The organism is Bailinhaonella thermotolerans, assembly GCF_003594875.1.
GTDB lineage: Bacteria > Actinomycetota > Actinomycetes > Streptosporangiales > Streptosporangiaceae > Bailinhaonella > Bailinhaonella thermotolerans.
Genome location: NZ_QZEY01000022.1, coordinates 1 through 55,219 on the forward strand (window position 1 = coordinate 1; position 55,219 = coordinate 55,219).

Genomic DNA, 55,219 nt, shown 5'->3' on the forward strand with positions numbered 1-55,219 from the left:
ACCGCATCCGGCCACCCGGATCAACCCGCAGAGGGCGCCTCCCAATCTTACCGGTTCGTCCGCTTCCTGTCAACCTGACCGGTTCGGACTAGCCGGTAACCCCTTTTGGGGCAACCCCTCTAACTTACCACTCCCAGTCGGCCAGTCAAACCGGCCTCGTAGGAGGCGATCAGTCAGTGGGGTGCAGACAGCGTAACACACCCGGAACCCCTTGAGGCCCCAGGCTTCGTGTCCCAGAGTGTTCGCCTTCCGGCTCGCACTCGCCGTCCTGCCTGCGGAAGAAACAGTAGCAGCGATCAGGGAGTGCTGCGAGCGGAAGTGAATCCCCGGCACCCGGAAAGTGACGCCCGGATGCCGGGGAAACGTCCCGAATGCGGCCCGCCGGCGTTCAACCGGAATGCGCCATCGCGCACTCGACCAGGGCGGATGCCGTACGCGCGTCCGCGAGCACGCGGCGCGCGTCCTCCCCGTCGCGCGGAAGCTGGCCGTGCCGCGCCAGTTCGTGGGTCAGGAACGTCATCGGCACGGGCTCCCCGCGCATCTCGGCGGCCGCGGTCGCCCGCGCCGCGGTGAGCAGGGCGAGGTAGTTGGCCCGCATCGTGCATTCGCGCAGGCGCGCGGCCTCCAGCTCGCCGACCAGGGCGGCGACGTCGTCCAGCAGCGCGGCCACGTCGGCGCCCGAAGTGTCGACGGCGGCGGCCCGGACGCGGATCAGGTCGATCTCGGAGCGGCTCATCATCGGTCTCGCCATCCTGAGTGGTGCACCTCATCGATTCGCCCCGACGCTAACCGCCGCGACTTACCACCCGCTTGCCCTCCGGTTGCCGCCCACGTCAAGCCGCGCGTCCGGCGACGCGCATCCGGCAACGCAGCTCCGGCGGCCGCGCCCCCGGCAACCCGCGCCCATGCCGGCCGGCCCCACGTCACCCAGCCCGCCGTACGGCAGGACGCGCGCGACGGCGGACGGCCGCATGACCCGCGTGGCGGCGGCGGACCCGCGACGGGTCAGGGCCTGGCGGCCCGGACGCCCGCGGCCAGTTGCAGCAGCACCGCCCCGATCCCGCAGGCCAGCGGCAGCGTCCACCCACCGGACGCCTCCCGCAGTGCCCCGAACAGGAACGGCCCGGCGGCCGCGACCACGTATCCGCAGGACTGCGCCAGCGCCGACAACGACGTCACCGCCGCGGGGTCGGGCGCCCGCAACGCGATGAGCAGCAGCGCCAGCGCGATCGAGGCCCCCTGGCCCAACCCCAGCGCCACCATCCACAGCCACGGGAGCGTCGCGGGCGCGAGCAGCACGCCGAGGTATCCCGCGAGTGTGAGCACCGCGGCGAGGACGACGTGCGGAACCTGCGTCCGCGAGCGCCCCGCGTGCCCCGGCACCGTGAGCGTCGCCGCGACCTGCACGAGGTTGGTGAGCCCCAGGAGATAACCCGCCTGGTCCGGCGCGACCCCCGCGTCCTTGAAGATCGTGGGGAGCCAGGCCAGCAGCACGTAGAACGTCAGCGACTGCAGTCCCATGAACGCCGTGACGTACCAGGTCATCGGCCTGCGCAGCAGCTCGCCGTACGGCTTGCGCCCGTTCCCCCCGCCGGCGGGGCCGTGCCGTGCGGCCTGCGGCAGCCAGAGGACGGCGGCGACCAGGGCCGGGATCGCGACGGCCGCGGCGGCGGGGCGCCAGCCGTACCCGAGCGCGTCCTGGAGCGGGACGGTGAGACCGGACGCGGTGGCCGCGCCCATGACCAGGGCGGACACGTAGACGCCGGTGAGCACGCCGACGCGGTCGGGGAAGTGCTGCTTGACGATGCCCGGCATCACCACGTTCATGATCGCGATCGCGGTCCCGGCGAGGGCGGCCCCGCCGTACAGGAAGAGGACGCCGTCGAGGCTGCGGACGATCACGCCTGCGGCCAGGATGAGCAGGCCGGCGAGGAGCGTGCGGTCGAGACCCCAGCGGCGGGCGAGCACGGGGGCGACCGGGGCGAGCACGCCGAGGCAGACGACCATGACCGTGGTGATCGCGCCGCCCGCCGCCGCGGACAGGCCCAGGTCGGCCATGATGTCGCCGAGCAGCGGGGACACCCCGGCCAGCGCGGGCCGCAGGTTCAGCGCGGCGATCACGAAAGCGCCGATCAGCAGCGCGCGGCGCAACCCCGAGGCGGACTCGTCCGCGATCTTCATGGGGCCACGGTAGCGGGCGGGCTCAGTAGCGCCGCAGCCTGGTGAACGCCCACCGCATCTTGGGCTCGACGGCCCAGCCGAACAGCTTCCGGACCGGTTCCGTGCACAGCACCGTGGAGACGATGAAGCCGACGACCATCATCGCGAGCACGCCGGGCACCGTGTCCAGCATCGCCGCCTGGGTCCAGTCGCGGTACTCCAGGAACTTCATCAGGAAGCCGTGCAGCAGGTAGGCGTACAGGGTGGCCGCGCCGAGCGGGGTGAACCACGTCTGCCGCCGGGGGACGACGGCGATGAAGGCCGCGGCGAGCACGGTCGCGCCGACGTACAGCGCCAGGCGGATGGCGCTGCCCTTGAGGTCGGACACGTCCAGGTGCGCGTTGCCGTGCCGCCAGTAGACCCACTCGCCGTCCAGGCGTTTGTGGAACAGCGCCACCGCGCCGAAGGCCCCGGCCAGCACCACCCAGCCGGCGATGCGCGCGATCGGGCGTTTGAGCAGCTCGAAGTGCTCGCGCCGCAGCGTCAGGCCGAGCACGTAGAACGGGAGCAGGCCCAGGATGCGGTTCATGTCGAGCTCGCGCGCCAGCTCGTTCATGCCGGACAGGATCGCGATGATCACGGCGATGGGCAGCGGCCAGCGCAGTTGCTGCCACACGGGGGTGGACAGCCGCCAGGCGAACAGCGAGATCAGGAACCAGGTGAGGAAGTGCGGGTCGAGCAGGGTGATCTTGGTGTTGGCCCCGCCGACGACCCGGCTGAACACCGAGTACGCGGTCTCGAAGATCGCGTACGGCACCGCGATGTTCGTGATCAGTTTCCGGGCCTTGCCGCCGGAGAAGCTCCAGCCGCGCGACAGGTAACCGGCGACGATGATGAACACCGGCATGTGGAACGAGTAGATGAACAGGTAGATCGCCCGCGCGACGGGCTGGTCCCGCAGGTCCTCGATCAGGTGCCCGGCCACCACCAGGATGATCGCCAGGAACTTGACGTTGTCGAGGAGGGGGTCGCGCGTCTTGCGGGGCGCCGGCGCGGGGCGTCCCGGGGCCTCGCCGGCCCGGCCGGGGGCCGGCGGCGGCGACTCCGGACGCGACTCCGGACGCGGCTCCCCGGACCGGCCGGGGGTCTCCCGGGGCTGGTCCGGAGCCTGCGTGATCTGAGACATGTGTTCCACGGATGCCGACTGCTAGGGAGGTTTGGGAACTTATCGCGCCGACTCTCCGATTTTCGGGAGACTCAGCGATCTTTCAGGAAGCTCATAGTCAGGGCTGAGGCGTCGCGGCCGGGCCGTGAGGCGACGAGACGCGCGTAGACGATCGCGTTCTCCGTGTAGCTGCGCGCCTCCCGGTCGAAGGTGCCGCCGCAGGTGATCAGCCGCAGCCCGGCGTGGTCGAGGTTGCCGTACACCGACGCCGTGGGGAACCGCTTCTTGCTCACGTGCTCGACCCGCTCGACCGCGAACACCGCGACGCTGCCGTCGGCCCGGCTCACCTCGATCCGGTCGCCCTTCTTCAGCGTCGCCAGCTCGGCGAACACGGCGGGCCCGGTGTAGGTGTCCACGTGCCCGAGGATGATCGCCGGGCCCTTCTCGCCCGGCGTGGGGCCGTGCTTGTACCAGCCGATGAGGTTGGGGTTCTCGATGGGCGGGGCCTCGATGATGCCGTTGGCGTTGATCCCGACCGGATCGACCGGCGCCCCCACCCCGATCTTGGCGATCTTCACGCTGACCGGCTTGGAGCGTGCCATCGGCCGCGCCCCCGGCGGGGTCCCCGGCTGCGCGTCCCCGCGGCTGACCGAGAAGCCGCCGCGGCCGGAACCCGCCGCGTCACCCGTCCCGGCGTACACCGAGACGCTGCCCCCGGCCTTCTCCGGCGCGTAGACGAGCGCCCCGAGCGTGCCGCCCGTCGCCAGGAAGGCACAGGCGAGCATGAGGTACGGCAGTGCGCGCCGCTCAGGCATCGGCGTCGCGCCGCGCCCACCACCAGACGCCCAGCGCCGCGACGGCCATCACCATCGCCACTCCCCACACGACCATGAGCGCGGTCAGCGGGAACTGGTCGGACAGGCCGCCGCCGCCCGCCGGGGCCGGCCCGCTCGGGCTGACCTTGACCTGCGACTCCTCGGTCTGGGTGTCGCTCGGCGTGGGGGTGGGCGTGGGCACGTCGGTGGTCGGGGTGGTGGTCGTGCCGTTCGTGGAGCCGTTGGTCGGGGTGCCGGTCCCCGTGCCGGTGCCGGTGCCGCTCGCGTCCACGGTGACGAGGGGCTGGACGGTGCCGCTCGGCTTGCAGGTGATCGTCTGCGGGGCGCCCGAGACGGTCAGGGTGACCACGAAGTCGCCCGGGGCCAGGGGGTACTGCCCGGCGGTCTGGGGCGAGAAATTGCCCTTCATCGCGGGCAGGGTGATCGGTTGGCCCGCCTCCACGGCCGCGCCCTGCGCCGCCGGGTCCTGGGTCATCGGCACGTCCTGGGACGTGGAACCGGTGACCTTGATCGTGCCGCTGATCTTCACGTCGCCGGCGTTGAGCCTGGTCGGCGAGGTGATCCCGGAGGGCCCGGTCATCTTCCAGGTGACCGCGACCGAGCTGCCCACGGCCGCGGTGACCGGCGCGTCGATCGTGACGTTCAGGGAGGCGGTCGGCAGTGCCGTGCCCGCCGAGGAACTGCACGTGTAGCTGACCGGGGCGGAGACCGCGCTCGTCTTACCCGCCGAGGCGGCGGCGAGAGCCGTACCCGTGCCCACCGCCGCAGCCGCCAGGGTTCCCGCGAGGATGGCCGCTCGAATCGCCGTCACCGGACGCCCTCCTACCGTGCCGTGGATTCGAAGCTCCTCGGTCGCCACCATACTCCGGGGACAAGATCAAATGCCCGTGATCGTAACAATCGTCCCACCTGTTACCCAAAGGGTGGTGACCGAAGTCCTCCCTTTTCCCCGCAAATACCTACCAAACCCCGTCCCGGTCACGCGACTCCTGACAGGCGCGGGATGCCAGGAGGCGCGCGGCCGGGACGGGACGCATCTACCGCCGCCCCTGTTCGCCGGGGTACGGCCGCGCCGGGTCCTGCTGGGCGCCGTACGCCTGCGCCGGGTCCTGCGCGATCACGTACGGCTGCGCCGGATCGGGATGCACCACGTACGTCTGCTGGGGATCGGCGTACACCTGCACCTGGTACGGCTGCGCGGCCTGCGGCTGGACGGCGTACGGATACTGCGTCACGTAGCCGCCCGCGACGTACTGCGCGGGGACCTGCCCGGCGACGTACTGCCCGGGGACGACCGGCCCCTGGACGTACTGGCCGGGCACGACGTACGGCGACGCCGTGACGTGCACCTGCCCCACCTGGACCGGCACGCCCACCCAGCCGTGCGCCTGCGGCTGCGGCGGCCATCCGGACGGCGGGACCGGGGTCTCGGCGGCCACGCCCGCGTCGGGGCCGCCCCCGGCGATGGCGAGCATGCGGCCCGCCGCCGCCCGGCGCAGCTTCGCCTCCATCACGAGGATGCAGTAGATCACCAGCAGCGCCAGGGCCAGCGCGGAGGCGCTCGCCGCCCGGGTCAGGTTGTCCTTGTCCAGCAGGAGGCTCTGCGCCAGCTTGGTGTCCGCGACGGGCGTCGCGCGCACCTCGGGCCCGACCTCGGGAACCTGCACCTGCTGGGGGTCGGAGGCGAACGGGAGGGGCGCCGTCTCCGGCTGCTGCGCCACCGGCGTCTCGGCCGGCTGGATCGGCCGGTCCGGCGGGTTGATCTGCACCGGGGGCGCCGCCGCGCTCACGGACACGGTCGGCGTGGGGGCCGGCGTGGGCGTGGGGGTCGGCGTGGGGGTCGGGGTCGGCGTCGGGGTCGGCGTGGGTGTGGGCGTCGGCGAGGGAGTCGGCGTGACGGTCACCGTGACCGTCGGGTTCGGCTCGGGCTCCTCGGTGGCGTCGGGGTCGGCGGGATCGATCGTGCCGGGAAGCCCGGGCGGCGGCCGGAGAGCGGCGGCCGCGGTGGTGCCCGCACCCGCGCTCGCCGCCATCGCGCCCACCCCGACCAGCGCGGTCCCGCCCACACAGACCAGAGCCGCGACCATCGGCAGGGCACCTCGAACGCGCACTAGTCCCACCCATCAGCAGAGATCGACCTCTCGCGTATATATCAGCAGAAGCCAGACCCTGAAAAGGCGCATTCTCCCCATCCGCACCGGCTTTCCCGCCGCTCCCCCACTCCCCTCCGGTCATCCCTCGGCCCGCTCCCCGGAGTTCCCCCAGATCACCCCGCCCCGCGGCGCCGAGCCGCGCGCCGGCCGTACGGCCATGCCCTCCAAGGCACAAAGCCAGGCGGCCGTACGCGGGCGGGGGCGCGGAATCGCGAGATCACGCGACCCCGGGGACCGTGCGCGGGCCGGGCCTCAGGAGGTGGAAAGCAGGGAGGCGGCCAGGGATTCGGCTTGGGCGCGCCAGGCGGTGAGGGTGTCGGGGTCGGGGTGGGTGATGGTGAGGCGGGCGCCGTGGCCGGTGCCCTCGGTCAGCTCCCAGCGGACCGGGCCTCCGGGGGTCTGGTATTCGAGGAGCTTGCCGGCCTCCGCGCGGGTCACCGGGCCGGGCTCGACGCCGGGGGCGGTGAAGGGGGCGGGCGGGGGCGCGTCGACGGTGGCGCGGTCACCGTCGAGGCGGCGCCAGACCTCCTCGGCCGGGCGGGTGAGCTGGCGTTCGACGCGGACGCCGTTCTCGTCGGCGGTCGCGGTGACGAGGCCGAGGATGGCGACGTAGTCCTCGTGCAGGCGCGCGGAGTCGGCGGGCGGGGTGAAGGGGCGGCCGTCGAGGTGCGCCAGGAGGGCGGCGACGCAGGTGTGCCAGCCCGCGGCGAAGCTGGCCGCGCCGGGGCGGTCGAGGAAGGTGTGGGTGAGGACGAGGACGCAGCCGTCGCCCTCGGGGACGATCTCCCAGCGCAGGTGGTCGTCGCCCCAGGTGTGGGCGAAGACGCGCGGCGGGTCGAGCTCGGTGACCACGCCGTCGGGGCCGAAGCCGTACGACACGCGGTCGCCGGAGATGGTCATCGAGGTGGGGAACCAGGCGACGATGTGCTCGGGCTCGGTGATCGCCCGCCACACCTTGGCCGGGGGGTGCGGGAGGCGGCGCTCCATGCGCAGGGTGGCGCCGCCGCCGGGGTTGGGGGTGAGGCCCTCGTTCACGTGTCCTCCATGGTGTCGAGATGCCGTTCGAGCGCGTCGAGCCGGCGGGACCAGAGTCTCCGGTACGGCGTGAGCCACGCGTCGATCTCCGCGAGCGGTTCGGGGCGCAGCTCGTACCAGCGGCGCTGGGCGTCCTTCCGCACGGCGACCAGCCCCGCGTCGCGCAGCACGCGCAGGTGCTTGGAGGTTCCCGGCTGGCTGAGGCCGAGCAGCTCGGTGAGCTCGCCGACCGCCCGCGGCCGTTCGAGCAGGAGATCGAGGATCCGCCGCCGCGCGGGTTCCGCCAGGACGTCGAAGCGCATGGGTCGAATATACGCCGATGGTTATATACGCGCCAGGGCATGTACGTGGGCGTGTCGCGGCGGGGCGTGGCGGGACCGGCCCCCGTCAGGGCAGGAGGTCGTGCCAGCCCAGCTCGATGTGGGCGTCCACGGCCTGGCGCACCGCGTCCGGATCACCCGAGGCGATCCCGTCGAGCAGGGCGCGGTGCTGGGTCACGAGCACGTCCCGGTCGGGATAGGACGCCTGGAGCTGGGCCACGCCGAGGCGGGTCTCGGCGGCCAGCGCGGCGTACAGCCGTACCAGGCGCGGGCTGCCGACGGCCGCCACCAGGGCGTCGTGGAGGAGGTCGTGCTCCCGGACGATCTCGGACCAGGGGGCTCCGGCGGGCAGCGCGGCGATGCGGTCCAGGGCGGCGTCCGCCTCGGGGACCCTCCGGCCGGACAGCGCCGCGGCCACCGCGTGGTCCAGGGGCCGCCGGGCGTACAGCAGGTCGGCGAGGTCCTCGGCGGTGACCTCGGGGACGTACGCGCTGCGGTTGCGCTCACGCCGCAGGATGCCCTCGTGGACGAGGGTGGCGATCGCCTCGCGGACGGTCGGCCTGGCCACGCCGTACGCGGCGGCCAGATCCTGCTCGGGGAGCGGCGCCCCGGGGACGATCTCGCCGGACAGGATGCGCTCGCGCAGGGCGGCGGCGAGGGCTTCGACGGCGGACACGGGGCGCAGGGGCGGCACCCTCAGATCTTCTCAGCTTCCGGCCCCCGGCCGCGCGGTCCGGCGGGCGCGCGGCCCGCCCCCGCCGCGACCTCCCCGCCTCCCGTACGGCTCGCGCCGGATCCGCCCGCCGCGCCGGGTCCACCGGTCGTGCCGGGTCCACCGGTCGTGCCGGGTCCATCGGTCGTGCCGGGTTCGCCCGCCGTGCCGGGTCCATCGGTCGCGCCGGGGCCGGGGGCCGGGGGCGCGTCCGCCGTACGGCCGCCGCCCAGGGCCAGGACGACGAGGGCGGAGCCGACCAGGGCGAGGCCGAGCCAGGAGGCGGCGGAGAGGCGTTCGTGGAGCACGACGACGCCGAGGAGGGTGGCGACGGCGGGCTCGGCCAGGGCGAGGGTCGCGGCGTGGGCGACCGGCGTGGTGCGCAGGCCCCTGCCGTACAGCAGGTAGGCGAGCGCGGTGGTGACGCAGCCGAGGAAGACGGCGACGGCCAGGCCCGCCGGTGAGGCCAGCCAGCCGGGGCCGGTCACGAGGAGCACCGGGAGCATGAGGACCCCGGCGCCGCCGAACAGGACGCCCATGACGGTGTCCGACGGGACGCCCTGCCCGATGACGCGGGCGGCGACGACGGCGTAGAAGGCGTAGACGAGCCCGCCGATCAGGGCCAGGCCGACGCCCAGGGCGGACGTGCCCGGCCCGGCGCCCCCGCCGCCGACCAGCGCGGCGCAGCCGATGACGGCGGCGAGGGTGGCCACGGCCCAGCGGCCCCCGGGGGAACGCCGGTCCAGGGCCCAGGACAGCAGGCCGGTGAAGACCGGGCCGCTGCCGATCGCGACGACGGTGGCGACGGCGACGCCCGCGTTGTGGACCGCGGCGAAGAACAGGAGCTGGTAGACCGCGACGGCCGCCGCCCCGGCGAGGAGCAGGCGCGGCGAACTCCGGAGCGCGGCCGGCAGCCCCCTGGCGGCCACGAGGCCCAGCACGAGACCGCCGATGACGAGCCGGGCCGCGGCCAGCGAGACGGAACCGGCCGCGGCGGGCGCGAAGGCGCCGGCCGTGCCCGCCATACCCCAGCAGACGGCGGCGGCGACCACCCAGGCGTAGCCATGTGAGGACCTCATGGAGAGATTGTCTGACAACCAGACAAGAAGTCGCAAGGGGTAGGTTCACGTGCGGGCTACCTTGCCGTCCCTTTGCCTGGGCTTTTCCAATCCATGACCGAAATGAGGGCATACCAAAGGCGAGGTAGATTCACGGCAATGACGACGGGGGAAGGTGGATTCTTGAAGTCGAAGATATGGATCGGGGCGGCGGCCGCCGCGGCGGTCCTCGCGACCGGAGGCTGTTCAGGGGTTCTGAGCAGCACGTCGGACGACGACGGGGGACGGCGTCCGATCGCGGAGAGCGAGGCCCCGAAGAGCGGCGACGCGGCCAAGGCCCGCAAACAGCTCAAGGCGCTCGCGATCGCCCCGAAGGGGCCGTCCTCGGGGTACGACCGGGACAAGTACGGCGCGCGCTGGAAGGACGTGGACCGGAACGGCTGCGACACCCGCAACGACATCCTCGCCCGCGACCTGGTGGACGAGAAGAAGCGGGGCAAGTGCGTGGTGATCTCCGGCACGCTCAACGACCCGTACACCGGCAAGACGATCAAGTTCACCAAGTCCGACGCGCAGGCGGTGCAGATCGACCACGTCTACCCGCTGTCGCTCTCCTGGAAGATGGGCGCGAAGGGCTGGCAGGAGGACAAGCGGGAGCGGTTCGCCAACGACCCGGACAACCTGCTCGCGGTGGACGGGCCGACGAACCAGGCCAAGGGGGACAGCGGCCCCGAGGCGTGGCGGCCCCGGAAGGCGTACCAGTGCGCCTACGCGATCCGGTACGTCGGGGTGGCCGCGGAGTACAAGCTGCCGATCACCCGGGCGGACCAGGCGGCGCTGGGCCAGATGCTCGACACCTGCAAGTAGCGGGCGTTTTCACCGGCGGGCGTCCGGGCCGAGGATCCGGCCCAGGCGCCCTCCGGCCACGGGATCAGGACGTCGCCGGCGCTCTCCGGCACGCGATCAGCGCGGTCGCGACGCAGTGGGAACAGAACAGCCCCGCCCGGCCGGCGGGGCAGGTGCAGAACCAGCGGAGCTCCCCGCCGGTCACGGTGAGTTCGACGTAGAGGGCGGAGGTGCCGATCTCCGCGGTCACGACCAGAGGAGCGAAGCGGATGAGTTGCACGACCGGGGCCAGGCCGTACCCCTCGTGATAGGCCCGTTCCTCGGCCAGTTCCCACAGGGTCTCCTCGGAGACGAGATCCGCGACCGTTGGCATAGATGTCTCCCCGCGCGTGAGGTCTGGTCGCACGTCAATAAGGACGATTCCCGCCCCGGAGTGGTTTCAATTGACGGTTACTTGAACTTTCCGCTTCGGTTCGGTCCCAGGCGCGTACACCGTGCGCATGCCGATCATCCGGCGCACAATTGCCCTATGGTCCCGATACAGACCGTGCGCGAGATGGCCATGTCACTACCGGAGGTGACGGAGCGTCCCGCGTGGGGCATGCCCTGCTTCCGGGTGCGCGAGAAGATCTTCGTCTCCGTCGCCGACGACGAGGAGACCATCGGCGTCGCGGTGTCCAAGGAGGACCGCGCCGCGCTCTGCGCCTCGGACCCCGCCAAGTTCTTCTACCGCGAGGGTCACGACACCAACTACAACTGGATGCGCGTCCGGCTGTCCGCCGTGGACCCCTCGGAGCTCCGCGAGCTCATCACCGACGCCTGGCGCCTGAAGGCCCCCAAGCGCCTGGTCACGGCCTACGACGCCGCCCACTCCTAGCCCATACACCCTCAGCCCGCCGTACGGCCTGCCCCTCCCGGCCCGGGCGCGCGCCGCCGTACGGCATGCGGGGCGCCGCGGCAGCCGTACGGCAACGAGCCGCGGCAGCCGTACGGCATGCCGGCGGGGCGGGGTCACGGGTGGGCCGGCCGGTCGGCCGGTCGCGGGGTGGTCAGGCGCGGCGCTTGCGGGCCCTCGCGCCGACGCCGCCGAAGAGGGCGAGACCCTTGATGACGACGACCGGGGCGCCCGGCTGGTGGACGCCGGAGTCCTCGATGTCGAACCCGCCGAAGATCCCCACGCCCCGGTTGCGGACCTCGACGCCCTCGGGAACCCGGATCTCCATGCCGCCGAACATGGCGAACACCTTGACCTCGATCACCGGCGCCTCGAACACGGCGTCGGTCATGTCCACCTCGACGCCCCCGAAGATCGCGGTCGCGTTGATCCGGGACCGGACCCGCCACCGCCCCTTCCTGACGGACCCGCTGAAGATCGCCACCAGGTTGTCCGACTCGGCGGAGGCCCCCACCGTGTCCATCGCGACCGTGGACGCGCGCGCGGACGGGATGTACCCGGGCGCCGACGTGGCCGGCAGGTCGTAGGTGATCGGTTCCAGTTCCCCCAGCGTCTTGGCGGCGTACACCGCGTCCAACCGCTCCGAGTGCTCGTCCGCGCTCAGCCGCCCGGCGGTCAGCGCGTCCCCCAGCACCTGGACGACCCGCTCCCGATCCTCATCCGAGGCCCGCAGATGCGCGTCCACCCCAACCCGCTCAGGCACGTTCTCCACGCCCCACAGCGTAACGCCCCCACCCTCCACAATTCGAGATATAGCGCGACTTCTCCCCCAGACTCCCACCCGGCTCAGACGACGCGCGCCCCGGCGAGCGTCACACCCCCTCGCCGCCCCCGCCGAAGGCGAGCCCCACGAAGGAGTAGAGCCCACCCCTGACCCGGGAGGCCTCCATCCCCTCCCGGCGCCGGCAGGCATAGAGCCGGGCGTCAAGGGGCGCGAGCAACGCGTCCGCAGGTACCGCGTCCGCGCCCGGGTCGCGCTCGGCGACCAGGGCCGCCACGTGGGAGCGGTAGAGGCCGTACGCGCCACTGGCATACCTCGCGAACGGCGCGGCGCTCTCGGCGAACAGCAGCAGCTCGATCTGTGCCTCGGTACGGTCGGCCGGCGCGCCGAGAAACGCCCGCGACCGTTCACGAGCGGGCGCGCCGGGTCCCAGCGGCGGCGGCCCGAACAGGTAGGCCTGCTGGAACTCCCGCTCCCGTTCGTCGAGGAGGGCGTGCGCCAGGCCCGCCCGGTCGCCGAACCGCCGGTACACCATGCCGACACCGACCCCGGCGGGGTGGGTGGGGTGGTCGCGTTCTAGGCTTCGGCAGGGCCCAAACCGGTGGGGCAGGTGACGCCGGTGCCGCCTATGCCGCAGTAGCCGCCGGGGTTTTTGAAGAGGTATTGCTGGTGGTAGTCCTCGGCGAAGTAGAAGTCGGGGGCGGGGGCGATCTCGGTGGTTATCTCGCCGTGGCCGGCGGACTTCAGGGCCTGCTGGTAGGCGGCCTTGGATTCCTCGGCGGCCTCGCGTTGCCCGGGGGTGCGGTAGAAGATCGCGGAGCGGTACTGGGTGCCCACGTCGTTGCCCTGGCGCATGCCCTGGGTGGGGTCGTGGGATTCCCAGAAGACCTTGAGGAGGGTCTCGTAGGAGACGCGGGCGGGGTCGTAGACCACGCGGACGGTCTCGGTGTGGCCGGTGCGGCCGGAGCAGACCTCCTCGTAGGTCGGGTTGGGGGTGTAACCGCCCTCGTAGCCGACCGCGGTGGAGACCACGCCCGGGGTCTCCCAGAACTTGCGCTCCGCTCCCCAGAAGCAGCCGAGCGCGAACTCGGCGATCTCGGTGCCCGGTGGGTACGGCGGGGCCAGGGGGGCGTCGAGGACCGCGTGGCGGGCGGGAACGGGGATCCGCTGCTCGCGGCCGGGCAGCGCCTCCGAAGGGTCGATCATCTGGGTCTTGTCGGGTCCGAACCAGCGCATACGCGATAACACCTCCACCTCCACTCTGCCAGAAGCCGCGAGCGGACCCCCCGACGCCCTCGCGCCGCGCCCGCTCGGCCGCCACCTGGCGGACGCCCATTGTTCAGCGTTTCTAAACGAAGCGGCATAGCGGTTCTTATTTGTGTTAAAGGGTCGATCCCGGCAGAATTGATCCTATGAACCCATCTCCTCCCGCCCCCAGGAGTACGCGATGAACGAGCTTCGGCGTGGTGTGCTCTACGGGGTCGCGGCGTACGGGATGTGGGGACTGTTCCCGCTGTACTGGCCGCTGCTGAAGCCGTCCGGGCCGGTGGAGATCATCGCGCACCGGATCGTGTGGTCGCTGCTCGCGGTGGTCGTGGTGCTCGCCGTACGACGGCACTGGAGCTGGTTCAAGGAGCTCGTCCGGCAGCCGCGGAAGCTGGGGCTGCTCGCCCTCGCCGCGGTCACGATCTCGGTCAACTGGGTGACCTACATCTTCGCGGTCAACACCGGGCACGTGGTCGAGGGCTCGCTGGGGTACTTCATCAACCCCCTGGTCAGCGTCCTGTTCGGGGTGCTGGTGTTCCGGGAGCGGCTGCGGGTGTGGCAGTGGGTGGCCGTCGGCATGGGCGCGCTCGCCGTCGTGGTGCTCACGCTGGACTACGGGCGGCTGCCGTGGATGGCGCTCGTGCTCGCCAGCAGCTTCGGGACGTACGGCCTGATCAAGAAGTTCGCGAACGTCGGCGCGGCCGAGAGCCTGGCCATCGAGACGCTGGTCCTGCTCGTCCCCGCCGCCGCCTACATCTTCACCCTGGAGGCCGGCGGCTCCGGCACCTTCGGCGACGCGGGCCCGGCGCACCTGGCGCTGCTCATCGGCTCCGGCGCGATCACCGCGGTCCCGCTCATGCTCTTCTCCGCCGCCGCGATCCGGGTCCCGATGACCACGATCGGCCTGCTCCAGTACATCGCCCCGACGCTCCAGTTCCTCCTCGGCATCGTCGTCGCGCACGAGAGCATGCCGCCCTCCCGCTGGATCGGCTTCGCCATCGTCTGGCTCGCCCTGGCGATCTTCACCTGGGACGGCCTCCGCACCGCCCGCCGCACCCACCAGGCCCGCCGCGCGACCCCCGCCAAGGAACCCGAACTCGTCTGACCCGGGAACGAGCGAACCCCCGGCGCGCGAGGCACCGGGGGTTCCGCGTCCAGCCGTACGGCCTGAGCAGCGCGCGGCCGTCAGCCGGTGCGCTTGACCACGTAGTCGCAGAGGGACTCGAAGGCGGCCCGGGCGGGGATGTCGGGGAGGGTGAGGATGTCCTCGCGGGCGCGGTCGGCCCAGCGCTGGAGTTCGGCGCGGGCGCGGGCCATGGCGGGGTTCTCGCGGAGGAGGGCCAGGGCCTCGGCGTGCCGGTCGTGGTGCGTCAGGTCGCTGGTGACCAGGTCGCGGAGCCGGGCGTCGGCCGGGTCCGTGGAGGACAGGACCTGCAGGACCGGGAGGGTGACGATGCCCTCGCGCAGGTCCGTGCCGGGGGTCTTGCCGGACTCGTCGGTGTCGGAGGCGATGTCCAGGATGTCGTCGGAGAGCTGGAAGGCGACCCCGATGGCCTCGCAGGCGCGGGTGATCGTCCAGACCAGGTCCTCGGGGGCGCCGGCGAGCATCGCGCCGAACTGCCCGGAGGTGGCGATCAGCGACCCGGTCTTGTCGGACATGACGTCCAGGTAGTGCTGGATCGGGTCCTCGCCCTCGGCCGGGCCGACGGTCTCGCGGATCTGGCCGCGCACCAGGCGGGAGAACGTCTGCGCCTGGATCCGGATGGCCTCCTCGCCCAGGCCCGCGAGCAGCTCGGAGGCGCGGGCGAAGAGGTAGTCGCCGGTGAGGATGGCGACGGTGTTGTTCCACCGGGCGTTCGCGCTCGGCGAGCCCCGCCGTACGGGGGCCTCGTCCATGACGTCGTCGTGGTAGAGCGTGGCCAGGTGGGTCAGCTCGACCACGACGGCGCCCGGGATGACCCCGGGCGCGGCCGGGTCGCCGAACTGGGCGGCGAGCAGCACCAGGGTGGCCCGGAACCGCTTGCCGCCCGCCTCGATGAGGTGGCGGGACGCCTCGGTGACGAAGCCGTCCTCGCTCTCGACATGGGTGCGGAGAAGGCTCTCCACGGCCCGTAGACCCGAGCTGATGTCGGCGGCCAGTCGCTCGTCGACGAGCGGCAGGTCCAGCAGCGGCGGGGCAGCCATCATTCGGGTCTCTCCATAGCGGTACTCAGCGGACGAACAGCGAGTGCGCCGCCGCGTCCGCGAGATCGAGCACCGGCTGCGGCAGCACTCCGAGCACTACGGTAGCCGCAGCCGCCACGGCGACCACAGCCGCGGTCCCCATACTGGAGACGTCCACGGTCGGGCCGTCGGGCGCGGGGTCGCTGAAGAACATCAGCACGATCACGCGGACGTAGAAGAACGCGGCGATCGCCGAGCTCACGACGCCCACGATGACCAGCGGCGTCGCTCCTCCGGAGACGGCCGCGGCGAACACCGCGTACTTCCCGAAGAAGCCCGAGGTCAGCGGGATGCCGGCGAACGCCAGCAGGAAGAACGCGAACACCCCGGCCAGCAGCGGCGAACGCTTGCCCAGCCCGGCCCAGCGGGACAGGTGCCCGGCCTCGCCGCCCGCGTCGCGCACCATCGTGACGACGGCGAACGCGCCCACGGTGGTGAAACCGTACGCCACGAGGTAGAAGAGGATGCCCGAGAGCGCCTCCTCGTTCTGCGCCGGGCCGCCGGTGGCGATCACGCCGGTGAGCAGGAAGCCCGCGTGCGCGATCGAGGAGTAGGCGAGCATGCGCTTGATGTCGGTCTGCGTGATCGCCAGGATCGCGCCGACGACCATCGTGAGGATGGCCACGCCCCACATGACCGGGCGCCAGTCCCAGTCGAGGTTGCCCAGCGCCACCCAGAACACCCGCAGCACGGCGCCGAAGGCCGCCACGAGGGTGCCGGAGGCCATGAGCGCGGTGATGGGGGTCGGGGCGCCCTGGTACACGTCGGGCTTCCAGGCCTGGAACGGCGCGGCGCCGATCTTGAACAGCAGGCCCACGCCGAGCAGCGCGGCGCCGACGTAGAGCAGGGTGTCGCGGCCGGAGGCGCTGCCCAGCGCGTCGTTGATCTTGGCCAGGTCGACCGAGCCGGCGAAGCCGTAGATCAGCGCCATGCCGTACAGGAAGAACGCCGAGGAGAAGGCGCCCAGCAGGAAGTACTTGACCGCAGCCTCCTGGGACAGGAGACGGCGGCGGCGGGCCAGGCCGCACAGCAGGTACAGCGGCAGCGACATGACCTCCAGGCCGACGAACATGGCCAGCAGGTCGTTCGCCGCCGAGAACAGCAGCATGCCGCCGATCGCGAACAGCGCCAGCGGGTACACCTCGGTCTGGACCGCGCCCTCCTCGAGCGAGTCCTCCTCCTCGGTGGAGCCCGGCACGCTCGCGGCCTGCGAGACGAACTGCAGCCGCTCGTTGAACAGCAGCACGCTGACGAACGCCAGCACCAGGATCGTGCCGTGGATGAACAGCGACGGCCCGTCCACCGCCACCGCGCCCATCGCCGCGACGTTCCGCGTGCCGTCCACGGCCAGCAGGATCGTCAGCGCGAAGGCGCCGGCCAGCGACAGCAGGGTCAGCGGCACGTGTACGGCGGAGCGCAGGTGGCGCGGCGCGAACGCCTCCACGAGCACGCCGACGATCGCCGCGCCGAAGACCAGCATCATCGGCGCGAGCTGGGTGTACTCGATCGTCGGCGCCGGGATCGTCCCCGGCGGCGCGGCCAGCAGGGTGCTCACTGGCCCGCTCCCTTCTGCTCAGCGGCGGCCGGAACCTTCGGCGCGGGGTCGGAGACGCCCACGGTCGAGAGGGTCTGCTTGACCGCCGGGTTGATGACGTCCAGCAGCGGCTTGGGGTAGAAGCCCAGACCGATGATGAGCACGAGCAGCGGCGCGACGACCCACTTCTCGCGGATGTTCAGGTCGGCCATGCCCTTCACGCTCTCGGCGGTGGGGCCGTTCATCGTGCGCTGGTACATCCACAGGATGTAGATGGCCGCGAGGATGACGCCGAGCGTGGCGATGATCGCGTACACCGGGTAGACGGTGTACGACCCGATCAGCACGAGGAACTCGGAGACGAAGCTCGACAGGCCGGGCAGCGCCAGCCCGGACAGGCCGGCGATCAGGAACGCGCCCGCGAGCAGCGGGGCGATCTTCTGGACGCCGCCGTAGTCGGAGATGAACTGCGACCCGCGCCGCCAGATCAGCATGCCCACGATCAGGAACAGCGCCCCGGTGGAGAAGCCGTGGTTGACCATGTACAGCGTGGCGCCGGCCCCGCCGTCGGAGGTCATCGCGAACACGCCCAGCGCGATGAAGCCGAAGTGCGAGATCGAGGTGTAGGCGATCAGGCGCTTCATGTCGGTCTGCCCGATGGCCACGATCGCGCCGTACACGATGCCGACCACCGAGAGCACGAGCACGAGCGGCGTGAAGAACTTGGCCGCGTCCGGGAACAGCTCCAGGCAGAACCGCAGCATGCCGTAGGTGCCGACCTTGTCCAGGACGCCCACGAGCAGTACGGCGGCGCCGGCCGGGGCCTGCGCGGCCGCGTCGGGCAGCCAGGTGTGGAACGGCACCAGCGGGGCCTTGACCGCGAAGGCGATGAAGAAGCCGAGGAACAGCCACTTCTGGGTGGCCGGGTCCTGGATGCGCCCGATCAGCTCGGTGAACAGGAACGACTTCTCCCCGCCCTGCGGCACGGCCTGGAAGACGTACGTCGCGATGACCGCGACCAGCATGAGCAGGCCGCCGAAGAGCGAGTAGAGCAGGAACTTCACCGCGGCGTAGGAGCGCTGCGGCCCGCCGTACGACCCGATCATGAAGTACATCGGGATCAGCATGGCCTCGAAGAACACGTAGAAGAGGAAGACGTCGGTCGCCGCGAAGACGCCGATCATCATCGCTTCCAGCGCCAGGATCAGCGCGAAGTAGGTCTTGGTGGACCGCTTCGGCCGGGCCTCGGCGTGCCCGTCGGGCGAGGCGTCGGTGTCGTGCCAGGAGGCCAGCACGACGATCGGGACCAGGATCACCGACAGCGCGATCAGGACGAGCGCGATGCCGTCCACGCCGACGCCGAAGTGCACCCCGAAGGCGGGGATCCAGTCGTAGGTCTGGGCGAACTGGAAGCGCTCCTTCGACCCGGCGGAGAACTGGGTCGCCATGGCGATCGTGAGCGCCAGCACCACCAGGGACACCGCGAGCGTGAGCTGCTTGGCGAGCTTGTCACTGCCCTTGGGCAGCAACGAGACGCCGAGCGCGCCCACCGCGGGGACCGCTATGAGGATCGGAAGCCAAGGCATCAGAGGTTCCCAACCAGGAGCAGAGCGCCGGCCACGATGGCCGCGCCGAAGAACATCGACAGGGCGTACGACCGGGCGAAGCCGGTCTGGAGCCGCCGAAGCCGGCCGGACGTGCCGCCGACCCCCGCCGCCAGGCCGTTGACCAGCCCGTCCACGCCGCGGTTGTCGAAGAAGACCGCGAAGCGGGTGAGCCACTGGCCGGGCCGCATGAGCAGCGACTCGTTGATCGCGTCGCCGTACAGGTCGCGGCGGGCGAAGACGGTGAGGAACGAGCCGCGCGGGGCCTCGACCGGGACCGGGCGGCGGCCGTACATGACCCAGGCGAGCGCGACGCCGGCGGCGACGAGCACCAGGGTGATCAGGCCGACCGGGGCGACCGGGTTGAAGCCGTGGTGGTTCTCCGGCTTGCCGACGACGGGCTCCAGGAAGTGGATGAACCGGTCGCCCAGGACGAGGAACGCGCCGCCGCCGACCGAGCCGATGGCCAGCAGGATGAGCGGCCAGGTCATGACCGGCGGGGACTCGTGCGGGTGGGCGTCCTTGTCCCAGCGCTTCTCGCCGAAGAACGTCATGAACATCAGGCGCGACATGTAGAACGCGGTGATCGCCGCGCCGAGGAGCGCCGCGCCGCCGAGCAGGTAGCCGCGCACGCCCTCCTGCCCGAAGGCGGCCTCGATGATGAGGTCCTTGGTGAAGTAGCCGGCGAAGCCGGGGAAGCCGATGATCGCCAGGTAGCCGAGGCCGAACGTGATGAACGTGATCGGCATGACCTTGCGGAGCCCGCCGTACTTGCGCATGTTGACGTCGTCGTTCATGGCGTGCATGACCGAGCCGGCGCCGAGGAACATGCCGGCCTTGAAGAAGCCGTGCGTGATCAGGTGCGCGATGGCGATGGCGTAGCCCGCCGGGCCGAGGCCGGCCGCGAGCATCATGTAGCCGATCTGCGACATCGTCGAGCCGGCGAGGGCCTTCTTGATGTCGTCCTTGGCGCAACCGATGATCGCACCGGCCAGCAGCGTGGCCGCGCCGACGATGGCGACCGCGAGCTGCGCGGTCGGCGCCCCGTCGAAGATCGGGTTGGACCGGGTGATCAGGTAGACGCCGGCGGTGACCATGGTCGCGGCGTGGATGAGGGCCGAGACCGGGGTCGGGCCCTCCATCGCGTCCAGGAGCCAGGACTGCAGCGGGAGCTGCGCGGACTTGCCGCACGCGCCGAGCAGGAGCAGCAGGCCGACGGCGGTGAGGATGCCGGTGGAGGCCTTGTCGGCGTGCTCGAAGATCGGGCCGTACGCCACGGTGCCGAAGGTCGCGAACAGCGTGAAGATGCCGATCGCCAGGCCGAAGTCGCCGACGCGGTTGACGATGAACGCCTTCTTGGCCGCCACCGCCGCGCTCGGCTTGAACTGCCAGAACCCGATCAGCAGGTACGACGCGAGACCCACGCCCTCCCAGCCGATGTACAGGCCCACGTAGTTGTCGGCCAGCACCAGCAGCAGCATCGCCGCGACGAACAGGTTCAGGTAGGAGAAGAAGCGCCGCCGGTCCGGGTCGTGCGACATGTAGCCGATCGAGTAGATGTGGATCAGCGAGCCCACACCGGTGATCAGCAGCGCGAACGAGATCGACAGCGGGTCGATCAGCAGGCCCATCTTGACGTCGAGCTGGCCCGCCGGGATGAAGTCGAACAACTCCACGCCGACCCGCCGCTGCTCGGCCGTACGGCCCAGCAGCTCGAAGAACGCGAGCACGGCGACAACGAACGAGGCGAGGGACATCGCCGTGCCGAGGAGGTGCCCGAAGGAGTTCGTACGGCGTCCGCCCACCAGCAGGATCGCGGCCCCGGCCAGCGGGAGCGCGATCATCAGCCAGGACAGGCCGAGCACTCCCCCGGACGCCTGCGCGATCTCTGCGGCGGGTGCCGCGGCAAGCAAGCTCGTCACGTCAGTTACCTCAGTACTTCAGCAGGTTGACGTCGTCGACCGACGCGGACCTGCGGGTTCGGAAGATCGTCACGATGATGGCCAGGCCCACCACGACCTCGGCCGCGGCCACCACCATCACGAAGAAGGCGATGATCTGGCCGTCGAGGTTGCCGTGCATCCGGGCGAACGCCACCAGCGCGAGGTTGGCGGCGTTGAGCATGAGCTCGACGCACATGAACACGACGATCGCGTTGCGCCGGATGAGCACGCCGATGGCGCCGATGGAGAACAGCAGCGCCGACAGCACCAGATAGTGGGTGGTCACTTGGTCTCCTCCTCGGGCCGGGCGGCGGCCGCGGGGGCCTCGGCGTCCGCCTCGGCGCGGGCCTCGGCCTCGCCCGCGGTGCGCGTCTCCTCGCCGGCCTCCGCCGCGGGCTCCTCGCGGTCCTCCGCGGCGACCAGCAGCACGGCGGCCTCGCGGGCCTCGGGCGTGGTCGCGGGCGTGTCGCCCTCGACCTCGTGGCGCGCCAGGGTCGGGTTGACCGAGAGCAGCGACACCGAGCCGTCGGGCAGCAGCGCGGGCATGTCCACCGCGTTGTGCCGGGCGTAGGTGCCCGGGCCGGGCAGCGGGGTCGGCTGGGGGCCGAGGAACCGGGCGCGGGCCAGGTCCTTCTGCGTGGGCCGCGGGGTGGTGCGCTCGCGGTGCGCCAGCACCATCGCGCCCAGCGCCGCGGTGATCAGCAGCGCCGAGGTCACCTCGAAGGCGAACACGTGCCGCTGGAAGATCAGCCGCGCGAGCGCGGGGACGTTGCCGCCCGCCTCCTGCGTGGCCGCCGTCAGCGAAGGCTCGCCGACGACCAGGACGTTGCCGATGCCGAGGATCAGCAGTACGGCGAAGCCCAGGCCGACGACCGCCGCCAGGAACCGCTGGCCCCGGATCGTCTCCACGAGCGAGTCGGACGAGTCCACGCCGACCAGCATGAGGACGAACAGGAACAGCATGAGCACGGCGCCGGTGTAGACGATGATCTGCACGACCGCGAGGAACGGCGCGTCCTGCACCGCGTACAGCGCGGCCAGCGACAACATCACCACGGCCAGCATGATCGCCGAGTAGACGGCCTTGCGGTTGAAGACCAGGCCGAGGGCGGCGGCCACGGAGACCACCGCCAGGACCCAGAACGTGATCTGTTCGCCCATCACTTGGCACCTTCGCCCGACGCGGCGCCGCTGCGGCCGAGCCGGTAGTAGTCCTCTTCGGTGTCGCCGAGGCGCATCGGGTGCGGCGGCTGCTCCATCCCCTCGGTGAGGGGCGCGAGCAGCATCTCCTTGGTGTAGATCAAGGACTCGCGGCTGCTGTCGGCGAGTTCGTACTCGTTGGTCATCGTGAGCGCGCGCGTCGGGCACGCCTCGATGCAGAGCCCGCAGAGGATGCAGCGCAGGTAGTTGATCTGGTAGGTGCGCCCGTACCGCTCACCCGGGGAGTAGCGCTCCTCCTCGGTGTTGTCGGCACCCTCCACGAAGATGGCGTCGGCCGGGCACGCCCAGGCGCACAGCTCACAGCCGACGCACTTCTCCAGGCCGTCGGGCCAGCGGTTGAGCTGGTGACGGCCGTGGAAGCGCGGCGCCGTGGGCCGCTTGTCCTCGGGGTAGTTGACCGTCGCCACCTTCTTGAACATGGTGTGGAAGGTGACGCCGAACCCCTTGACGGGGTTCAGGAAGTCAGTGAAGCCCACTGGTGACCTCCTTGCGGCCAGTGCCGTGGTAGTGGGGCAGGTCCAGCGGCGGGACCGGGAAGCCGCCCGCCTCGGGGTTGACCCGGAGACGCTCGAACTCCTCGGCCACCTCGGCCTCGCGCTCGGCCTTGCGCCGCTCGCTGACGGTCTCGAACCGCAGGTAGATCGCGATGCAGCCGACGACCACCACGCCGCCGATGATCAGCACCGGGGTGCGGACGCCGTCCTCCACGCGGAGCGCCCGCATGGTGGCGACCAGCAGGATCCACGCCAGGTTCAGCGGGATGAGGATCTTCCAGCCGAAGGCCATGAGCTGGTCGTAGCGCACGCGCGGGAGCGCGGCGCGGACCCAGACGAAGAAGCAGAACAGCAGCGCGACCTTGAGCAGGAACCAGAGCATCGGCCACCAGCCGGTGTTCGCCCCGTCCCACATCGAGATCGGCCACGGCGCGCGCCAGCCGCCCAGGAAGAGCGTCGTCGCGATGCCCGACACGGTGAACACGTTGACGTACTCCGCCATCATGATCAGCGCGAACTTCAGCGACGAGGTGTACTCGGTGTGGAAGCCGCCGACCAGCTCGCCCTCGCCCTCGGGGAGGTCGAACGGCACGCGGTTCGTCTCGCCGACCATCGTGATCACGTAGATCACGAAGGACGGCAGCAGCAGCACGGCGTACCACGACGGCAGCGGGATGCTCATCCCGCCGATGTCCCAGGTCCCGCCGGACGCCTGCGACGCCACGATCTCCGAGGTCGACAGCGACCCGGCGAACAGGAACACCGCCACGAACGACAGCGCCATCGCGATCTCGTACGAGACCACCTGCGCCGTCGAGCGCAGCCCGCCCAGCAGCGCGTACGGCGAGCGCGAGGCCCAGCCGGCGAGCACGATGCCGTACACGCCGATCGAGGCCGTGGCCAGCACCATCAGCGCGGCGATGGGCAGGTCGGTGAGCTGGAGGTTGGTCTTCTCGCCGAACATCCACACCTGCGGCCCGAAGGGGATCACCGAGTAGGTGAGGAACGCCGGGACCACCATGATGATCGGGGCGAGCGTGTAGAGGACCTTGTCCACGGTGTTCGGGACGAAGTCCTCCTTCAGCCCCATCTTCAGGCCGTCGGCGACGGACTGGAGGAGGCCGAACTTGCCCGCCCGGTTGGGGCCGTAGCGGTTCTGCATCCGGGCGATGAGCTTGCGCTCGCCCCACACGCCGAACAGCACGCCGAGCAGCAGCAGGACGAAGATGAACACGGCCTTGATGACCGTGATCCACCAGACGTCCTTGCCGAACTCGGCCAGGCCCGGATCGGCCGGCGCGGCCGCCAGCAAGCCGGTCATGCCGGTCATGCCGTGCTCCCTTCGATCTTCACAACGGCGCCGGTCTGGACTCCGAGGTCACGCGGCACCGAGCAGCCCGGCGAGTTCGCCGGAAGCCACACCACGCGGTCGGGCATCTCGGTCACGGTGACCGGGACCGAGACGCTGCCGTGCGCGGACGAGACCGTGATCTTCCCGCCGTCCACGACGCCGATCTCGGCGGCGGTGCCGGCCGAGACCAGGGCGGTCGTGGCGCGCGCCGTGCCGGCGAGGAACGGCTCGCCGTCCTGCATCCTGCCGCTGTCGAGCAGCAGATGCCAGGAGGCGAGCACCGCCTGCCCCTCGCCGGGCTTCGCGGCGGCGCGGCCGGTGACGGCCGGGGCCGGGGCGCGCTCGCCCCGCCAGGAGCCCAGCGCCGCGAGCTCGCGGCGGGCGGACGCGGCATCCGGCAGGCCCAGGTGCACGTCCATGCGGTCGGCGATCGCGGTGATCACTTCCAGGTCGCTCATCACGCCGGGGACGGGCAGCGCCGCCTCGAAGGTGCGGCCGCGGCCCTCCCAGTTGACGAACGTCCCGGCCTTCTCCGCGACGGCGGCGACCGGCAGGATCACGTCGGCCCGGTCGGTGACCGCGCTCGCGCGCAGCTCCAGGCTCACGATGAACGGGGTGTTCTCCAGGGCGGCCAGGGCCGCGTCCGGGTCCGGCAGGTCGTAGGGGTCCACGCCGCCGATCACCAGCGCGTCCAGCTCGCCGCCGAGCGCGGCGGTCAGGATGCCCTGCGTGTCGCGCCCGGGGGCGGCCGGCACGTCGGAGACGTTCCAGGCGCGGGCGACCTGCTCGCGGGCCTGCGCGTCAGCGACCGGGCGGCCCAGGGGCAGCAGGTTCGGCAGCGCGCCGACCTCGGCCGCGCCGCGCTCGCCGGCCCGCCGCGGCACCCACGCCAGCCGCGCGCCGGAGGTGCGCGCCAGCCGTACGACCGCCGACAGGGCGCCGGGGGTCTCGGCCAGGCGCTCGCCCGCCAGGATGATCGAGCCCTCGCCCAGGCCGGTGAACGCGCCGATGGCCTCGGCCTCGGCGCCCGGCACGGTCTCGACGAGCGTGCCGCGCAGCTTGGCCAGGCCCTTGGTGGCGTACGGCGCGATCGCGGTGACCGCGAGGCCGCGCTTGCGGACGGCCTTGCGCAGGCGCAGGAAGACGATCGGCGACTCCTCCTCCGGCTCGAAGCCGGCGAGGAGGACGTGCGAGGCGTTCTCCAGGTCCTCGTAGGAGACGTCGATGCCGCGGCCGGCGACGGTGTGCGCGAGGAAGTCGGCCTCCTCGGCGGTCGCCGTCCGGGCGCGGAAGTCGATGTCGTTGGTGCCGAGGGCGACGCGGGCGAACTTGGCGTAGGCGTAGGCGTCCTCCACCGTGGAGCGGCCGCCGACCAGGACGCCGACGCCGTTCTCCGCCCGGGCCTTGGCCAGCCCGGCCGCGGCGACCGCGAGGGCCTCGGGCCAGGAGGCCGGGACCAGGCGGCCCTCCTCGTCACGGACGAGCGGGGTGGTGAGGCGGTCGGCCTGCGTGGCGTAGGTGAACGCCCAGCGGCCCTTGTCGCAGTTCCACTCCTCGTTCACCGCCGGGTCGTCGCCGGCGAGGCGGCGGGTGACCTTGCCGCGCCGGTGGTCGGTGCGCAGGGAGCAGCCGGAGGCGCAGTGCTCGCAGGCGCTCGGCGTGGACACCAGGTCGAACGGCCGGGCCTGGAAGCGGTAGGCCGCGCCGGTGAGCGCGCCGACCGGGCAGATCTGGACGGTGTTGCCGGAGAAGTACGACTCGAACGGCTCGCCCTCGCCGATGCCGATCTGCTCCTTGGCGCCCCGCTCGAACAGCTCGATCAGCGGGTCGCCGGCGATCTGCTCGGCGAAGCGGGTGCAGCGCGCGCACTGGACGCAGCGCTCGCGGTCGAGCAGCACCTCGGTCGAGAGCGGGATCGGCTTCTCGAAGGTGCGCTTCTTCTCCTGGAAGCGGCTCTCGCCCCGGCCGTTGGACATCGCCTGGTTCTGCAGCGGGCACTCGCCGCCCTTGTCGCAGACCGGGCAGTCCAGCGGGTGGTTGAGCAGCAGCATCTCCATCACGCCCTCCTGCGCCTTCTCGGCGACCGGAGAGGTGAGCTGGGTGTTCACCACCATGCCGGGGGCGACCGTGGTCGTGCAGGACGCCTGCGGCTTGGGCATGCCCCGGCCGTTGCCGGCGTCGGGGATCTCCACCAGGCACTGACGGCACGCGCCGACCGGGTCGAGCAGCGGGTGGTCGCAGAACCGGGGGATCTGGATGCCGAGCATCTCGGCCGCCCGGATGATCAGCGTGCCCGGCGGCACGCTGACCTGGAAGCCGTCGATGGTCAGCGTGACCAGATCGGTCTGGGTCTCGATGCTCATGCGTCCGCCCACAGCGTCGAGGCGGCCGGGTCGAAGGGGCAGCCGCCGATCTCGAAGTGCTTGAGGTACTCGTCCCGGAAGTACTGCACGGAGGAGGTGATCGGGCTGGTCGCACCGTCGCCGAGGGCGCAGAAGGAGCGGCCCAGGATGTTGTCGGCGATGTCGGTGATCGTGCCCAGGTCCTCCTCGGTGCCCTGGCCCTTCTCCAGCCGGGCGAGGACCTGCTTGAGCCAGTACGTGCCCTCGCGGCAGGGCGTGCACTTGCCGCAGGACTCGTGCGCGTAGAACTCGGTCCAGCGGAGCACCGCCCGCACCACGCACGTGGACTCGTCGAAGATCTGGAGCGCCCGGGTGCCGAGCATGGAGCCGGCCGCGCCGACGGACTCGAAGTCCAGCGGCACGTCGAGGTGCTCCTCGGTGAAGATCGGCGTGGACGAGCCGCCCGGGGTCCAGAACTTGAGCCTCTTGCCGTTGCGCATGCCGCCGGCCATCTCGAGCAGCTCGCGCAGCGTGATGCCGAGCGGGGCCTCGTACTGGCCGGGGCGGGTCACGTGGCCGCTGAGCGAGAAGATGCCGAAGCCCTTGGACTTCTCGGTCCCCATGCTCGCGAACCACTCGGCGCCGTTCCCGATGATGCTGGGAACACTGGCGATCGACTCAACGTTGTTGATCACAGTGGGCGCCGCGTAGAGGCCGGCGACCGCCGGGAAGGGAGGCTTGAGCCTGGGTTGGCCCCGATACCCCTCCAGCGAGTCCAGCAGCGCGGTCTCCTCGCCGCAGATGTACGCCCCGGCGCCCGTGTGCAGCGTGAGCTCCAGGTCGTAGCCGGAGCCGAGGATGTTCGCGCCGAGGTAACCCGCCTCGTACGCCTCGGCGATCGCGGCCTGCAGGCGGCGGATCACGTGCAGGACCTCGCCGCGCACGTAGATGAACGCGTGGTTCGCGCGGATGGCGAACGAGGTGATGATGACGCCCTCGACGAGCGCGTGCGGGTTCGCCATCATCAGCGGGATGTCCTTGCAGGTGCCCGGCTCGGACTCGTCCGCGTTGACCACGAGGTAGTGCGGCTTGCCGTCGCCCTGCGGGATGAAGCCCCACTTCATGCCGGTGGGGAAGCCCGCGCCGCCGCGGCCGCGCAGGCCGGAGTCCTTCACGGCCTGGATGATGTCGTCGGGGTTCATCCCGAGCGCCGTGCGGACGGCCTGGTAGCCGCCGCCGCGCTCGTAACCCGCGCGGGTGAACGAGTCGGCCTCGTCCCAGTTCTTGGTGAGGATGGGGGTCAGCGTGGTCACTTGGACGCCTCCGGAGCTTCCCAGCCGCGCGCCTTGGCCAGCTTGAGCCCTTCGAGGCTGGCCTCGCCCGCGCTCGCGCCCTCACCGGCGAGCCCGTCGGGGAAGCCCGCCAGGACCCGGCTGGCCTGCTTGAACGTGCACAGCTTGCTCGGGCCGCGCGTCGGCGCGACCTCCTTGCCCGCGCGCAGGTCGTCCACGAGCCGCTTGGCCGACTCGGGGGTCATGTTGTCGAAGAACTCCCAGTTGACCATCATCACGGGAGCGAAGTCACAGGCCGCGTTGCACTCCAGGCGCTCCAGCGACACCTTGCCGTCGGAGGTGGCCTCGTCGTGACCGACGCCCAGGTGCTCGGACAGCTCGGCGTAGATCTGGTCGCCGCCCATGACCGCGCACAGCGTGTTGATGCAGACGCCCACGTGGTACTCACCCATCGGACGCCGCTTGTACATGGTGTAGAACGTCGAGACCGCGGTGACCTCGGCCTTCGTCAGCCCGAGCATGTCGGCGCAGAACTGCTGGCCGTGGTCCGTGACGTAGCCGTCCTCGGACTGGACCAGGTGCAGCAGCGGCAGCAGGGCCGAACGCGGCTTGGGGTAGCGCGCGATGATCTCCTTGGCGTCGCGTTCGAGACGCTCGCGGACCTCGGGTGTGTAGGTCACCGGTCCACCCCTCCCATCACGGGGTCGATAGAGGCGATCGCGGAGATCACGTCCGCGACCATGCCGCCTTCGGTCGTGGCGGGCACGGCCTGAAGGTTGGTGAAGGACGGGTCGCGGAAGTGGACCCGGTAGGGGCGCGTCCCCCCGTCGCTGACCACGTGCGCGCCGATCTCGCCGCGCGGGGACTCCACCCCGGCGTACGCCTGGCCGGCGGGCACGCGGAAGCCCTCGGTCACCAGCTTGAAGTGGTGGATGAGGGCCTCCATGGAGGTGCCCATGATGTGCGCGATGTGGTCGGGCGAGTTGCCCAGGCCGTCGGCGCCCAGCGCGAGCTGCGAGGGCCAGCCGATCTTCTTGTCCTGGATCATGACCGGCTCGCCCTTGAGCTCGGGGCCGCTGAGCCGGTCCAGGCACTGCTGGATGATCTTCAGCGACTCCTCGCACTCCGCCATGCGGACGAGGTACCGGCCGTAGACGTCGCACGTGTTCGTCGTGGGCACGTCGAACTCGTACTTCTCGTAGCCGCTGTAGGGCTGCGACTTGCGCAGGTCCCACGGCAGGCCCGCGGCCCGCAGCATCGGCCCGGTGACGCCGAGCGCCATGCAGCCGGTGAGGTCGAGGTAGGCCACGTCCTTGGTGCGGCGGGTGTAGACCGGGTTGGAGTCCAGCATCTTGCGCAGGTCCTTGATGCGGCCCGGCATGACCTTGAGGAACTCGCCGATCTTGTCCACGGCGCCCACGGGCAGGTCCTGCGCGACGCCCCCCGGGCGGACGTAGGCCATGTTCATCCGCAGGCCGGTGATGTACTCGAACAGGTCGAGCACCATCTCACGCTCGCGGAACCCGAAGATCATGATCGTGGTGGCGCCCAGCTCCATGCCGTACGTCGCCAGCGCGACCATGTGCGAGGAGATCCGGTTGAGCTCCATCATGAGCACCCGGATGACCTGCGCCCGCTCGGGGACCCGGTCGGTGATGCCGAGCAGCTTCTCGACCGCCATGCAGTACGCGGTCTCGTTGAAGATCGGCGACAGGTAGTCCATGCGAGTGACGAACGTGGTCCCCTGGGTCCACGTCCGGAACTCCATGTTCTTCTCGATGCCGGTGTGCAGGTAGCCGATCACCGGGCGGGCCTCGACGACGGTCTCGCCGTCGAGGGTCAGCACGAGGCGGAGCACGCCGTGCGTGGACGGGTGCTGCGGGCCCATGTTGATGACGAGCCGCTCTTCGCTGCCGCTCCGGCTCGCGGCGGCGACCACGTCGTCCCAGTCCTGGCCGCCGACGTTGAAGACCCGGCCCTCGGCCGCGCCCTCGGCGTACACGTCGTTGTCGGTCGCTGTCACGCGTACGACCTCCTCTGGTCGGGCGACGGGATCTCCGCGCCGCGGTACTCGACCGGGATGCCGCCGAGCGGGTAGTCCTTGCGCTGCGGGTGGCCCTCCCAGTCGTCCGGCATCTCGATGCGGGTGAGCGCCGGGTGGCCGTCGAAGACGATGCCGAAGAAGTCGTACGTCTCCCGCTCGTGCCAGTCGTGGGTCGGGTAGACCTTCACGGTGGACGGGATGTGCGGGTCGGCGTCCGGGCAGCTCACCTCGACGCGGACGCGCCGGTTGTGGGTGATCGAGCACAGGTGGTAGACCGCGTGCAGCTCGCGCCCGGCGTCGCTCGGGTAGTGCACGCCGGACACGCCCAGCGACAGCTCGAAGCGCAGCGCGGCGTCGTCGCGCAGGTGGCGCATCACCTCGACCAGGCGCTCGCGCTTCACGTGGAAGGTGATCTCGCCGCGGTCCACGACCACGCGCTCGATCGCGTCGGCGAAGTCGTCGCCGAGCACGCGCTCGAGCTGGTCGGCGACCTCGTCGAACTCGCCCGGCGCCCCCTGGCCGTCGGGCCCGCCGTACGGCCGCGCGCTGGAGACCAGCGGCGCCCGCCGTACGACGAGACGGCCGTAGCCGGAGGTGTCGCCCGAGCCCTTGGCGCCGAACATGCCCATTCGGGCGATCTCGCCGTCGGGGCCGTCGCCGGGCCGCTCTGGCAGGTTGTCGCTCACTTGAACGCCCCCTGGTCGATCAACGGCAGGGTGCGCAGCGCCTGCTGCTCCAGCTCGTCGATCTGCTTGCGGCGGTGCGCGCCGAACTTGGTGTTCTGGATCTTGTCGTGCAGCTTCACGATCGCGTCGATGAGCATCTCGGGCCGCGGCGGGCAGCCGGGCAGGTAGATGTCCACCGGCACGACGTGGTCCACGCCCTGGACGATCGCGTAGTTGTTGAACATGCCGCCGCTGGAGGCGCACACGCCCATCGCGATGACCCACTTGGGCTCGGCCATCTGGTCGTAGATCTGCCGCAGGACCGGCGCCATCTTCTGGCTCAGCCGGCCGGCGACGATCATCAGGTCGGCCTGGCGGGGCGACGCCGAGGCGCGCTCCATGCCGAACCGGGCCAGGTCGTGCTTCGGGCCGCCGGTCGCCATCAGCTCGATGGCGCAGCAGGCGAGGCCGAAGGTCGCAGGCCAGACGGAGTTCTTCCGCGCCCACCCGGCCACCTGCTCGACCGTGGTCAGCAGGAACCCGCTGGGCAGCTTCTCCTCAAGTCCCATCGGTCGCCTCCTTTCAGTCCCAGTCCAGGCCCTTGCGGCGCCACACGTAGGTGTAGGCGACCAGGACCGTGAGGATGAACAGCACCATCTCGACCAGCCCGAACACACCGAGCTGGTCGAAGGCGACCGCCCACGGGTAGAGGAAGATGATCTCGATGTCGAAGACGATGAAGAGCATCGCCGTGATCATGTATTTCAGCGGGAACCGGCCGCCGCCGACGGGCTGGCGGGTGGGCTCGATACCGCACTCGTACGCGTCGAGCTTGGCTCGGTTCCACCGCTTCGGCCCGGTGAACGGCGCGATTCCCACCGAGAAGATCGCGAATCCGGCCGCGAGCAGGCCGAGCACCAGAATGGGTGCATACAGCTCCATCGCTACGCGTCCCCTCTCAGAGAGATTTCCACGTTCTGTTGCGCGCTCCGAGCCGTACGGCCCGTGCCGGTCGCCCGCGATACCGTAGCGCGGCGCGTGTCCCCGCAGGCAACCGGACCAAGTCTAGGGATGTCGATCATCAGTCTTCGTTCGGGTGGAGGGTTGGACGAGGGCATGGCATCACGCCGTCGGGGTGATCTTGGACAGGGCGTTGACGATGCGGTCGGACACGTCCCCCCGGCGGTCGGTGAGGTTGCCCAGCAGCTTCAGCGCGAACCTCATCGCCCGCGGGTGGGCGAGCCCGTGCCGCGTCGCGAACTTCATGACCCCCGGCTTGCCGATGGCCTGCACGAAGTACCGTCCGAGGTTGTAGTAACCGCCGTACGTGTCCTTCATGATCTGGGGGTACGTCCGCAGGACCCGCTCGCGGCCCGCCGGGGTGGACCGGGCGAGGGCCAGCGCGACCATCTCCGCGGCGATCTCCCCGGACTCCATGGCGTACGCGATGCCCTCGCCGTTGAACGGGTTGATCATGCCGCCGGCGTCGCCCACGAGCACCAGGCCCCGGTCGTAGTGCGGCTGCCGGTTGAAGGCCATCGGCAGCGCGGCGCCCCGGATCGGGCGCGTCATGTTCTCCTCGGAGAACCCCCACTCGGCGGGCGTGCTCTTCAGCCAGCGCCGGAGCAGATCCCGGTAGTCGATGTTCTGGAACGCCGCGCTCGTGTTGAGCAGGCCCAGCCCCACGTTGCTCGTGCCGTCGCCGAGGCCGAAGACCCAGCCGTAGCCGGGGAGCAGCCGGTCGCCGTCCCACAGCTCCAGCCACGACTCCAGGTAGTCGTCGTCGTGCCGGGGGCTCTTGAAGTAGGTGCGCACGGCCACGCCCAGCGGCCGGTCCTCGCGCTTGTGCAGGCCGATGGCCAGGGACAGGCGGCTGGAGTTGCCGTCGGCGGCGACCACCACGGGGGCGCGGTACTCGACCGGCTCGCCGCCCTCCTCCCTGGCGGTCACGCCGACGACGCGCCCGTCGCGGTCGTCCAGCACCGGGCCGGTCACCGTGCAGTTCTGCCGCAGCTCGGCGCCGGCGCGGGCGGCGTTCTCCGCGAGGATGCGGTCGAAGTCCTCCCGGACGCGCACGAGCCCGTAGTCGGGGTAGCTCGCCAGGTCCGGCCAGTCCAGCTCCAGCCGGAGGCCGCCCCCGACGACGCGCAGGCCCCGGTTCTTCACCCAGCCGGGCGCCTCGGTGTCGATGCCCATCTTGATCAGGCACTTCACCGCGCGCGGCGTGAGGCCGTCACCGCAGACCTTCTCGCGGGGGAACGAGGTCTTCTCCAGCAGGAGGACGTCCAGACCGGACTGCGCGAGATGGAACGCGGTGCTGGAACCGGCCGGCCCGGCGCCGACGACGATCACGTCGGCACTCCTGCGACCCACGCCAATGGGGGTTCGCTCGCTCACGGGACTGTCCTGTCCTACGGGTTCGCTGCTACCTGGCTGTTTGCGCCTGCCTCGTCACTTGCTGAGCCTCTCGCGGCTTTTTTGTGAAGGACTTCACAAGCATCAGCTCCGAAGTCTAGTCCGTAAGCACTTTCTCGCGGGCGTCGGGGGTCGCTTACCGGAGAGTCGCGGAGTCCCGTTCCGGCTTGCGCGCCCGGTGCACGGCGACCGCGCCCAGCGACAGATTGCGCCAGGCGACCCTGCTCCAGCCGGCCCGCTGGATCACCCTCGCGAGCGACGGCTGGTCGGGCCAGGCCTGGATCGACTCGCTCAGGTAGTCGTAGGAATCCGGGTTGGAGCTGGTCAGCCGGGTGATGAGCGGGATCGCGTACTTGAGGAAGATGTTGTAGTAGGCGAACCGGAACGGCGCGAACGTCGGCCGCGAGAACTCCGCGACGACCAGCCGGCCGCCCGGCTTCGCCACCCGCAGCATCTCGCGGAGCGCCTGCTCCGTGTCCGCGACGTTGCGCAACGCGTACGAAATCGTCACCACGTCGAAAGAGTCGTCGGCGAACGGCAGCCGCAGCGCGTCGCCCGCCGTGAACGTGACGCCGTGGACGCCGCCGCCGCTCACGCCCGAGCCGCCCAGCCGCCGGGTGCCCTCGCGCAGCATCCCGAGCGAGAAGTCGCACGCGATCGCCCGCGCGCCCAGCCGGGTGAAGGAGACCGCCGAGGTGCCGGTCCCGCCGCCGATGTCGAGCACCAGCTCGCCCGGGCCCGCGTCCACCGCGTCCGCGACCACCTTGCGCCACCAGTACGTCTGGCCCATCGTCATCAGGTCATTGACCAGGTCGTAGCGCCGCGCCGTACGGTCGAACATGGCGGCGACCTCGTGCGGCTTCTTCTCCAGTGATGCGCGGGTCATGCGGTTCAGCCTAGTGCCGGGCCCCCGGGGCCCCGCGCCGCCCCGTCACGCCCGCGCCGCCCCGACGCGCCCCTCGCGTCGCCCTGCACGCCCGCGCCGCTCCAGCACGCCCCCTCACGTCGCTCCATCGCGGCTTACGGGCTTCTTTCCCGGCGCATGCACGCAAAGTCACCGACCCGATACGCGTCGTCTGGTAGCTCTAGGGGAATGCGCGACTCTCGGGCTCTCACCGCGACCCTCGCCGCCGGCGGTCTCCTGCTGGCCGCCACGGCGCCCGCCACGGCGGGCACCACGGGACACCGGCGCGTGGTGTCGGCCGACCCCGTCGACTGGACCCCGCACGTGCTCGACGGGATCGTGCACAGCATCGCCATGGCCGGGAACACCGTGATCGTCGGTGGCTCGTTCAGCGCCGTCCAGGAGGCCGGCGCCGACGCGCGGCCGCTGCCCCGCCACAACCTGTTCGCCTTCGACGCGCGCACCGGCCGGATCGTCAAGGACTTCGACCCGCACGTCGCGGGCCCGGTGCTCGCCCTCGCCGCCGGCGAGAACGGCACGGTGTACGCCGGGGGCGCGTTCGGGCTGGTCAACGGCGACACCCAGCGCGGCCTGGCCCGGCTGCGGCTGGACAACGGGGAGACGGTCGGGTCCTTCGGCGGCGCGGCCCTGCGCGACGGCGCCGTCTACACGATGGCCCGGCGCGGCCGCCACCTCTACGTCGGCGGCGACTTCACGGGCGTCGGCGGCGCGGCCCGTACGGCTCTCGCCCGCCTCGACGCCGAGACCGGGCGGGCCGACCCCTCGTTCACGATCCAGCCCGCGATCCCCCGGTACGGCCGGGTCAAGGTCTACTCCCTCGCGGTGAACTCCCGGGGCGACCGGCTGGCCGTGGACGGGGCGTTCATGGAGCTGGGCGGGCTGCGGCGGCCCCAGCTCGGGCTGATCGACCTCAGGCGGGGCAAGGTCGCCCCCTGGAAGAGCGAGGCGTACGCCCCGGAGTGCAAGGAGACGTTCCCGTCGTACGTGCGCGGGCTGGACTTCTCCCCCGACGGGAAGTACTTCGTGGTCGTCACCACGGGCGGCGTGCACGGCAAGAACACCCTCTGCGACACCGCCGCCCGCTTCGAGACCTACAAGACCGGGAGCAGGATCAAGCCCACCTGGGTGAACCACACCGGCGGGGACTCGCTCTACTCGGTGGCCGTGACCGGCGCGGCCGTCTACGTCGGCGGGCACCAGCGGTGGATGAACAACCCGCGCGGGCGGGACAGCGCCGGGCCCGGCGCGGTGAGCCGGCCGGGCATCGCCGCCCTCGACAGCCGCACCGGGCGGGCGCTGCGGTGGAATCCCACGCGCGAGCGCGGCGTCGGGGTGCGCGCGTTCCTCGCCCACAGGAACGGGCTGTTCGTGGGCAGCGACACCACCGAGCTCGGCCGTGAGCGGCACGGCCGGATCGGGATGTTCCCGATGAAGTAGGGGCTGCCTACTTGCCGGCGTCGCCGTCGCGCTTGGGGGCCTCGTCGGCGTCCGCCGCGCCCGGGGACGCGGGCCGCGAGCCCGGCTGCGCGGGGGTGGCCTGGGCGGACGCGCCCTGACGGGCGGCCTCCTCGGCCTGCGCGGCCTCCTCGGCGTCCTCGCGCGCGGCGCGCTCCGCCATCAGGCGGCGGTTGTTCTCCGCGCGGGAGGCGATCGCCATGGACATGGCGTCGCGCTGCTTGGACAGCAGAACGTAGCTGGCCAGACCGCTGACGAGGAACGAGAGCAGCAGGAGGGCCAGGAGATCCGGCATCCCGATAGCGCGGCCCACGAGGCCGCCGATGTCCAAGAGGTAGAGGACACCCGCTGTTATGGCAAACAGGGCAAGCCGGGAAGCGGTATAAACAAGGACCGGTCGCACGCTGCCGAGCCTACGCGCTTTCGGGGGCTGGTCTACCGCTCAGCTTCTCTCGATCAGCCACAACCCCACCAGAAGTTGTGGTTTCATAAAGAAAAGCCCATGAGACACCCAAAGAGGCTCTATCATATAGCAAACGGGCAGTCGGCTGATAACATCTCGTGATCTTGACGGAAACCACGGATAAATCCGGCTTAGCTCGTCACACTGGATACCTGTCCGCCCGCTATAGAGAGCGGGACGCGAGGGGGAGAGATCGTGGAAAGTAGCAGCGAGCGCCTGCTGACCCCCGGAGAGGTCGCCGCCCTCTTCCGGGTGGACCCCAAGACGGTGACGCGCTGGGCCGCCGCGGGGCGGATCAGCAGCATTCGCACGCCCGGGGGTCACCGCCGGTTCCGAGAGTCCGAGGTCCACGCACTCCTGCGCGGCGAGGACATCGTTACCGAACGCGCGGGCGAAGCGCCCCGCGTCTGAGTCATCCGGCACACGCCCCACCCGGGCCGATCAGCCGAGCCCGCGGGCCGGTCGGCCCCCCTTCTCAGCCACCCTGACCGGGTGGTTTTCACGTACTCGCGTGCCGCCCACCCCTCAGCGGCTTCCGCGCGCCCCTACCGGGGCGACCCCTCACCGTCCTGCTCGGCCTTGAAGGCCAGGAACTGGCGCTCCAACTCGTCGTTCTCCTCACGCCAGCGGCGGCGGCGCTCCTCCAGCTCCTCCTCGGTCACCGCCTCGGCGTTCAGCCGTTCGTAGTCCGGGTCGCCGGGGCCGATGTCCGCGTAGGCGTCGCCGATCAGCCTGGCGTCGTCGCTCAGCAGGCTCACGGGCACGCGGAGTCTCCCGTCGGCGAGCCTGATGACGTGCATGTCGACCACCTGGTTCCGTTATATGCCGTAACGCCGGTTGAAGAAGAGCATGACGTTGAGGGCGATACGCGTGTCGCCGCCGAGCATATCGACCAGGGCCGGACGCTGCCGGGACGCGATGGCCGCGAACGCGTCGGCGAAGAACTCCTTGCGCCCCAGCGATCCCGGCTGCTTGTGGAACTCGCTCGCCAGGTGCGGCAGGGCCGCCTCGTAGAGCGCGACGAACTCCGGCGAGTCCGACAGCCACTCCCCCGGCGCGGCGTCCACGTCGTCCAGGGCGTGCCCCACCTCGTGCATCATCACGTCCGGCGTCGGCGAGGGCCGGTCCCCCACCACGATCTTGCGGTCGCCGTACGCGCCGGCGCAGATGTCCCACGTCGCCCGCCCCGACGGCAGCGGGGCGCCCCGGAGGTACCGCATGTCGTCCAGGTCCGGCACGCCCCCCGGCCCCACGTAGATCCCGTCGAGCCCGTCGGCCAGGCGCTCCTTCAGCACCTGAGGGAGCGCGGCCAGGCTGTCGATGGCCCGCACGCACTCGGGCGGCGGCGTCCCCTCCCACTGGCGATAGAGCACGCTCTCCAGCTCGCCACAGTGCTGCCGCCCGTCCGGCCGGTACGGCGAGTCCGGCGGCCGCGGCTCCGTGCGCGGCAGCTCGTCCCCCAGCTCGAAGTCCCGCCAGCTATAGGCCCGCCGGTCCTCGAACCCGTCCGGCCGCGCCCCGGCCTCCTCTGGCATGCCCGGCCACACCTCCCGCCGCCCCGGCCCCTCCCCCCACCAGGCCCCGCCCGCCGTACGGCGTGAGCCGGGGAATCCGTGGTCCGCGCCGCCCGCCCCCCGAGCCTCCCCCGGGCGGCGTGGCGCGCTCTCAGGGGCGCCCTGGGCCCGGTCCCCGGGCCGGGCCCGCCCGGCCTCCTCGGAGGGCGTACGGGGGGCGTCGTACGGCATGCGGCGGACCGCGCCGCGGCGCGGGGCGAACTCCTCGGGGAGATCGTCGTGGTCCGGCCCGGGCCGGGCGTCACGTCCGGGCGGGGAGCCGCGTCCGTACGGGGCCGGGCCGGTGTCGCCCGGCTCGGCCGCCTCCGCCGCCTCCGCGGCCTCCGGGTCCTGGTCGAGGTCACGGGATCGCCCCCGGTAGGGGGATCCGTAGGGGACCACCTGCCACCAGCGGCGCTCGGAACGGTCCAGCGAGAAGCGGCCGCGCCGATGGCGGCCCCGGCGCTGCGGGTCGTCGGGGAGCGAGGACCGGTCACCCGAATACCGCATCACACCTCTTTCCCCTGCATGAGACCGCTTTCCGCCGCCGGAGCCGGAGGCGTCGGCAAAGGGACGGTCCCCAACAAGGTACGCCGCGGATCTTCACCAGTCATCTCCCGGCCCGGTACGCACCTGTCCGACGGATGACATACTCTGCCGACATGCCGGTTGTCGGTCTCCTGTTGCTCGCGTTCTGGCTCTACTGCCTGTTCGATGTGATCACCACACCGGACGAGCACACCCGCAACCTGCCCAAGGTCCTGTGGGTCATCATCGTCGTCCTGCTCGTCGACATCGGCGGCGTCCTCTGGCTGCTCCTCGGCCGCCCGCGCCGCGCCCTGGCCGGCGGTTCCCCCTGGGGCCCCGCCCGGGCCGAGACGGGCCCCACCCCGACGACCCCCGCCCCGCAGGCCCCGCGCGGCCCCGACGACGACCCCGACTTCCTCCGCGACCTGGAGCGCCGCCTCAAGGGCGACACCCCCGACTGACCCCCGCGCGGGGAACGGGGGGCCAGGCACGCCTGGACCGCTCCCCGCCGGCGCGGACCGCCCGAAAGGTCCACGCGGACACCACCGGCTCGCCCGCCCGGCCCGGCGCCGGCCGTACGGCATCAGCCCTCCCGCCCGCGCGCTCTTCCGCATGCCGCGCTGGACGCCCGCTGGGTGCCACGCCGGGCCGAGTCAAACGCGAAGAATCCTCACGCCGGAACATTCTTCCGCGTGGCTTCCGCCGCCCGGGTCATACGCCCGAAACCCCCACCACGCCGCTCCTTCTTCGCCGTGATCACGCGGTTTTCTCCGCACGGGTCGTGATTGAAAGTGCGTGATCACCGCGAGGAGGTGGGAGCGGATCAGAGGTCGGCGTAGGAGTGGAGGCCGGAGATGAAGACGTTCACGCCCACCAGGTTGAAGAGGAGGCAGGCGCAGGCGACGAGCTGGATGATCGTCGAGCGGCGGCCCTTCCAGCCCGCGGTGGCGCGGGAGTGCAGGTAGGCGGCGTACGCGATCCAGGTGATGAAGGACCAGGTCTCCTTGGGGTCCCAGCCCCAGTAGCGGCCCCAGGCGCGGTCGGCCCACAGGGCGCCGGCGATCACCGCGAAGGTCCAGATGGGGAACGCGAAGACGATCGCGCGGTGGGCGATGCGCTCAAGCTGGTCCAGGTCGAGCGTGCGGGTGATCGCGGTGAAGCCGACCGGCTTCCCCGCCCCGGTGCGGCCGTCGTACCGCCAGCGCATGAGCTGGAGGATGCCGATCACGCCCGCGAGGATGAACATGCCCGAGGCGATGATCGCGGCGCTGACGTGGATCGCGATCCAGTACGACTTGAGCGCCGGCACCACCGGCCCCGCCTGGACGTAGAGATAGCGCAGCGCGATGCCGAGGCCCAGGATGGTCGGGACCATCACGAAGACGCCCAGGTGGCGCACCGGGTGGCGGACCAGGAAGGCCAGGTACGCGGTCACGGCGGCGAAGCAGATCGCGACCACGAACTCGTACATGTTGCCCCACGGCCACCGGTCGGCCGCCGCGCCGCGCGTGATGATCGACCCGAGGTGGGCCGCCCAGCCGAGCACGGTGAACGCGACGCCGAAGGCCCCCCAGTTCACGGCCCGGCGCGGCGCCGCCGCCGCGGATTCCGGGTCCGCGTCCGCGACCGCGACGCCACCCGGCGCGGACGCGCCTTCGGACGCCCCCGCTCCCCCGGACACCGCCGCGCCGGCAGGGACCGCGGCCTTGGCGGCCGTACGGCGGAACGCCAGCTCCACCGCGAACGCGAGCATCGCGAGCGTGTAGACCGGCAGGGAGCCCAGGATGAGCTGGTCGCTCAGCTCCACCAGGCCTTGGTCGACCTTCATCGGTTACTCCTTGACGAGCTCTCTGGACTCTTGCTCCCCCGAGCGGCGCAGCGAGGAGACGATCGACTCGAACTCCTCCTCGATGCCGCCGCCCCCCTCGGAGCGGGTCAGGCCGCCCACGTCGATGCCGTCGGCGGTCTGGCGCACCCAGATCCGGCGGCGGCGGACGGTGAGCGCCGGCACCAGCCCCAGCACCGCGAGCGCCGCCGAGACCAGCGCGGGGAACCGGCCGGGATCGTAGGTGATCTGAAGGCTGATCCACTCCTTCACCCCGGTGAAGGTGACGGTGCCCAGGCCGTCGGGCAGCGTGAGGCTCTGCCCCACCGCCAGCCTCGTCTCCGGCAGCTTGATCATCTGCATCTTGTCGGAGTTGAGCTGGTAGACCGACTGCGGCGCCCCCGAGCGCAGCCCGAGGTCGCCCTTGAAGCCGAACAGCCGCACGGTCGGGTTGAGCGCGGCCGGGAACGCCGAGGTCGCGCTGTCGCCCACCGTCACGGTGGTGGGCAGGAAGAGCCCCACGAAGCCGAGCTGGGCAGGCTGCGCGTCCGGGACCTTGATGACGCCCTCGGAGGTGAAGCCGCCCTTCTCGGCGGGCAGGAACGGCACCGCCCCGTCGAACGCGACCTGCCCCTTGCCGTCGGTCACCCGGAACGTGGGCGCGTAGCCGTTGCCGAGGAGGTACACCTGGGCGCCGCCGGCCTCCAGCGGCTCGTTGACGCGCAGGTCGTGCGTCTTCTGGCCGCCGCCCTCGCGCACGCTCAGCTTGCCGGAGAAGTCCAGCGGCTGGCCCCGGCGCTGCGGCTCGGTGCTGTAGGTCGCGGTGAAGTCGCCGAGGCGGAACGAGAACGGCTTGAGCGACTCGGTGTCCACGAACCGCCCGGGGCTGAACTTGTCGTACGCCGCGACGGTGTTGGCGAAGCCGTCCCCCTCCACGACGAGGACGTTGCCGCGATAGCCGAACAGGGCGCCGGAGCCGACCGCGAACAGCAGCGCGAGCAGGGCCAGGTGGAAGACCAGGTTGCCGGTCTCGCGGAGGTACCCCTTCTCCGCGGCGACCCAGCCGTCCCCGGTGTTCACCCGGAACCGGCGGCGGCGCAGCTCGGCCTCGGCCAGTGCCAGCGTGCCCCCGGGCACCGAGGCGGTGTGCGGGAGGCGGGACAGGTTGCGCGGCGCGGCCGGGGGCCTGCCCCGCATGGCCCGGTAGTGCTGGGCCGCGCGCGGCAGCACGCACCCGGCGAGCGAGACGAACAGCAGCAGGTAGATCGCGGCGAACCAGGGCGCGCCGAACACGTCGAACATGGAGAACCGGTCGAGCCACGGCGCGAGCCCCGGGTTCTCCTCGTAGAACTTGGTGACGTCCTCGGGGGTGAGCCCCCGCTGCGGCAGGACGGACCCGGGCACCGAGCCCAGGGCGACCAGGAACAGCAGGATCAGGGCGGTCCGCATCGAGGTGAGGAGCCGCCACGCCCAGCGCAGCCAGGTGATCATCAGAGCACCGGCCTGAAGGAGCCGACCCAGCCCTGCAGGGCCGTCACGAATTCCATCCACTGTCCGGTCACGAGCAGCACCCCGACGACGACGAGCATGGCCCCGCCCACCCGCATGACCGCGAGCGAGTGGCGGCGCACGGCCTTGAACGCGCGCAGCGCCCGCCGGTACGCCAGCCCGGCGAGCAGGAACGGAAGGCCCAGCCCCAGGGCGTACGCCAGGGACAGGGCGGCCCCGCGACCGGCGCTGGCCTCGCTCAGGGACAGCGACAGCACGGCGGCGAGCGTGGGGCCGATGCAGGGGGTCCAGCCCAGCCCGAACACGACCCCGAGCAGCGGGGCCCCGGCGAGCCCGGCGGCGGGGAGCTTGTGGATGCGCACGTCGCGCTGGAGTCCGGGGACGAGCCCCATGAACGCCAGCCCGAGCACGACCGTGAGCCCGCCGAGCACCCGCGTGATCGTCTCCTGGTGCTGGAGCAGCGCCTGCCCGACGCCGCCGAACAGCGCCCCGGCCGACACGAAGACCAGCGCGAACCCGAGCACGAACAGCGCCCCGCCGAGCAGCATCCGCCCCCGCGCCCGCTCGGCGAAGTCCGCGCCGCTCATCCCGGTGACGTACGACAGGTAGCCGGGGACCAGCGGCAGCACGCAGGGAGAGAGGAAGGAGACCACTCCGGCCGCCGCCGCGATGGGTACGGCCAGCAGGAGGGATCCGCTCTCGACGACGCCGCTCATGGCTTCTCCGCGGCCACCTTCCGCACGACCTGGCTCAGCGCGGTGTACCGCACCTCGCCGATGAACCGGGCGGCGATGCGGCCCTGCCGGTCGAGCACCAGCGTCGTGGGGATCGCGTTGGGCGACACCGCGCCGTGGAACGACAGCGCGATCTCACCCGGCTGGTCGTACAGGCTGGGGTAGGCGACCTTGTGGTTGCGCTCGAAGGCCTTGGCGTTCTCGCGGCCGTCCTTGAAGTCCACGCCCAGGAACTCGACGCCCTGGTCCTTGGTCTCCTCGTGGACCTGCTTCAGCACCGGCGCCTCGGCGATGCACGGCGCGCACCAGGACGCCCAGAAGTTGATGACCGCGACCTTGCCCGAGGGCAGGGTGTACGGCTTGCCGTCGAGCGTCTCGCCCTTGACCTGCGGGGCCTTCTTGCGGTCGGCGGCCTTGAACTCCTCGGCGGCGCCGCTGCCCGCGACGAAGCGGGTGTCGCCGGCGCCCGGGCCCGTCTTGTTGGCCTGGGTGCCCGCGCATCCGGCGAGCGCGAGCACGATCACCGTGGCGAGGGCGGGCACTCGCATGCGGGCACGGACGGACATGGCCGGAAGATCTCCTACTACAGTCGGTAGAGCAACCACCCTACTCGCGGGGTCAGGCGCCCGGCACTCCGGGGCGGCGCGCGAGGTGGCCCGCGGGCTCGCTGTAGCCGACGCTGACCAGCCGGTCGCCCTCGAACGAGAACGACGTCAGGCTCGCCAGGCCGCACTGCCGCCGCCGCGGGTCGTGCCAGAGCGCGCGCCTCTCCGCCGCGAGACGGATGATCCAGATCGGCAACTGGTGGCTGACCAGCACCGCCTCGTGGCCGCGCGCCGCGGTGCGCGCGTCCTTGATGGCGGCGGACATCCGCGCCACCACGTCGATGTACCGCTCCCCCCAGGACGGGCGGAACGGGTTCCACAGGTAGCGCCAGTGCTTCGGCCGCCGCAGCGTGCCGTCGCCGGAGCCCACGGTCAGGCCCTGGAAGATGTTGTCGGCCTCGTTCAGCCGCTCGTCGACCTGGATGTCCAGCCCGAACGTCTGCGCGACGGGCTCGGCGGTCTCCCGCGCCCGCTCCATGGGCGAGCTGAGGACCGCCACGACGTCCCGGTCGGCGACCGCCTTCGCGACCGTCTCCGCCATCCGCCGGCCGGTCTCGGAAAGGTGGTAGCCGGGCAGCCTGCCGTACAGGATGCCCTTGGGGTTCTCGACCTCTCCGTGCCGGAGCAGGTGGACGACGGTGGTTTCACTCATGGCCCAGCCAGCCTACCCGCTGCTCCTGGTGTCCCTTCCGTCCCGCCCGTGCCTTCCGCCCGTACGGCTCGCGCCCCCGCCGGTACAGCTCACGCCCCGCACGTGCGGCTCGCGCCTCCGCCTCATCGCCTCCACCGCCATGGCCGGCGGCGTCATCACCAGCGCCCTCGCCTGACCGCCCACCGCCCCTGCCCCGCCGTACGGCCGGCGCGCCCGGCGTCGGCCGTACGGCGTGAGCCCGGAGGGCGGGGTCAGGCGGAGGCGAGGCAGGCGGCGCGGAGGGCTTCGACGGCGGCGCGGACGGCGGGGCGGCGGGTGGTCTCGGTGCGCCAGAGGGCGTAGACGCGGCGGGTGGGCTGGGGGGTGACGGGGACGACGCGGACGCCCTCGGGGAGGTCGCCGCGGCCCAGGCGCGGCAGGACGGTGCAGCCGAGGCCGGCGGCCACCAGGGCGAGCTGGGTGGCGTATTCGTCGACCATGCAGGTGATCTCGGGCTCGGCCCCGTGGGCGCGGAGCGTGAAGACCAGCCACTCGTGGCAGATCGTGTTGGGCGAGGTGCTGATCCAGCGCTCGGACTTGAGGTCGGCGAAGTCGAGGCTGTCGCGCCCGGCGAGCGGGTGGTCGGCCGGGAGGGCGACGTCGGCGCGGTCGTCGAACAGCACGGCCCGCGAGAGGCCCTCGGGGATGGCCATGGGGTGGTTGAGCCAGTCGTGGACCACGGCGAGGTCCAGCTCGCCCCGGGAGACCTCGCGGAGGGTGATGTCGGGCTCGCGCTCGTACATCAGCACGCTCAGCTCGGGGTGCTCGCGGTTCAGCCCGCGTACGGCCCCCGGCAGCAGACCTCGGGCCGCGGTGGGGAACGCCCCGATCGACAGCCTGCCCACGACCGCGCCGCGCAGCGCCTCGACGTCGGCCTCGGCGGTCTCGACCAGCGCCAGGATGCGCTCGGCGTGCTCCACCAGCACGTGCGCGGAGTCGGTGAGCCTCACGCCCCGCCCGTTGCGTTCGAGCAGCGGCCCGCCGGTCTCCCGCTCCAGCTTCGCGAGCTGCTGGGACACCGCCGAGGGCGTCACCATCAGCGCCTCGGCCGCCGCCCCCACGGAGCCGTAGGTCGCCACGGCATGTAGCGCCTTCAACCGATACAGGTCCAACACGTAAGCGACTCTAAACGATCGCGCCCCGTTTCAACACATTTCGGACATCACTTGACCACCGAAAGATCATTTACAGGACGCGTCCGATTCGCCAAGATCGTCTTGTCTGATTGCGGTACGTCCGCTTACCACATGCCGAAAGGGTTCCATTGCGCTCTCGCAGCCGCTCCCTCGCCGTCCTCATCGCGGCCACGGCCCTCACGGGACTGGCCGCCACCGGACCGGCCCTGGCCGAGCCCGACCCGGCCGGCACCCCCACCCCCGCCCCCTCGGAAGGCCAGAGCTCCGGCGACGCCCTCGACCCGAACGCCGCCGTAGAGGGCACCTCCGCGCTGGCCTCCTCGCTCGTCCCCTACAGCGCCGAGGAGCTGGCCTCCGCCACTGCCGCCGAGGTCCCGACCGACTACACGGACGCCCCCGCGCCCGCCCGCACCGCCACGATCGAGGAGGCCGAGGGGTACTCGCCCCCGTCCACCACGACGGCCACGGCGCAGCCGTACGGGATCGAATCGCTGACGAAGTTCTCCACGTCCCGGGTGTGGGGCACCCACGGGAAGTTGCCGGCCTCGACGATCGGCAAGCTCTACTACACCGGCACGGACGGCAAGAAGTACTACTGCAGCGCGTCGGTGATCGCCGCGGCCAACCACAACACCATCTGGACCGCGGGGCACTGCGTCACCGACGGCAAGGGCCACTGGTACAGCCGCTTCCAGTTCAAGCCCGACTACTTCAAGGGGACCGCGCCCTACGGGTCGTGGACCGGCAAGAGCTGGGCGGCCCCCACGCGCTACTTCAAGAACAAGGACAGCAAGTACGACATGGCGGCCATCGCGCTCTACGCCCGTCCGGGCAACGTGCGCCTCGGCGACATGGTCGGCTGGCAGGGTTACAAGTTCGGCGACGGTTTCCTCGACCGGACCTGGTCGGACGTGCGCAACTTCGGCTACCCCCAGGACACCCACCCCGCCCGCACCGGCATCACGGGCGAGGACCTGCGCTACTGCGTGAGCAACGCCGTCACGGTCGGCCTCAATCAGGCGGTCAACTGCGACATGGGCCACGGCGCGAGCGGCGGTCCGTGGATCTACGACATGCCCCTCTCCCGCGGCTGGGGCTACATCATCGGCCTCAACAGCTACCACACGTCCCCCGGCGTGGCGATCGAGTACAGCCCCTCGCTCGGCAACGCCGCCATCAACGTCCACAAGCTCGTCCAGGCGAAATAACCCGCGTTCCCGTACGGCTCCCGCGCACGCCTCGCGCGGAAGCCGTACGGCCAAGCCGGGCGAGCCGTCACGAACCCCAATCCGTGGACAACCCGCGCGGGCGGGGGACGGTGCCGCGGCGGGCCGGGCGGGAGTCGTGCGGGCTCAGGTGGAGGCGGCCTGGGCGGCGGCCTCGGCGGCGCGCGGGAGGGCCTCGGCGATGCGGTCGAGGGCCTCGTCGTCGTGGGCGGCGCTGAGGAACCAGGCCTCGAAGGCCGAGGGCGGGAGATAGACGCCGTGGTCGAGCATGGCGTGGAAGAACGCCTTGTAGGCGCCGGTGTCCTGGCGCCGGGCCCCGGCGAAGTCCACGACCTCCTCGTCGGTGAAGAAGATCGAGAAGAGGTTGCCGGCCCGGTGGAGGCGGTGGGGGACGCCCGCCTTCGACAGGGCCTCGGCGGCCAGGTCGCCCACGCGCTGGGCGGCGGCGTCCACGGCGGCGTAGACGGCCGGGGTGCACGCCTGGAGGGTGGCCAGGCCGGCCGCGCAGGCCAGCGGGTTACCGGAGAGCGTGCCCGCCTGGTAGACGGGCCCGGCGGGGGCGAGCAGGTCCATGACGTCGGCGCGCCCGCCGAACGCCGCGGCGGGAAGCCCACCGCCCATGACCTTGCCGAACGTCATGAGGTCGGCGTCCACGGGCTCCAGGCCGTACCACCCGGCGGCCGAGACGCGGAAGCCGGTGAGCACCTCGTCGATGATCAGCAGGGCGCCGTTGGCCGTGCACAGCTCGCGCAGGCGGGCGTTGAAGCCGGGCAGCGGCCGGACCACGCCCATGTTCGCCGGGCACGCCTCGGTGATCACGCACGCGATCTCGCCGCCGTACGCCGCGAACGCCTCCTCGACCGCGCTCACCGAGTTGTACGGCAGCACGATCGTGTCGGCCGCCGAGGCCCCGGTGACCCCGGGCGTGTCCGGCAGCCCGAACGTGATGACCCCGGACCCGGCCGAGGCGAGCAGCGCGTCCACGTGCCCGTGGTAGCAGCCGGCGAACTTGACGACCTTCGACCGGCCGGTGAAGCCCCGCGCCAGCCGTACGGCGGACATGGTGGCCTCGGTGCCGGAGCTGACCAGGCGGACCTTCTCCACGGGCGCGACCCGGGAGACGATCTCCTCGGCCAGCGCGACCTCGCCGGGCGTCGCCGTGCCGAAGGAGGTCCCCTTGGCGGCGGCCACGGACAGGGCCTCGACCACGGACGGGTGCGCGTGCCCCAGGATCATCGGCCCCCAGGAGCACACCAGGTCCACGTAGCGGTTGCCGTCCGCGTCGGTGAGATACGGCCCGGCGGCCTCGACCATGAACCGGGGGGTGCCGCCGACCGCGCCGAACGCGCGGACGGGTGAGTTGACCCCGCCGGGCACGACGAGGGACGCGCGATCGAACAGATCGCGCGAGTGAGAGATGTTCACTCTGTTTCTTCTCCACATACGTCCGCGAGCACGTCGAGCATGCGCAGCGGATCGGGCAGCGGCCGGCCGTCGGGCTCGTGGAGCCAGGAGGCCTGGCCGCCGGAGGCGAGCGCGGACGGCGGCGCGAGGACATAGCTGTCGCGGCAGTGCCAGCGCAGGCCGGGGGTCTCGTCGATGGTGTCGGGGTGGCAGTCCAGATGGCAGGACCACCACTCGTCCTCGTCGTCGGGGGCGCCGCGGGTGTTCACCCAAAAGAGAATCCGGTCGGCTCCGTAGGCTGCTACGGGTCCGACCGGATGGCCTTCCGCCTCGATGCGGGCGAGGGCCGCCACCCCGGCGGCCGTGGGTACGTCGAAGACGTCGAAGACCCTCCCCGTGGGGAGGATCACACCGGCCTGCGGGTTGGCGCCCCACCAGTGGGCGATGAGGGCGGGATCCACGGTGGCCTGGGCGGCCCAGGCGGGCGAGATCGGATGCGCGCCGGGGTCCGGACAGCCCACGCGATCGCACGAGCAGGCACGCGCGCCCTCACGCAGCGGGTAGGCGCCGGGACAGCTCGCCCAGCCCAGCTCGGCGTACGCCAGTACGTCGGAGATGACGGCCGATTTCGCCGCCGGACGGATCCGCCGCTTGGAGCGGCGGGCGATAGGTACCCCCACCATGATCTTGTCAGCCTCCCCCACATGCCGGACCGCCCTCGCACGCGGTCCGGGTCCGCGACCCACTTCAAATGATGCCGGGTCGCTCCGGAGACCGTGACAGGACCCCCCGAAATCACCCGCCGAATGCGTCGTGTTGCCTAGTCCTCACCGCAGGTTACGGGCGACCTCCGTAGCCCAGTACGTCAGGATGAGGTCGGCTCCGGCCCGGCGGATGGCGGTCAGCGTCTCCATGATCACGCGGTCGCGGTCCACCCAGCCGTTGGCCGCCGCGGCCTCGACCATGGCGTACTCCCCGCTGACCTGGTAGGCCGCCAGGGGGACGTCGAACGCGTCGCGCACCTGCCGCATGACGTCGAGGTAGGCCAGGGCGGGCTTGACCATGACGATGTCGGCGCCCTCGGCCAGGTCCAGCCGGGTCTCGCGCAGCGCCTCGCCGACGGGGCCGCCCGGGTCCTGCTGGTAGGCGCTGCGGTCGCCGAACTGGGGCGCGCACTCGGCGGCGTCGCGGAAGGGGCCGTAGAACGCCGAGGCGTACTTGACGGAGTAGCCCATGATGCCGACGTCGGCGTACCCGGCGGCGTCGAGCGCCCCGCGGATCGCCCTGACCTGGCCGTCCATCATGCCGCTCGGGCCCACCATGTGGACGCCCGCGTTGGCCTGCGCCACCGCGATCGAGGCGTAGCGCTCCAGCGTGGCGTCGTTGTCCACCTCGCCGGAGGCGGTCAGCACGCCGCAGTGCCCGTGGTCGGTGTACTCGTCCAGGCAGAGGTCGGCCATGAGCACGGTCGAGTCGCCCAGGTCCGCGGCCAGGTCGCGCAGCGCGAGCTGGGTGATGCCCGCCGGGTCGTCGGCGGCCGACCCGCGCTCGTCCTTCACCGCGGGGATCCCGAAGATGATGAGCCCGCCCACGCCCGCCTCGACGGCCTCGTGCGCGGCCTTGCGCAGCGACTCGCGCGTGTGCTGCACCACGCCGGGCATCGACGCCACGGGCTGCGGCTCGTCGATGCCCTCCTTGACGAACATCGGCAGGATCAGGTCGGACGGGTGCACCCGCGTCGCGGTCACCATCCGCCTCATCGCGGCGGTACGGCGCAGCCGCCGCGGCCTGGCGACCGGAAACTCCGAACTCATCCCTGCTCCCTTCCAGACGACGACCGGGCACGGCGGAAGCCGTCCCGCACCCCGTTCGCGCCGACCCGGAGAAGACGCGGAGAAATCGGGGCCCGCCATCCAGAGTAGGCGGCGGGGCGCGCGGTCCCGCACCCGGCACGGAACTTCAAACCCGCCCTGACCTCGACTTTTAACGACACCCTGTGCTCAAAACCGGGTGATCGCGGCGAGCGGGCGCGCCGCCGGCCCCTCCCGCCAGGGCGTACGGCACGCGCGAAGAGGCCCCGCCCGGCGGCGCGCCGGAAGAGGAGCCGCCCGGCCCTCGCGCCGGGAGAGGAGCCGTCCGGCCCTCGCGCCGGGAGAGGAGCCGTCCGGCCCTCGCGCCGGCCCGGGGCGCGGCGCGAGGGGGCGGGGCGAGGGGGCGGGGCGTCACTTGGCGCGGCGGCGGGCGCCGCGGCGCATCTGGCTCGGGCGGCGGACCGGGTCGCCGGCCTCGATCGCGGCGCGGCGGTGGTTGGCGCCGAAGTCCGCCAGGGCGGCGGCGAGGGCGGACGCGGACGCCTTGGGCGCCATCACGTCCACGCGCAGGCCGAACTCCTCGGCGGTCTTGGCCGTCTGCGGGCCGATGACGGCGATCACCGTCACCGCGTGCGGCTTGCCCGCGATCCCGACCAGGTTGCGGACCGTGGAGGACGAGGTGAACAGCACCGCGTCGAACCCGCCGGTCTTGATCGCCTCACGGGTGGGCGCGGGCGGCGGCGCGGCGCGGACCGTGCGGTACGCCGTCACGTCGTCGCACTCCCAGCCCAGCTCGGTCAGGCCCGCCACGAGCGTCTCGGTGGCGATGTCGGCGCGCGGCAGCAGCACCCGGTTGATCGGGTCCAGCATCGAGTCGTAGGGCGGCCAGTCGGCCAGCAGGCCCTCCGAGGACTGCTCCCCGCTGGGCACCAGGTCCGGCTTGACCCCGAAGGCGATCAGGGCGGCCGCGGTGGCCTCCCCCACCGCCGCGACCTTCAGCCCGGCGAACGCCCGGGCGTCCAGGCCGTACTCCTCGAACTTCTCCCGCACGGCCTTGACCGCGTTGGCCGAGGTGAACGCAACCCACTCGTAGCGCCCCGTGACCAGGCCCTTGATCGCGCGGTCCATCTGCTGCGGCGTGCGCGGCGGCTCCACGGAGATCGTGGGTACCTCCTCGGGCACCGCGCCGTACGACCGGAGCTGTTCGACGAGCCTGCCCGACTGGTCCTTGGTGCGCGGGACGAGCACGCGCCACCCGAACAGCGGCTTGGTCTCGAACCACGACAGCTTGTCGCGCTGCCCCACCGCGTCGCCCACGACGATCAGGGCGGGCTCGGCGAAGCCGCAGTTCTTCAGGTCCGGCTGGAGACGGCCCAGGCTGGACACCACGGTCTGCTGGTCCGTGGTCGTGCCCGCGCAGGTCACGGCGACGGGCGTGGTGTCGGACATGCCGCCCGCGATCAGCGCCTTGCCGATCGCCACCGCGTCGTCGAAGCCGTTGTAGATGACCAGCGTGCCCGCGACGTCGGCGTGGGCCTTCCAGTCGGCGACCTTGGTGGCGTCCACGACGCGCAGCTCGGCGGCCGTCTCCGCGGGCGGGATGCCCGCGTAGGTGGGCACGGCCGTCGCCGGCGGGACGCCGGGCACGATCTCGAACTCGACCCCGGCGGCGGCGCACTGCGCGACCTCGTCGGCGATGGGGCTGAAGAGCGCGGGGTCGCCCGGGCAGAGCCGTACGACCAGCGCGCCCGACTCGGCGGCGGCCTTGAGGGCGCGGCCCGGGTCCCCGGCCTCCACGACCTCGACGTCGGCGCGGCAGTGCTTCAGCAGGCGGCCGTAGACCTGCTGGTCCAGGACGACGAGGTCGGCCTTGGCCAGCAGCTCCGCCCCACGCAGGGTGAGCAGGTTCTCATCGCCGGGTCCGGCGCCGACGAAGGCGACGCGGCCAGGCTGGTTGGACGTGTTTGCGGAGCTCAATGGGTCTGCTCCCCCATCAACGTATCGGCCCCGTCGGAGATCATGGCGGCCGCGAGATCGCGGCCGAGACCCATGGCCTCCGACATGGGGCCGGAGGCGGACTTGCGCACCGACCGCCGGCCGTCCGCGGATATCACGGCGGCGGTCAGATCAACGGTGTTCCCGCTCGTGACGGCATATGCACCCACCGGGGCGGCACATCCGGCTTCCAGAGCGGCGAGGACCGACCTCTCGGCGGCGACGGCGGCCCGGGTCGGCGGGTCGTCGAGCGCGGCGAGCAGGTCGAGGAGGTCGGCGCGGTCGGCGCGACACTCCACGGCGAGCGCCCCCTGGCCGGGGGCGGGCAACATCTCGTCGATGTCGAAGATCTGGGCGACGACCTCTTCGCGGCCGATCCGCTGGAGCCCGGCGGCGGCGAGCACGACGCCCGCCAGCTCCCCGGACTGCACCTTGCCGATGCGGGTGTCGGCGTTGCCGCGGATCGGGACGTATTCGAGGTCGGGCCGGATCGCGCGGAGCTGCGCGACGCGGCGGGGCGACCCGGTGCCCACGCGGGCGCCGGTCGGCAGGTCGGCCAGCTTGGCGCCGGCGACCAGCACGTCGCGGGGGTCGTGCCGGGCCACGACGGCGGCCAGCGCGATCCCCTCGGCGGGGGCCGTGGGCAGGTCCTTGAGCGAGTGCACGGCGAAGTCCACCTCGCCGTCCAGCAGCTTGTCCCGCAGCGCGCTCACGAACACGCCGGTGCCGCCGAGCTGCGCGAGATGCGCCTTGGTCACGTCGCCGAACGTCGTCACGCCGGTCAGCTCGACCGCCGCTCCGGTGCGCTCGGTCAGCAGGTCGGCCACCAGCCCGGACTGGGTCGTGGCCAGCAGGCTCTTGCGGGTGCCGAGCCGCAGCGCCCTGGTCGCCGGCCCGCTCATCGGCCCTCCTCCGCTCCGGGCCCCGGGCCCATGCCGGCCTCGACGTCGGTCTCCACGTCGGCGCGGGTCATCGCCTCGGGCGCCTTCGGATCCAGGTCGAACAGCTCACGCAGCGCCGCGGCGTACTGGTCCCCGCCGGCGGAGGCCGCCAGCCGCTTCACGCGCACGGTCGGCTCGTGGAGCAGCTTGTCCACGACCCGGTGCACGGCCTGCGCCACCTCGGCGCGTGCCTTCTCGTCCAGCTCGGGCAGCCGCGAGGTGAGCCGGGCCAGCTCGGCGTCCACCACCTGCGAGGCCTTGCTCCGCAGCGCCACGACCGTCGGGGTGACGGTGGCGGCGCGGGCGGCCCGGAGGTACTCCCCGATCTCCTCGCACACGATCGCGCGGACCGCCTCGACCGCGGGGGTGCGCCCCTCGGCCTCGCCGGTGACCTCCGGGCTGTCCTGGAGCGTCTCCAGGTCCACCAGGGTCACGCCGGGAAGCGCGCGCACCGCCGGGTCCACGTCGCGCGGCAGCGCCAGGTCCAGCAGGAACACCCGGTCGCGCCGCTCGGCGAGCATGTCCGCGGTGATCACGAGCCCGGTGGCGCCGGTGCAGGAGATCACCACGTCGGCCGCGGCCAGCTCGGCGTCCAGCGTCTCCAGGCGCGCGGCGCGGCCGCCGACGTCCTGCGCGAGCCGTACGGCGCGCTCGTAGGTGCGGTTGGCGACGACGATGTCGGTCACGCCGAGGCGGGCGAGCGTCACGGCGGACAGGGCGCTCATGGAGCCGGCGCCGACGACGAGCGCGCGGCGGCCGGGCAGCGGGCCCAGCTCTCGGGCGGCGATCTCCAGGCCCACGGTGACCAGCGACGCGCCGACGCGGTCGATGCCGGTCTCGGAGTGGGCGCGCTTGCCCACCCGCAGCGCGTGCTGCACGACCTCGTTCAGGCCGCGCCCGGCCGTGCCGCGCTCCTGGGCGAGCCTGAGGCCCTGGCGCACCTGGCCGAGGATCTGGGCCTCGCCGACGACCATCGAGTCGAGGCCGGACACCACCGAGAACAGGTGCTGGACCGCGCGGTCCTCGTAGTGGACGTACAGGTGGCGGGTCAGGTCCTCCAGCGGCACCCCGGAGTGCACCGCGAGGAGCTGCGACACCGCGGAGACTCCGCCGTGGAACTTGTCCACCTCGGCGTAGACCTCGACGCGGTTGCAGGTGGAGACCACCATGGCCTCGGCCACGTGGGCGTCGTGGTAGACGTCCTGGAGCAGCTTCTCCAGCGCGTCGCCGCTGACCGACACGCGTTCGAGCACGGACACCGGCGTGGTGCGGTGGCTCAGCCCGACGACGAGGACGCTCATGCCTCCGCCTCCGTACGGCTCGCGCCGGGGGCCCCGCCGGAGAGCCGGCTCCGCCCCATCCCCTCGTTCACGCCTCCACAGCCTCCGCCCATTCGTTGCCCGCGCCCGGCCCGATGCCCGGCCCGACCTGCGCGCTCCCCCCGGGCCCGCCCGCGGCGCCCACCGCCTTGCGCTGCTCGTGGAAGGCGAGGATCTGGAGCTCGATCGACAAATCGACCTTACGGACGTCGACCCCGTCAGGCACGGTCAGCACCACCGGGGCGAAGTTCAAGATACTGGTGATCCCTGCCCTGGTTACCCGCTCGCAGACCTCCTGTGCCGAGGTCGCGGGCGTGGCGATCACCACGATCGAGACGTCGCGCTCCCGGATCACGGACTCCAGCTTGTCGATGTGCTCGACCGTCAGGCCCGCGATGCGGTCGCCGACCACCTCTGGATCGGCGTCGAGCAACGACGCGATCCGGAAGCCGCGCGAGGCGAACCCGCCGTAGTTGGCGAGCGCGCGACCGAGGTTACCCACTCCGACGATGGCCACGGCCCAGTCCTGGGTCAGGCCCAGCTCCCGGGAGATCTGGTAGATGAGGTAGTCCACGTCGTAGCCGACGCCGCGCGTGCCGTACGACCCCAGGTGGGACAGGTCCTTGCGCAGCTTCGCCGAGTTGACCCCGGCGGAGGCGGCCAGGTCCTCCGAGCTCACGGTCGCTATCCCCCGCTCGGCCAGGCCGTTCAGCGCCCGCAGGTAGACCGGGAGCCGGGCCACCGTCGCCTCGGGGATTCCCCGGTCGCGGGCTTGGGATGTCTGTCGGGTCACAGGGCCGAGGCTCCCAGGGGGTCGGGCGGCCGGCGCGGCCCGGCCGCTGCTGATCGGGCGAAATCGCTTCGTGTGCGCAACCTTCAGGTTAGTCCGTTTGTGAAGGATTGCACAAAGTCACAGGCCGACCGTGTGACGCACCAGACAGCGAGATGTGGGCGAATCCACACTTTTCCCGCGCGTCGCGGTAACTCCGCAGGTCGCGCGGGGGGCGGCGCGGCCGAGCCGTACCCTGGTGACATGGCTCCCCGCGATCACCGCATCACCCTGCTCGGAAAGCCCGGCTGCCACCTCTGCGACGACGCCCGGGAGGTGATCGCCCGGGTCGCCGGAGAGCTCGGCGTGCCGTGGGAGGAGCGCGACATCACCCTGTCCGAGGAGGACACGCGCCTGTACTGGGAGCAGATCCCGGTCACGTTGATCGACGGCGTGCAGCACGACTTCTGGCGCGTGGACGAGCGCCGCCTCCGCGCCGCCCTCGAAGCCTGACCCCTCCCGGGCGGCGGGCCGGCCGCGTTCCCTCGTGTACGGCGGGGCCGCCGCTTCACGTGTACGGCGGGGCCGCCGCTTTCACCGTCGCGCCTCGTCATCGCCGGGGCGCTCGGACGGGCGCCGGCCGTACGAGGTCAGCGTTCGAAGCCTGCGATGGGGGCGCCGAGGGCGGCGGCCGGGAGCGGCAGGACCTTGGCGGCGTGCAGCTCCAGCTCGATCACGTTCGTGGCCAGGACGTACGACGCGCGCTCCTGCTCGAAGCGGCGGATGTGCGGCTGGCGCTGGTGGTCCTCGTAGGCGACCGCGTCGCGGTAGATCTCGTAGACGATGCGCTGGAGCGGCGCGCCCTTCACCCCGTGCGTGGTGTAGATCAGCGTGTCGGGCTCGTGCAGCCGCACGGCCTCCACGGTCTCGTCCGCGAGCCGGTCGAACGCCTCGCCGGTCCCGTCGAGCAGGGTGAGCACGGTGATCAGGCCGTGCAGCGCGGACGGCCCGGCCACGGGCACCCCGAGCGCCGGGGTCGGCCCGGTCCCGTGCCGCCCGTTGACCGCGTGCGCGCCCGTGCCCTGCCCGGCGTACGGCAGCGGCTCCTGCGGCGGCCCGCCGTACACGGGGGGCTCCTGCGGGCCGTGGACCGGGGGCTCGGGGAAGGGCGGCTCCGGGAAGGGCGGGTCGGGGACCGGGGGCTCGGGGAAGGGGGACTCCTGGCGGTGCTCGGCGGCCGCCTCGTCGCCGGGGAACGGCGCGGGGCGGCGGCCGGGGACCCGCTCGGGCTCGTCGAAGGGGGAGCGCACGCCGGGCGCGCCCTCCCCCGCGACCGGGGTCGGCCCGGTGGTCAGGCCGGTGCCCACGGAGGGCCCGGCGACGGGGATGTCCGCGTGCGGCGGCACCCGGCGCTCGCCCGGGGCCGCGCCGACGTGGGTCTCCGCCGGGCGCGCCGGGTCGGCGTCGCGGCGGCGGCGGCCCGCCGGGCGCGGCTCCTCCCAGTCGTCCTCGTCCTCGTCGTCCTCGTCGTCCTCGTCGTACGGCGCCAGCGGGCGGGCCACGGCGTACCAGACGGACCCGGCGGACAGCGCGATCAGCGGCACCGCGACGACCCCGGGGAGCTGGAAGTGCACCGCGGCGACCAGGCCGAGGCCGGTCGGCACGACGGCGAGGGCGGCGTGCAGGTTGTCGGCGTCGTACTCGTCGCCGCCGCGCCACCGCGTGATCGCCGGGATCAGCGTCCCGAGCAGCGTGAGCGCGACCACGGCGTGCGCGGCCAGCAGGACGTACTCCGGCGGCCAGTCCCAGTGCTGCGCCGGGTCGGGCATCTCCTTGCCGAACTCGGTGGCGCGCTGCACGGCGTCGGCGCACAGGATGACCAGCGCCACGACCGTGTAGGAGATCGCGATCAGCCGGGTGGCGAACCGCGCGGCGACCGTGGTGGACAGCACCTCCAGCAGGCCCGCCGCCAGCC

Annotated in this window: 57 protein-coding genes (1 of these 57 cut by a window edge); 9 read left to right on the plus strand and 48 right to left on the minus strand. The window is 72.0% G+C overall.

Annotated elements, in window-relative coordinates; all coding sequences use genetic code 11:
- Positions 1-388 precede the first annotated feature (388 nt).
- The 10 genes from D5H75_RS35225 to D5H75_RS35280 form a co-directional block, all read right to left on the minus strand.
- Positions 389-751, minus strand: a complete 363-nt coding sequence (locus tag D5H75_RS35225) for a hypothetical protein (protein WP_147425387.1) — start codon at positions 749-751, stop codon at positions 389-391.
- A gap of 254 nt (positions 752-1,005) precedes the next feature.
- Positions 1,006-2,181, minus strand: coding sequence for a CynX/NimT family MFS transporter (locus tag D5H75_RS35230; RefSeq protein WP_119930942.1), 1,176 nt, complete (start codon positions 2,179-2,181; stop codon positions 1,006-1,008).
- 22 nt (positions 2,182-2,203) lie between these two features.
- Positions 2,204-3,346, minus strand: coding sequence for an acyltransferase family protein (locus tag D5H75_RS35235; protein ID WP_119930943.1), 1,143 nt, complete (start codon positions 3,344-3,346; stop codon positions 2,204-2,206).
- 71 nt (positions 3,347-3,417) lie between these two features.
- Positions 3,418-4,140, minus strand: coding sequence for a class F sortase (locus tag D5H75_RS35240; protein WP_242454700.1), 723 nt, complete (start codon positions 4,138-4,140; stop codon positions 3,418-3,420).
- A complete protein-coding gene (locus D5H75_RS35245; protein WP_147425388.1) occupies positions 4,133-4,972 on the minus strand; it encodes a hypothetical protein in 840 nt (279 codons plus the stop codon). Before D5H75_RS35245 ends, D5H75_RS35240 begins: the two co-directional genes overlap by 8 nt.
- Before the next feature lie 226 nt (positions 4,973-5,198).
- Positions 5,199-6,248: a hypothetical protein gene (locus D5H75_RS44380; RefSeq protein WP_277949996.1), complete on the minus strand. Its 1,050-nt coding sequence runs from the start codon at positions 6,246-6,248 to the stop codon at positions 5,199-5,201.
- Between the two features lie 318 nt (positions 6,249-6,566).
- Positions 6,567-7,349, minus strand: coding sequence for an SRPBCC family protein (locus tag D5H75_RS44385; RefSeq protein WP_202638811.1), 783 nt, complete (start codon positions 7,347-7,349; stop codon positions 6,567-6,569).
- Positions 7,346-7,651: an ArsR/SmtB family transcription factor gene (locus D5H75_RS35270; protein ID WP_119930947.1), complete on the minus strand. Its 306-nt coding sequence runs from the start codon at positions 7,649-7,651 to the stop codon at positions 7,346-7,348. Before D5H75_RS35270 ends, D5H75_RS44385 begins: the two co-directional genes overlap by 4 nt.
- Positions 7,652-7,736: 85 nt before the next feature.
- The gene (locus D5H75_RS35275; protein WP_242454701.1) at positions 7,737-8,345 is read right to left on the minus strand and encodes a GntR family transcriptional regulator; all 609 of its coding nucleotides are present in this window, start codon (positions 8,343-8,345) and stop codon (positions 7,737-7,739) included.
- A gap of 20 nt (positions 8,346-8,365) precedes the next feature.
- Positions 8,366-9,460 (minus strand): DMT family transporter, encoded by a 1,095-nt coding sequence (locus D5H75_RS35280; protein WP_202638812.1) that lies wholly within the window; start codon positions 9,458-9,460, stop codon positions 8,366-8,368.
- Positions 9,461-9,622: 162 nt separating this feature from the next.
- Between D5H75_RS35280 and D5H75_RS35285 the strand changes: the two genes are divergently transcribed.
- A complete protein-coding gene (locus D5H75_RS35285) occupies positions 9,623-10,306 on the plus strand; it encodes an HNH endonuclease family protein (RefSeq protein ID WP_242454702.1) in 684 nt (227 codons plus the stop codon).
- Between the two features lie 64 nt (positions 10,307-10,370).
- Here D5H75_RS35285 and D5H75_RS42255 read toward each other — a convergent pair whose 3' ends face one another.
- Positions 10,371-10,658, minus strand: a complete 288-nt coding sequence (locus D5H75_RS42255) for an SWIM zinc finger family protein (protein ID WP_202638813.1) — start codon at positions 10,656-10,658, stop codon at positions 10,371-10,373.
- A 156-nt stretch (positions 10,659-10,814) separates the two neighbouring features.
- Between D5H75_RS42255 and D5H75_RS35295 the strand changes: the two genes are divergently transcribed.
- Positions 10,815-11,162 carry an MmcQ/YjbR family DNA-binding protein gene (locus D5H75_RS35295; RefSeq protein WP_119930951.1) on the plus strand — a complete coding sequence of 116 codons (348 nt, stop codon included), beginning with the start codon at positions 10,815-10,817 and terminating at the stop codon, positions 11,160-11,162.
- 172 nt (positions 11,163-11,334) lie between these two features.
- Here the strand turns inward: D5H75_RS35295 and D5H75_RS35300 are convergent, their stop codons facing one another.
- The 3 genes from D5H75_RS35300 to msrA all read right to left on the minus strand — a co-directional run bounded on the left by D5H75_RS35300 (position 11,335) and on the right by msrA (position 13,197).
- Complete coding sequence (locus D5H75_RS35300) at positions 11,335-11,952, minus strand: DUF1707 SHOCT-like domain-containing protein (RefSeq protein ID WP_119930952.1); 618 nt, start codon at positions 11,950-11,952, stop codon at positions 11,335-11,337.
- A gap of 100 nt (positions 11,953-12,052) precedes the next feature.
- A complete protein-coding gene (locus D5H75_RS35305) occupies positions 12,053-12,496 on the minus strand; it encodes a TetR/AcrR family transcriptional regulator (RefSeq protein ID WP_202638814.1) in 444 nt (147 codons plus the stop codon).
- Positions 12,497-12,537: 41 nt separating this feature from the next.
- Positions 12,538-13,197 (minus strand): peptide-methionine (S)-S-oxide reductase MsrA, encoded by a 660-nt coding sequence (gene msrA, locus D5H75_RS35310; RefSeq protein WP_119930953.1) that lies wholly within the window; start codon positions 13,195-13,197, stop codon positions 12,538-12,540.
- A 211-nt stretch (positions 13,198-13,408) separates the two neighbouring features.
- Between msrA and rarD the strand changes: the two genes are divergently transcribed.
- A complete protein-coding gene (gene rarD, locus D5H75_RS35315) occupies positions 13,409-14,332 on the plus strand; it encodes an EamA family transporter RarD (RefSeq protein ID WP_119930954.1) in 924 nt (307 codons plus the stop codon).
- A gap of 80 nt (positions 14,333-14,412) precedes the next feature.
- Here the strand turns inward: rarD and D5H75_RS35320 are convergent, their stop codons facing one another.
- The 17 genes from D5H75_RS35320 to D5H75_RS35400 all read right to left on the minus strand — a co-directional run bounded on the left by D5H75_RS35320 (position 14,413) and on the right by D5H75_RS35400 (position 33,241).
- On the minus strand, positions 14,413-15,414 hold the full coding sequence (locus tag D5H75_RS35320; protein ID WP_422674076.1) for a polyprenyl synthetase family protein: 1,002 nt from the start codon (positions 15,412-15,414) through the stop codon (positions 14,413-14,415).
- Positions 15,415-15,436: 22 nt separating this feature from the next.
- Positions 15,437-17,005, minus strand: a complete 1,569-nt coding sequence (gene nuoN / locus D5H75_RS35325) for an NADH-quinone oxidoreductase subunit NuoN (protein ID WP_277949997.1) — start codon at positions 17,003-17,005, stop codon at positions 15,437-15,439.
- A complete protein-coding gene (locus D5H75_RS35330; RefSeq protein WP_119930955.1) occupies positions 17,002-18,570 on the minus strand; it encodes an NADH-quinone oxidoreductase subunit M in 1,569 nt (522 codons plus the stop codon). Before D5H75_RS35330 ends, nuoN begins: the two co-directional genes overlap by 4 nt.
- On the minus strand, positions 18,570-20,432 hold the full coding sequence (gene nuoL / locus D5H75_RS35335; protein WP_119931061.1) for an NADH-quinone oxidoreductase subunit L: 1,863 nt from the start codon (positions 20,430-20,432) through the stop codon (positions 18,570-18,572). The genes D5H75_RS35330 and nuoL overlap by 1 nt, the downstream gene beginning before the upstream one ends.
- An 88-nt stretch (positions 20,433-20,520) precedes the next feature.
- The gene (gene nuoK / locus D5H75_RS35340) at positions 20,521-20,817 is read right to left on the minus strand and encodes an NADH-quinone oxidoreductase subunit NuoK (RefSeq protein WP_119930956.1); all 297 of its coding nucleotides are present in this window, start codon (positions 20,815-20,817) and stop codon (positions 20,521-20,523) included.
- Positions 20,814-21,692, minus strand: coding sequence for an NADH-quinone oxidoreductase subunit J (locus tag D5H75_RS35345; RefSeq protein ID WP_119930957.1), 879 nt, complete (start codon positions 21,690-21,692; stop codon positions 20,814-20,816). Before D5H75_RS35345 ends, nuoK begins: the two co-directional genes overlap by 4 nt.
- On the minus strand, positions 21,692-22,228 hold the full coding sequence (gene nuoI / locus D5H75_RS35350; RefSeq protein ID WP_119930958.1) for an NADH-quinone oxidoreductase subunit NuoI: 537 nt from the start codon (positions 22,226-22,228) through the stop codon (positions 21,692-21,694). The genes D5H75_RS35345 and nuoI overlap by 1 nt, the downstream gene beginning before the upstream one ends.
- Entirely contained in the window at positions 22,215-23,576 is a 1,362-nt protein-coding gene (gene nuoH / locus D5H75_RS35355) for an NADH-quinone oxidoreductase subunit NuoH (protein WP_119930959.1), read from the minus strand. Before nuoH ends, nuoI begins: the two co-directional genes overlap by 14 nt.
- Positions 23,573-25,960, minus strand: coding sequence for an NADH-quinone oxidoreductase subunit G (locus D5H75_RS35360; protein WP_119931062.1), 2,388 nt, complete (start codon positions 25,958-25,960; stop codon positions 23,573-23,575). The genes nuoH and D5H75_RS35360 overlap by 4 nt, the downstream gene beginning before the upstream one ends.
- On the minus strand, positions 25,957-27,252 hold the full coding sequence (gene nuoF / locus D5H75_RS35365; protein ID WP_119930960.1) for an NADH-quinone oxidoreductase subunit NuoF: 1,296 nt from the start codon (positions 27,250-27,252) through the stop codon (positions 25,957-25,959). The genes D5H75_RS35360 and nuoF overlap by 4 nt, the downstream gene beginning before the upstream one ends.
- Positions 27,249-27,911: an NADH-quinone oxidoreductase subunit NuoE gene (gene nuoE, locus D5H75_RS35370; protein WP_119930961.1), complete on the minus strand. Its 663-nt coding sequence runs from the start codon at positions 27,909-27,911 to the stop codon at positions 27,249-27,251. The genes nuoF and nuoE overlap by 4 nt, the downstream gene beginning before the upstream one ends.
- Positions 27,908-29,233: an NADH-quinone oxidoreductase subunit D gene (locus D5H75_RS35375; protein WP_119931063.1), complete on the minus strand. Its 1,326-nt coding sequence runs from the start codon at positions 29,231-29,233 to the stop codon at positions 27,908-27,910. The genes nuoE and D5H75_RS35375 overlap by 4 nt, the downstream gene beginning before the upstream one ends.
- 17 nt (positions 29,234-29,250) lie before the next feature.
- On the minus strand, positions 29,251-29,904 hold the full coding sequence (locus D5H75_RS35380) for an NADH-quinone oxidoreductase subunit C (RefSeq protein ID WP_119931064.1): 654 nt from the start codon (positions 29,902-29,904) through the stop codon (positions 29,251-29,253).
- A 53-nt stretch (positions 29,905-29,957) separates the two neighbouring features.
- A complete protein-coding gene (locus tag D5H75_RS35385; protein ID WP_119930962.1) occupies positions 29,958-30,509 on the minus strand; it encodes a NuoB/complex I 20 kDa subunit family protein in 552 nt (183 codons plus the stop codon).
- 13 nt (positions 30,510-30,522) lie between these two features.
- Positions 30,523-30,882, minus strand: a complete 360-nt coding sequence (locus D5H75_RS35390) for an NADH-quinone oxidoreductase subunit A (protein ID WP_119930963.1) — start codon at positions 30,880-30,882, stop codon at positions 30,523-30,525.
- Between the two features lie 180 nt (positions 30,883-31,062).
- A complete protein-coding gene (locus tag D5H75_RS35395; protein WP_119930964.1) occupies positions 31,063-32,337 on the minus strand; it encodes a geranylgeranyl reductase family protein in 1,275 nt (424 codons plus the stop codon).
- Positions 32,338-32,491: 154 nt separating this feature from the next.
- Positions 32,492-33,241 carry a demethylmenaquinone methyltransferase gene (locus tag D5H75_RS35400; RefSeq protein ID WP_119930965.1) on the minus strand — a complete coding sequence of 250 codons (750 nt, stop codon included), beginning with the start codon at positions 33,239-33,241 and terminating at the stop codon, positions 32,492-32,494.
- A 207-nt stretch (positions 33,242-33,448) separates the two neighbouring features.
- On the opposite strand from D5H75_RS35400, the gene D5H75_RS35405 reads away from it, so the two are divergent.
- Positions 33,449-34,717, plus strand: a complete 1,269-nt coding sequence (locus tag D5H75_RS35405; protein WP_119930966.1) for a hypothetical protein — start codon at positions 33,449-33,451, stop codon at positions 34,715-34,717.
- 7 nt (positions 34,718-34,724) lie between these two features.
- On the opposite strand, the gene D5H75_RS35410 is transcribed toward D5H75_RS35405, so the two are convergent.
- The gene (locus tag D5H75_RS35410) at positions 34,725-35,138 is read right to left on the minus strand and encodes a DUF4229 domain-containing protein (RefSeq protein ID WP_119930967.1); all 414 of its coding nucleotides are present in this window, start codon (positions 35,136-35,138) and stop codon (positions 34,725-34,727) included.
- Between the two features lie 255 nt (positions 35,139-35,393).
- Between D5H75_RS35410 and D5H75_RS35415 the strand changes: the two genes are divergently transcribed.
- Entirely contained in the window at positions 35,394-35,609 is a 216-nt protein-coding gene (locus tag D5H75_RS35415; protein ID WP_119930968.1) for a BldC family transcriptional regulator, read from the plus strand.
- 134 nt (positions 35,610-35,743) lie between these two features.
- Here the strand turns inward: D5H75_RS35415 and D5H75_RS35420 are convergent, their stop codons facing one another.
- Positions 35,744-35,998: a hypothetical protein gene (locus D5H75_RS35420; RefSeq protein ID WP_119931065.1), complete on the minus strand. Its 255-nt coding sequence runs from the start codon at positions 35,996-35,998 to the stop codon at positions 35,744-35,746.
- Positions 35,999-36,016: 18 nt separating this feature from the next.
- Complete coding sequence (locus D5H75_RS43725; RefSeq protein ID WP_242454703.1) at positions 36,017-37,261, minus strand: hypothetical protein; 1,245 nt, start codon at positions 37,259-37,261, stop codon at positions 36,017-36,019.
- A gap of 152 nt (positions 37,262-37,413) precedes the next feature.
- On the opposite strand from D5H75_RS43725, the gene D5H75_RS44390 reads away from it, so the two are divergent.
- Positions 37,414-37,740, plus strand: coding sequence for a PLD nuclease N-terminal domain-containing protein (locus D5H75_RS44390; protein ID WP_277949998.1), 327 nt, complete (start codon positions 37,414-37,416; stop codon positions 37,738-37,740).
- Between the two features lie 362 nt (positions 37,741-38,102).
- On the opposite strand, the gene ccsB is transcribed toward D5H75_RS44390, so the two are convergent.
- The 5 genes from ccsB to D5H75_RS35455 are packed head-to-tail and all read right to left on the minus strand — an operon-like array spanning position 38,103 to position 42,604.
- The gene (gene ccsB, locus D5H75_RS35435) at positions 38,103-39,107 is read right to left on the minus strand and encodes a c-type cytochrome biogenesis protein CcsB (RefSeq protein ID WP_119930970.1); all 1,005 of its coding nucleotides are present in this window, start codon (positions 39,105-39,107) and stop codon (positions 38,103-38,105) included.
- Positions 39,108-39,110: 3 nt separating this feature from the next.
- A complete protein-coding gene (resB, locus tag D5H75_RS35440; protein ID WP_119930971.1) occupies positions 39,111-40,595 on the minus strand; it encodes a cytochrome c biogenesis protein ResB in 1,485 nt (494 codons plus the stop codon).
- Positions 40,595-41,329, minus strand: coding sequence for a cytochrome c biogenesis CcdA family protein (locus D5H75_RS35445; RefSeq protein ID WP_119930972.1), 735 nt, complete (start codon positions 41,327-41,329; stop codon positions 40,595-40,597). The genes resB and D5H75_RS35445 overlap by 1 nt, the downstream gene beginning before the upstream one ends.
- Positions 41,326-41,913 (minus strand): TlpA family protein disulfide reductase, encoded by a 588-nt coding sequence (locus D5H75_RS35450; RefSeq protein WP_242454704.1) that lies wholly within the window; start codon positions 41,911-41,913, stop codon positions 41,326-41,328. Before D5H75_RS35450 ends, D5H75_RS35445 begins: the two co-directional genes overlap by 4 nt.
- Before the next feature lie 52 nt (positions 41,914-41,965).
- The gene (locus D5H75_RS35455; protein ID WP_119930974.1) at positions 41,966-42,604 is read right to left on the minus strand and encodes a histidine phosphatase family protein; all 639 of its coding nucleotides are present in this window, start codon (positions 42,602-42,604) and stop codon (positions 41,966-41,968) included.
- On the opposite strand from D5H75_RS35455, the gene D5H75_RS42260 reads away from it, so the two are divergent.
- Complete coding sequence (locus D5H75_RS42260; RefSeq protein ID WP_202638816.1) at positions 42,603-42,779, plus strand: hypothetical protein; 177 nt, start codon at positions 42,603-42,605, stop codon at positions 42,777-42,779. The two genes, D5H75_RS35455 and D5H75_RS42260, sit on opposite strands and share 2 nt — an antisense overlap.
- A 76-nt stretch (positions 42,780-42,855) precedes the next feature.
- Here the strand turns inward: D5H75_RS42260 and D5H75_RS35460 are convergent, their stop codons facing one another.
- Positions 42,856-43,758 carry a LysR family transcriptional regulator gene (locus D5H75_RS35460; RefSeq protein WP_119930975.1) on the minus strand — a complete coding sequence of 301 codons (903 nt, stop codon included), beginning with the start codon at positions 43,756-43,758 and terminating at the stop codon, positions 42,856-42,858.
- Positions 43,759-43,907: 149 nt separating this feature from the next.
- Here D5H75_RS35460 and D5H75_RS35465 point away from each other — a divergent pair, with 149 nt between their 5' ends.
- Positions 43,908-44,987 (plus strand): trypsin-like serine peptidase, encoded by a 1,080-nt coding sequence (locus D5H75_RS35465; RefSeq protein WP_119930976.1) that lies wholly within the window; start codon positions 43,908-43,910, stop codon positions 44,985-44,987.
- A gap of 144 nt (positions 44,988-45,131) precedes the next feature.
- On the opposite strand, the gene hemL is transcribed toward D5H75_RS35465, so the two are convergent.
- The 7 genes from hemL to D5H75_RS35500 form a co-directional block, all read right to left on the minus strand.
- Positions 45,132-46,430, minus strand: coding sequence for a glutamate-1-semialdehyde 2,1-aminomutase (gene hemL, locus D5H75_RS35470; RefSeq protein WP_422674077.1), 1,299 nt, complete (start codon positions 46,428-46,430; stop codon positions 45,132-45,134).
- Positions 46,427-47,092 carry a bifunctional DNA primase/polymerase gene (locus tag D5H75_RS35475; RefSeq protein ID WP_119931067.1) on the minus strand — a complete coding sequence of 222 codons (666 nt, stop codon included), beginning with the start codon at positions 47,090-47,092 and terminating at the stop codon, positions 46,427-46,429. The genes hemL and D5H75_RS35475 overlap by 4 nt, the downstream gene beginning before the upstream one ends.
- 144 nt (positions 47,093-47,236) lie before the next feature.
- Positions 47,237-48,223, minus strand: a complete 987-nt coding sequence (hemB, locus tag D5H75_RS35480) for a porphobilinogen synthase (protein WP_119930978.1) — start codon at positions 48,221-48,223, stop codon at positions 47,237-47,239.
- A 408-nt stretch (positions 48,224-48,631) separates the two neighbouring features.
- Positions 48,632-50,197: a bifunctional uroporphyrinogen-III C-methyltransferase/uroporphyrinogen-III synthase gene (locus D5H75_RS35485; RefSeq protein ID WP_119930979.1), complete on the minus strand. Its 1,566-nt coding sequence runs from the start codon at positions 50,195-50,197 to the stop codon at positions 48,632-48,634.
- Positions 50,194-51,117, minus strand: a complete 924-nt coding sequence (hemC, locus tag D5H75_RS35490; RefSeq protein ID WP_119930980.1) for a hydroxymethylbilane synthase — start codon at positions 51,115-51,117, stop codon at positions 50,194-50,196. The genes D5H75_RS35485 and hemC overlap by 4 nt, the downstream gene beginning before the upstream one ends.
- Positions 51,114-52,457 (minus strand): glutamyl-tRNA reductase, encoded by a 1,344-nt coding sequence (locus tag D5H75_RS35495; RefSeq protein ID WP_119930981.1) that lies wholly within the window; start codon positions 52,455-52,457, stop codon positions 51,114-51,116. The genes hemC and D5H75_RS35495 overlap by 4 nt, the downstream gene beginning before the upstream one ends.
- Positions 52,458-52,524: 67 nt before the next feature.
- Positions 52,525-53,268 (minus strand): redox-sensing transcriptional repressor Rex, encoded by a 744-nt coding sequence (locus D5H75_RS35500; protein ID WP_119930982.1) that lies wholly within the window; start codon positions 53,266-53,268, stop codon positions 52,525-52,527.
- A gap of 240 nt (positions 53,269-53,508) precedes the next feature.
- Between D5H75_RS35500 and D5H75_RS35505 the strand changes: the two genes are divergently transcribed.
- Entirely contained in the window at positions 53,509-53,757 is a 249-nt protein-coding gene (locus tag D5H75_RS35505) for a glutaredoxin family protein (protein ID WP_119930983.1), read from the plus strand.
- A gap of 137 nt (positions 53,758-53,894) precedes the next feature.
- On the opposite strand, the gene D5H75_RS35510 is transcribed toward D5H75_RS35505, so the two are convergent.
- Positions 53,895-55,219, minus strand: the 3' portion of a protein-coding gene (locus D5H75_RS35510) for a putative quinol monooxygenase (RefSeq protein ID WP_147425389.1). It continues 235 nt past the right edge of the window; 1,325 of the gene's 1,560 nt are visible here — the last part of the coding sequence; its start codon lies off the right edge, out of view — the gene reads right to left on this strand; the stop codon is at positions 53,895-53,897.

Bases quoted from the DNA above. Each gene is read 5' to 3' on its own strand.
- D5H75_RS35445 (WP_119930972.1), bottom strand. From the start codon at position 41,329: ATGAGCGGCGTCGTCGAGAGCGGATCCCTCCTGCTGGCCGTACCCATC.
- resB (WP_119930971.1), bottom strand. From the start codon at position 40,595: ATGATCACCTGGCTGCGCTGGGCGTGGCGGCTCCTCACCTCGATGCGG.
- D5H75_RS35390 (WP_119930963.1), bottom strand. From the start codon at position 30,882: ATGGAGCTGTATGCACCCATTCTGGTGCTCGGCCTGCTCGCGGCCGGA.
- D5H75_RS35405 (WP_119930966.1), top strand. From the start codon at position 33,449: ATGCGCGACTCTCGGGCTCTCACCGCGACCCTCGCCGCCGGCGGTCTC.
- D5H75_RS35475 (WP_119931067.1), bottom strand. From the start codon at position 47,092: ATGGTGGGGGTACCTATCGCCCGCCGCTCCAAGCGGCGGATCCGTCCG.
- D5H75_RS35320 (WP_422674076.1), bottom strand. From the start codon at position 15,414: ATGATGGCTGCCCCGCCGCTGCTGGACCTGCCGCTCGTCGACGAGCGA.
- D5H75_RS35450 (WP_242454704.1), bottom strand. From the start codon at position 41,913: ATGTCCGTCCGTGCCCGCATGCGAGTGCCCGCCCTCGCCACGGTGATC.
- D5H75_RS35270 (WP_119930947.1), bottom strand. From the start codon at position 7,651: ATGCGCTTCGACGTCCTGGCGGAACCCGCGCGGCGGCGGATCCTCGAT.
- D5H75_RS35400 (WP_119930965.1), bottom strand. From the start codon at position 33,241: ATGACCCGCGCATCACTGGAGAAGAAGCCGCACGAGGTCGCCGCCATG.
- D5H75_RS35505 (WP_119930983.1), top strand. From the start codon at position 53,509: ATGGCTCCCCGCGATCACCGCATCACCCTGCTCGGAAAGCCCGGCTGC.
- D5H75_RS35330 (WP_119930955.1), bottom strand. From the start codon at position 18,570: ATGCCTTGGCTTCCGATCCTCATAGCGGTCCCCGCGGTGGGCGCGCTC.
- D5H75_RS42260 (WP_202638816.1), top strand. From the start codon at position 42,603: ATGGCCCAGCCAGCCTACCCGCTGCTCCTGGTGTCCCTTCCGTCCCGC.
- D5H75_RS43725 (WP_242454703.1), bottom strand. From the start codon at position 37,261: ATGCGGTATTCGGGTGACCGGTCCTCGCTCCCCGACGACCCGCAGCGC.
- rarD (WP_119930954.1), top strand. From the start codon at position 13,409: ATGAACGAGCTTCGGCGTGGTGTGCTCTACGGGGTCGCGGCGTACGGG.
- D5H75_RS35280 (WP_202638812.1), bottom strand. From the start codon at position 9,460: ATGAGGTCCTCACATGGCTACGCCTGGGTGGTCGCCGCCGCCGTCTGC.
- D5H75_RS35345 (WP_119930957.1), bottom strand. From the start codon at position 21,692: ATGGGCGAACAGATCACGTTCTGGGTCCTGGCGGTGGTCTCCGTGGCC.
- D5H75_RS35225 (WP_147425387.1), bottom strand. From the start codon at position 751: ATGGCGAGACCGATGATGAGCCGCTCCGAGATCGACCTGATCCGCGTC.
- D5H75_RS35420 (WP_119931065.1), bottom strand. From the start codon at position 35,998: ATGCACGTCATCAGGCTCGCCGACGGGAGACTCCGCGTGCCCGTGAGC.
- D5H75_RS35295 (WP_119930951.1), top strand. From the start codon at position 10,815: ATGGTCCCGATACAGACCGTGCGCGAGATGGCCATGTCACTACCGGAG.
- nuoL (WP_119931061.1), bottom strand. From the start codon at position 20,432: ATGATCGCGCTCCCGCTGGCCGGGGCCGCGATCCTGCTGGTGGGCGGA.
- nuoH (WP_119930959.1), bottom strand. From the start codon at position 23,576: ATGACCGGCATGACCGGCTTGCTGGCGGCCGCGCCGGCCGATCCGGGC.
- ccsB (WP_119930970.1), bottom strand. From the start codon at position 39,107: ATGAAGGTCGACCAAGGCCTGGTGGAGCTGAGCGACCAGCTCATCCTG.
- D5H75_RS42255 (WP_202638813.1), bottom strand. From the start codon at position 10,658: ATGCCAACGGTCGCGGATCTCGTCTCCGAGGAGACCCTGTGGGAACTG.
- D5H75_RS35240 (WP_242454700.1), bottom strand. From the start codon at position 4,140: ATGCCTGAGCGGCGCGCACTGCCGTACCTCATGCTCGCCTGTGCCTTC.
- D5H75_RS35305 (WP_202638814.1), bottom strand. From the start codon at position 12,496: ATGGTGTACCGGCGGTTCGGCGACCGGGCGGGCCTGGCGCACGCCCTC.
- D5H75_RS35455 (WP_119930974.1), bottom strand. From the start codon at position 42,604: ATGAGTGAAACCACCGTCGTCCACCTGCTCCGGCACGGAGAGGTCGAG.
- msrA (WP_119930953.1), bottom strand. From the start codon at position 13,197: ATGCGCTGGTTCGGACCCGACAAGACCCAGATGATCGACCCTTCGGAG.
- D5H75_RS35495 (WP_119930981.1), bottom strand. From the start codon at position 52,457: ATGAGCGTCCTCGTCGTCGGGCTGAGCCACCGCACCACGCCGGTGTCC.
- D5H75_RS35385 (WP_119930962.1), bottom strand. From the start codon at position 30,509: ATGGGACTTGAGGAGAAGCTGCCCAGCGGGTTCCTGCTGACCACGGTC.
- D5H75_RS44380 (WP_277949996.1), bottom strand. From the start codon at position 6,248: ATGGTCGCGGCTCTGGTCTGTGTGGGCGGGACCGCGCTGGTCGGGGTG.
- D5H75_RS35230 (WP_119930942.1), bottom strand. From the start codon at position 2,181: ATGAAGATCGCGGACGAGTCCGCCTCGGGGTTGCGCCGCGCGCTGCTG.
- D5H75_RS35360 (WP_119931062.1), bottom strand. From the start codon at position 25,960: ATGAGCATCGAGACCCAGACCGATCTGGTCACGCTGACCATCGACGGC.
- D5H75_RS44390 (WP_277949998.1), top strand. From the start codon at position 37,414: ATGCCGGTTGTCGGTCTCCTGTTGCTCGCGTTCTGGCTCTACTGCCTG.
- D5H75_RS35235 (WP_119930943.1), bottom strand. From the start codon at position 3,346: ATGTCTCAGATCACGCAGGCTCCGGACCAGCCCCGGGAGACCCCCGGC.
- hemB (WP_119930978.1), bottom strand. From the start codon at position 48,223: ATGAGTTCGGAGTTTCCGGTCGCCAGGCCGCGGCGGCTGCGCCGTACC.
- D5H75_RS35380 (WP_119931064.1), bottom strand. From the start codon at position 29,904: ATGGGCATGTTCGGCGCCAAGGGCTCGGGCGACACCTCCGGCTACGGC.
- hemC (WP_119930980.1), bottom strand. From the start codon at position 51,117: ATGAGCGGGCCGGCGACCAGGGCGCTGCGGCTCGGCACCCGCAAGAGC.